This window comes from Candidatus Nomurabacteria bacterium, assembly GCA_023898645.1.
Classification (GTDB): Bacteria; Patescibacteriota; Saccharimonadia; order Saccharimonadales; family Saccharimonadaceae; genus UBA2112.
The window spans coordinates 403,701-460,538 of sequence record CP060232.1; the positions used below are offsets into that span (position 1 = coordinate 403,701).

Annotated in this window: 62 protein-coding genes, 4 tRNA genes and 1 pseudogene (2 of these 67 running past the window's edge); 45 read left to right on the forward strand and 22 right to left on the reverse strand. The window is 47.0% G+C overall.

Translation table 11 applies throughout. The features are described 5' to 3' along the window. Positions 1–19: the end of a hypothetical protein gene (locus tag H6797_01930; protein ID USN96933.1), read on the forward strand. Its footprint begins 929 nt before the window's first position; only the last 19 of its 948 coding nucleotides appear in the window; its start codon lies beyond the left edge, outside the window; it ends in the stop codon at positions 17–19. On the opposite strand, the gene H6797_01935 is transcribed toward H6797_01930, so the two are convergent. Next, complete coding sequence (locus H6797_01935) at positions 12–524, reverse strand: pyridoxamine 5'-phosphate oxidase family protein (GenBank protein ID USN96934.1); 513 nt, start codon at positions 522–524, stop codon at positions 12–14. The two genes, H6797_01930 and H6797_01935, sit on opposite strands and share 8 nt — an antisense overlap. Positions 525–610: 86 nt before the next feature. Here H6797_01935 and H6797_01940 point away from each other — a divergent pair. Further along, positions 611–684, forward strand: a tRNA-Cys gene (locus tag H6797_01940). Between the two features lie 155 nt (positions 685–839). On the opposite strand, the gene H6797_01945 is transcribed toward H6797_01940, so the two are convergent. Then, a complete protein-coding gene (locus tag H6797_01945; GenBank protein ID USN96935.1) occupies positions 840–1,430 on the reverse strand; it encodes an alpha/beta hydrolase in 591 nt (196 codons plus the stop codon). A gap of 23 nt (positions 1,431–1,453) precedes the next feature. Here H6797_01945 and H6797_01950 point away from each other — a divergent pair. The 8 genes from H6797_01950 (at position 1,454) to H6797_01985 (ending at position 8,095) form a co-directional block, all read left to right on the forward strand. Beyond that, a tRNA-Leu gene (locus H6797_01950) sits at positions 1,454–1,540 on the forward strand. Between the two features lie 115 nt (positions 1,541–1,655). Further along, positions 1,656–2,225, forward strand: a complete 570-nt coding sequence (locus H6797_01955; GenBank protein USN96936.1) for a LemA family protein — start codon at positions 1,656–1,658, stop codon at positions 2,223–2,225. Between the two features lie 18 nt (positions 2,226–2,243). After that, the gene (locus tag H6797_01960; protein ID USN96937.1) at positions 2,244–3,122 is read left to right on the forward strand and encodes a M48 family metalloprotease; all 879 of its coding nucleotides are present in this window, start codon (positions 2,244–2,246) and stop codon (positions 3,120–3,122) included. Beyond that, positions 3,122–4,240: a hypothetical protein gene (locus tag H6797_01965; GenBank protein USN96938.1), complete on the forward strand. Its 1,119-nt coding sequence runs from the start codon at positions 3,122–3,124 to the stop codon at positions 4,238–4,240. Before H6797_01960 ends, H6797_01965 begins: the two co-directional genes overlap by 1 nt. After that, positions 4,221–6,239, forward strand: coding sequence for an NAD-dependent DNA ligase LigA (gene ligA / locus H6797_01970; protein ID USN97099.1), 2,019 nt, complete (start codon positions 4,221–4,223; stop codon positions 6,237–6,239). Before H6797_01965 ends, ligA begins: the two co-directional genes overlap by 20 nt. 19 nt (positions 6,240–6,258) lie before the next feature. Then, positions 6,259–6,981 carry an ABC transporter ATP-binding protein gene (locus H6797_01975; GenBank protein USN96939.1) on the forward strand — a complete coding sequence of 241 codons (723 nt, stop codon included), beginning with the start codon at positions 6,259–6,261 and terminating at the stop codon, positions 6,979–6,981. Beyond that, a complete protein-coding gene (locus H6797_01980) occupies positions 6,981–7,721 on the forward strand; it encodes an ABC transporter permease (GenBank protein USN96940.1) in 741 nt (246 codons plus the stop codon). Before H6797_01975 ends, H6797_01980 begins: the two co-directional genes overlap by 1 nt. Before the next feature lie 17 nt (positions 7,722–7,738). After that, a complete protein-coding gene (locus H6797_01985; GenBank protein ID USN96941.1) occupies positions 7,739–8,095 on the forward strand; it encodes a TIGR02611 family protein in 357 nt (118 codons plus the stop codon). A 62-nt stretch (positions 8,096–8,157) separates the two neighbouring features. On the opposite strand, the gene H6797_01990 is transcribed toward H6797_01985, so the two are convergent. The 5 genes from H6797_01990 to H6797_02010 form a co-directional block, all read right to left on the reverse strand. Beyond that, on the reverse strand, positions 8,158–9,669 hold the full coding sequence (locus tag H6797_01990; GenBank protein USN96942.1) for an NAD(P)/FAD-dependent oxidoreductase: 1,512 nt from the start codon (positions 9,667–9,669) through the stop codon (positions 8,158–8,160). Between the two features lie 133 nt (positions 9,670–9,802). Further along, positions 9,803–10,057, reverse strand: coding sequence for an RNA-binding protein (locus H6797_01995; protein USN96943.1), 255 nt, complete (start codon positions 10,055–10,057; stop codon positions 9,803–9,805). 245 nt (positions 10,058–10,302) lie between these two features. Continuing rightward, on the reverse strand, positions 10,303–13,650 hold the full coding sequence (locus H6797_02000) for a hypothetical protein (GenBank protein USN96944.1): 3,348 nt from the start codon (positions 13,648–13,650) through the stop codon (positions 10,303–10,305). A 267-nt stretch (positions 13,651–13,917) separates the two neighbouring features. Beyond that, positions 13,918–13,994: transfer RNA gene (locus H6797_02005), tRNA-Ala, on the reverse strand. A gap of 139 nt (positions 13,995–14,133) precedes the next feature. Then, positions 14,134–14,676, reverse strand: coding sequence for a DUF308 domain-containing protein (locus tag H6797_02010; protein USN96945.1), 543 nt, complete (start codon positions 14,674–14,676; stop codon positions 14,134–14,136). 455 nt (positions 14,677–15,131) lie between these two features. Here H6797_02010 and H6797_02015 point away from each other — a divergent pair, with 455 nt between their 5' ends. From H6797_02015 to H6797_02030, 4 genes are read left to right on the forward strand one after another with little or no spacing between them, the layout of a single operon-like run. Further along, positions 15,132–15,539, forward strand: a complete 408-nt coding sequence (locus tag H6797_02015) for a hypothetical protein (protein USN96946.1) — start codon at positions 15,132–15,134, stop codon at positions 15,537–15,539. Between the two features lie 18 nt (positions 15,540–15,557). After that, the gene (locus H6797_02020) at positions 15,558–16,865 is read left to right on the forward strand and encodes a UDP-N-acetylmuramoyl-tripeptide--D-alanyl-D-alanine ligase (GenBank protein USN96947.1); all 1,308 of its coding nucleotides are present in this window, start codon (positions 15,558–15,560) and stop codon (positions 16,863–16,865) included. Continuing rightward, complete coding sequence (locus H6797_02025; protein USN96948.1) at positions 16,865–17,794, forward strand: hypothetical protein; 930 nt, start codon at positions 16,865–16,867, stop codon at positions 17,792–17,794. Before H6797_02020 ends, H6797_02025 begins: the two co-directional genes overlap by 1 nt. 40 nt (positions 17,795–17,834) lie before the next feature. Then, positions 17,835–20,273: a leucine--tRNA ligase gene (locus H6797_02030; protein ID USN96949.1), complete on the forward strand. Its 2,439-nt coding sequence runs from the start codon at positions 17,835–17,837 to the stop codon at positions 20,271–20,273. A 51-nt stretch (positions 20,274–20,324) separates the two neighbouring features. Here H6797_02030 and H6797_02035 read toward each other — a convergent pair whose 3' ends face one another. The 3 genes from H6797_02035 to H6797_02045 all read right to left on the reverse strand — a co-directional run bounded on the left by H6797_02035 (position 20,325) and on the right by H6797_02045 (position 21,751). Next, positions 20,325–20,603 carry a hypothetical protein gene (locus H6797_02035; GenBank protein USN96950.1) on the reverse strand — a complete coding sequence of 93 codons (279 nt, stop codon included), beginning with the start codon at positions 20,601–20,603 and terminating at the stop codon, positions 20,325–20,327. A 161-nt stretch (positions 20,604–20,764) separates the two neighbouring features. Continuing rightward, complete coding sequence (locus H6797_02040; protein ID USN96951.1) at positions 20,765–21,034, reverse strand: hypothetical protein; 270 nt, start codon at positions 21,032–21,034, stop codon at positions 20,765–20,767. A 435-nt stretch (positions 21,035–21,469) separates the two neighbouring features. Continuing rightward, entirely contained in the window at positions 21,470–21,751 is a 282-nt protein-coding gene (locus H6797_02045; protein ID USN96952.1) for a hypothetical protein, read from the reverse strand. Between the two features lie 166 nt (positions 21,752–21,917). Between H6797_02045 and H6797_02050 the strand changes: the two genes are divergently transcribed. The 6 genes from H6797_02050 (at position 21,918) to H6797_02075 (ending at position 24,954) form a co-directional block, all read left to right on the forward strand. After that, positions 21,918–22,073, forward strand: coding sequence for a hypothetical protein (locus H6797_02050; GenBank protein USN96953.1), 156 nt, complete (start codon positions 21,918–21,920; stop codon positions 22,071–22,073). 47 nt (positions 22,074–22,120) lie between these two features. Further along, complete coding sequence (gene nusB / locus H6797_02055; protein ID USN96954.1) at positions 22,121–22,582, forward strand: transcription antitermination factor NusB; 462 nt, start codon at positions 22,121–22,123, stop codon at positions 22,580–22,582. Next, positions 22,560–23,054, forward strand: a complete 495-nt coding sequence (locus H6797_02060; GenBank protein ID USN96955.1) for an NUDIX domain-containing protein — start codon at positions 22,560–22,562, stop codon at positions 23,052–23,054. The genes nusB and H6797_02060 overlap by 23 nt, the downstream gene beginning before the upstream one ends. Continuing rightward, positions 23,055–23,771, forward strand: a complete 717-nt coding sequence (gene rnc / locus H6797_02065) for a ribonuclease III (GenBank protein ID USN96956.1) — start codon at positions 23,055–23,057, stop codon at positions 23,769–23,771. Positions 23,772–23,857: 86 nt separating this feature from the next. After that, the gene (rpsP, locus tag H6797_02070; protein USN96957.1) at positions 23,858–24,274 is read left to right on the forward strand and encodes a 30S ribosomal protein S16; all 417 of its coding nucleotides are present in this window, start codon (positions 23,858–23,860) and stop codon (positions 24,272–24,274) included. Positions 24,275–24,351: 77 nt separating this feature from the next. Beyond that, positions 24,352–24,954: a hypothetical protein gene (locus H6797_02075; protein ID USN96958.1), complete on the forward strand. Its 603-nt coding sequence runs from the start codon at positions 24,352–24,354 to the stop codon at positions 24,952–24,954. A 163-nt stretch (positions 24,955–25,117) separates the two neighbouring features. Here H6797_02075 and H6797_02080 read toward each other — a convergent pair whose 3' ends face one another. Then, complete coding sequence (locus H6797_02080; protein USN96959.1) at positions 25,118–25,951, reverse strand: hypothetical protein; 834 nt, start codon at positions 25,949–25,951, stop codon at positions 25,118–25,120. A 178-nt stretch (positions 25,952–26,129) separates the two neighbouring features. Between H6797_02080 and H6797_02085 the strand changes: the two are divergent. Further along, positions 26,130–26,366, forward strand: a pseudogene (locus H6797_02085) (KH domain-containing protein). A gap of 413 nt (positions 26,367–26,779) precedes the next feature. Here the strand turns inward: H6797_02085 and H6797_02090 are convergent. Further along, positions 26,780–27,121 carry a hypothetical protein gene (locus tag H6797_02090; GenBank protein USN96960.1) on the reverse strand — a complete coding sequence of 114 codons (342 nt, stop codon included), beginning with the start codon at positions 27,119–27,121 and terminating at the stop codon, positions 26,780–26,782. A gap of 113 nt (positions 27,122–27,234) precedes the next feature. Between H6797_02090 and trmD the strand changes: the two genes are divergently transcribed. Then, positions 27,235–27,894, forward strand: coding sequence for a tRNA (guanosine(37)-N1)-methyltransferase TrmD (gene trmD, locus H6797_02095; GenBank protein USN96961.1), 660 nt, complete (start codon positions 27,235–27,237; stop codon positions 27,892–27,894). A 12-nt stretch (positions 27,895–27,906) separates the two neighbouring features. Here the strand turns inward: trmD and H6797_02100 are convergent, their stop codons facing one another. Beyond that, entirely contained in the window at positions 27,907–28,248 is a 342-nt protein-coding gene (locus H6797_02100) for a hypothetical protein (GenBank protein USN96962.1), read from the reverse strand. Positions 28,249–28,530: 282 nt separating this feature from the next. Beyond that, entirely contained in the window at positions 28,531–29,097 is a 567-nt protein-coding gene (locus tag H6797_02105; protein USN96963.1) for a DUF308 domain-containing protein, read from the reverse strand. A gap of 129 nt (positions 29,098–29,226) precedes the next feature. Between H6797_02105 and H6797_02110 the strand changes: the two genes are divergently transcribed. Continuing rightward, positions 29,227–29,700, forward strand: coding sequence for a hypothetical protein (locus tag H6797_02110; protein ID USN96964.1), 474 nt, complete (start codon positions 29,227–29,229; stop codon positions 29,698–29,700). A 67-nt stretch (positions 29,701–29,767) separates the two neighbouring features. Next, positions 29,768–30,304 (forward strand): hypothetical protein, encoded by a 537-nt coding sequence (locus H6797_02115; GenBank protein ID USN96965.1) that lies wholly within the window; start codon positions 29,768–29,770, stop codon positions 30,302–30,304. A gap of 17 nt (positions 30,305–30,321) precedes the next feature. Here H6797_02115 and H6797_02120 read toward each other — a convergent pair whose 3' ends face one another. After that, complete coding sequence (locus H6797_02120; GenBank protein ID USN96966.1) at positions 30,322–30,636, reverse strand: hypothetical protein; 315 nt, start codon at positions 30,634–30,636, stop codon at positions 30,322–30,324. A gap of 123 nt (positions 30,637–30,759) precedes the next feature. Between H6797_02120 and H6797_02125 the strand changes: the two genes are divergently transcribed. From H6797_02125 to H6797_02145, 5 genes are all read left to right on the forward strand, one after another. Next, positions 30,760–30,834 (forward strand) — tRNA-Gln (locus H6797_02125). Between the two features lie 390 nt (positions 30,835–31,224). Beyond that, positions 31,225–32,829: a glycosyltransferase family 2 protein gene (locus tag H6797_02130; protein USN96967.1), complete on the forward strand. Its 1,605-nt coding sequence runs from the start codon at positions 31,225–31,227 to the stop codon at positions 32,827–32,829. 143 nt (positions 32,830–32,972) lie between these two features. Then, on the forward strand, positions 32,973–33,413 hold the full coding sequence (locus H6797_02135) for a response regulator (GenBank protein USN96968.1): 441 nt from the start codon (positions 32,973–32,975) through the stop codon (positions 33,411–33,413). 7 nt (positions 33,414–33,420) lie between these two features. Beyond that, the gene (locus H6797_02140; GenBank protein USN96969.1) at positions 33,421–35,028 is read left to right on the forward strand and encodes a hypothetical protein; all 1,608 of its coding nucleotides are present in this window, start codon (positions 33,421–33,423) and stop codon (positions 35,026–35,028) included. 100 nt (positions 35,029–35,128) lie between these two features. After that, on the forward strand, positions 35,129–36,571 hold the full coding sequence (locus H6797_02145) for a potassium/proton antiporter (GenBank protein USN96970.1): 1,443 nt from the start codon (positions 35,129–35,131) through the stop codon (positions 36,569–36,571). Between the two features lie 4 nt (positions 36,572–36,575). Here the strand turns inward: H6797_02145 and H6797_02150 are convergent, their stop codons facing one another. Next, positions 36,576–37,949, reverse strand: a complete 1,374-nt coding sequence (locus tag H6797_02150; GenBank protein ID USN96971.1) for an amino acid permease — start codon at positions 37,947–37,949, stop codon at positions 36,576–36,578. Positions 37,950–38,129: 180 nt separating this feature from the next. Between H6797_02150 and H6797_02155 the strand changes: the two genes are divergently transcribed. The 4 genes from H6797_02155 (at position 38,130) to H6797_02170 (ending at position 41,256) form a co-directional block, all read left to right on the forward strand. Continuing rightward, positions 38,130–38,684: a hypothetical protein gene (locus H6797_02155; GenBank protein USN96972.1), complete on the forward strand. Its 555-nt coding sequence runs from the start codon at positions 38,130–38,132 to the stop codon at positions 38,682–38,684. A 566-nt stretch (positions 38,685–39,250) separates the two neighbouring features. Next, complete coding sequence (locus tag H6797_02160) at positions 39,251–39,910, forward strand: phosphoribosyl transferase (protein ID USN96973.1); 660 nt, start codon at positions 39,251–39,253, stop codon at positions 39,908–39,910. 39 nt (positions 39,911–39,949) lie between these two features. After that, the gene (locus H6797_02165) at positions 39,950–40,843 is read left to right on the forward strand and encodes a PH domain-containing protein (protein ID USN96974.1); all 894 of its coding nucleotides are present in this window, start codon (positions 39,950–39,952) and stop codon (positions 40,841–40,843) included. Then, positions 40,840–41,256 (forward strand): hypothetical protein, encoded by a 417-nt coding sequence (locus tag H6797_02170; GenBank protein USN96975.1) that lies wholly within the window; start codon positions 40,840–40,842, stop codon positions 41,254–41,256. The genes H6797_02165 and H6797_02170 overlap by 4 nt, the downstream gene beginning before the upstream one ends. Here the strand turns inward: H6797_02170 and H6797_02175 are convergent. From H6797_02175 to H6797_02185, 3 genes are read right to left on the reverse strand one after another with little or no spacing between them, the layout of a single operon-like run. Continuing rightward, positions 41,247–42,788, reverse strand: coding sequence for an RnfABCDGE type electron transport complex subunit D (locus H6797_02175; protein USN96976.1), 1,542 nt, complete (start codon positions 42,786–42,788; stop codon positions 41,247–41,249). The genes H6797_02170 and H6797_02175 overlap by 10 nt on opposite strands. Beyond that, the gene (locus tag H6797_02180; GenBank protein USN97100.1) at positions 42,758–43,501 is read right to left on the reverse strand and encodes an FAD:protein FMN transferase; all 744 of its coding nucleotides are present in this window, start codon (positions 43,499–43,501) and stop codon (positions 42,758–42,760) included. Before H6797_02180 ends, H6797_02175 begins: the two co-directional genes overlap by 31 nt. After that, positions 43,501–44,001, reverse strand: a complete 501-nt coding sequence (locus tag H6797_02185) for an FMN-binding protein (protein USN96977.1) — start codon at positions 43,999–44,001, stop codon at positions 43,501–43,503. The genes H6797_02180 and H6797_02185 overlap by 1 nt, the downstream gene beginning before the upstream one ends. 155 nt (positions 44,002–44,156) lie before the next feature. Between H6797_02185 and H6797_02190 the strand changes: the two genes are divergently transcribed. Next, positions 44,157–44,573: a hypothetical protein gene (locus H6797_02190; GenBank protein USN96978.1), complete on the forward strand. Its 417-nt coding sequence runs from the start codon at positions 44,157–44,159 to the stop codon at positions 44,571–44,573. After that, a complete protein-coding gene (locus tag H6797_02195) occupies positions 44,570–45,076 on the forward strand; it encodes a hypothetical protein (protein ID USN96979.1) in 507 nt (168 codons plus the stop codon). The genes H6797_02190 and H6797_02195 overlap by 4 nt, the downstream gene beginning before the upstream one ends. Positions 45,077–45,119: 43 nt before the next feature. Here the strand turns inward: H6797_02195 and H6797_02200 are convergent, their stop codons facing one another. Further along, positions 45,120–45,671 carry a hypothetical protein gene (locus H6797_02200; GenBank protein USN96980.1) on the reverse strand — a complete coding sequence of 184 codons (552 nt, stop codon included), beginning with the start codon at positions 45,669–45,671 and terminating at the stop codon, positions 45,120–45,122. Between the two features lie 159 nt (positions 45,672–45,830). Here H6797_02200 and H6797_02205 point away from each other — a divergent pair, with 159 nt between their 5' ends. From H6797_02205 to H6797_02225, 5 genes are all read left to right on the forward strand, one after another. Then, entirely contained in the window at positions 45,831–46,205 is a 375-nt protein-coding gene (locus H6797_02205) for a hypothetical protein (GenBank protein USN96981.1), read from the forward strand. 296 nt (positions 46,206–46,501) lie between these two features. After that, positions 46,502–47,029 (forward strand): hypothetical protein, encoded by a 528-nt coding sequence (locus H6797_02210; GenBank protein ID USN96982.1) that lies wholly within the window; start codon positions 46,502–46,504, stop codon positions 47,027–47,029. Positions 47,030–47,341: 312 nt separating this feature from the next. Beyond that, positions 47,342–49,558 (forward strand): polysaccharide deacetylase family protein, encoded by a 2,217-nt coding sequence (locus tag H6797_02215; protein ID USN96983.1) that lies wholly within the window; start codon positions 47,342–47,344, stop codon positions 49,556–49,558. 167 nt (positions 49,559–49,725) lie between these two features. Then, complete coding sequence (locus H6797_02220) at positions 49,726–50,820, forward strand: glycosyltransferase family 2 protein (GenBank protein USN96984.1); 1,095 nt, start codon at positions 49,726–49,728, stop codon at positions 50,818–50,820. Between the two features lie 30 nt (positions 50,821–50,850). Next, positions 50,851–51,075 (forward strand): hypothetical protein, encoded by a 225-nt coding sequence (locus tag H6797_02225; protein USN96985.1) that lies wholly within the window; start codon positions 50,851–50,853, stop codon positions 51,073–51,075. 66 nt (positions 51,076–51,141) lie between these two features. On the opposite strand, the gene H6797_02230 is transcribed toward H6797_02225, so the two are convergent. Further along, positions 51,142–52,185, reverse strand: a complete 1,044-nt coding sequence (locus H6797_02230) for a glycoside hydrolase family 16 protein (protein ID USN96986.1) — start codon at positions 52,183–52,185, stop codon at positions 51,142–51,144. Positions 52,186–52,359: 174 nt separating this feature from the next. Here H6797_02230 and H6797_02235 point away from each other — a divergent pair, with 174 nt between their 5' ends. Beyond that, a complete protein-coding gene (locus tag H6797_02235) occupies positions 52,360–53,508 on the forward strand; it encodes a glycoside hydrolase family 6 protein (GenBank protein ID USN96987.1) in 1,149 nt (382 codons plus the stop codon). Between the two features lie 114 nt (positions 53,509–53,622). Here H6797_02235 and H6797_02240 read toward each other — a convergent pair whose 3' ends face one another. Next, positions 53,623–54,486 (reverse strand): SDR family NAD(P)-dependent oxidoreductase, encoded by an 864-nt coding sequence (locus tag H6797_02240; protein ID USN96988.1) that lies wholly within the window; start codon positions 54,484–54,486, stop codon positions 53,623–53,625. Between the two features lie 179 nt (positions 54,487–54,665). Between H6797_02240 and H6797_02245 the strand changes: the two genes are divergently transcribed. The 4 genes from H6797_02245 to H6797_02260 all read left to right on the forward strand — a co-directional run. Next, the gene (locus tag H6797_02245; GenBank protein USN96989.1) at positions 54,666–55,160 is read left to right on the forward strand and encodes a phosphatase PAP2 family protein; all 495 of its coding nucleotides are present in this window, start codon (positions 54,666–54,668) and stop codon (positions 55,158–55,160) included. A gap of 68 nt (positions 55,161–55,228) precedes the next feature. Further along, positions 55,229–55,723 carry a hypothetical protein gene (locus H6797_02250; GenBank protein ID USN96990.1) on the forward strand — a complete coding sequence of 165 codons (495 nt, stop codon included), beginning with the start codon at positions 55,229–55,231 and terminating at the stop codon, positions 55,721–55,723. Between the two features lie 23 nt (positions 55,724–55,746). Beyond that, positions 55,747–56,811, forward strand: coding sequence for a DNA recombination protein RmuC (locus tag H6797_02255; GenBank protein USN96991.1), 1,065 nt, complete (start codon positions 55,747–55,749; stop codon positions 56,809–56,811). Positions 56,812–56,823: 12 nt separating this feature from the next. Further along, on the forward strand, positions 56,824–56,838 hold the 5' end (the start) of the coding sequence (locus tag H6797_02260; GenBank protein ID USN96992.1) for a hypothetical protein. 285 nt of this gene lie beyond the right edge of the window; the window shows 15 of its 300 coding nt (coding positions 1–15); it begins with the start codon at positions 56,824–56,826; its stop codon lies beyond the right edge, outside the window.

Below are 56,838 nucleotides of genomic sequence, written 5' to 3' on the forward strand. Positions count from 1 at the left end.
CCAAGCTTTGTCTAGTTAGCGTTAGTTTCGTTGCTGAAAAGAAGCGTCTCAAATAGGTCGTCAGCTTCTTCAGAATCTGGACGGGCGTATACCGCCATTTTCATAACAGATGGTATTAGTTTGTAGGCTACAAAGTCTCCTGCGAACAGCTTTTCTGCAGGTGGCAGTTCTTCGTGGCTTAATTCGGCGCTCTTACTGTACATACTGTTGAGGATTTTGCGCTGGGCGTCTGGGTCGTTTATTTTTACAACATGACCACTGACTTGTAGTTGGCTTTGGGCGGCTTCATCGTAGATGACGTACTCAGCTCGATTATTTTCTTCGAGGTTTTTGTTTTTTTGAGTTTCGGACTTCGTTGCGAATAATAAGCAGAAGCCGTCGTCGACAGCATAATATATAACAGCGCCATGTGGATTTGCCGAGCTGTCGCTTGTGGCGAGTACTCCACTGTTATGAGATGCCAAGAAGTCGCGTATAAGGTATTCGCTGTTTGATGACGAGGTTGATTCGATAGTGAGCGGCATAACTGTCAATTCTCCTTATGATTTGTCTAATGCTCCTATAGTAGCATTACTTTGCTATAATGTCTCAAGACCTAGTAGGTTTACGTGGCGCGTTGGCGGAGCGGTTACGCAGAGGTCTGCAAAACCTCGTAGATGGGTTCGACTCCCATACGTGCCTCCACGTCGAAATTCATTCCGGCCTCAGGGCAGGCAAAGACGGAACTCTTTGTCTGCCGTTGAGGCCTTCATAGTTCCTCCTCTAAATTTCACAAACAGTAATCTTGGTTTGTAAAATTTGGAAACAGCAGAATTTAAAATAATCTCGATGATGCGAGATTATTTTTGATTGATGGTTGCAAGAAGTTCGGGAAATGTCGGATCAAGGAAATGTCCCATGTCGTCAAAGCTATGCACGATTGCTGAGGGCAGATCTCGTTGGAACTTGGCAAGTTCCGTATATGATACGACAGGATCGTCTTTGCTATGGAATAGATGAATCGTCTCGGCACTTTCGAAAAGCCGGTCAGCTGAAGATAGAGAGAAGCTCCCGAGGTCTTCTGAAGAATCGTCATCATAGCCGCCTGCAACGAGAATGAGCTGGTGAACTTTTTTGTTTAACGGATACTCTTGTAGGTATTTTGCGAGGAACATAGCGCCGAGGCTGTGGCCGACAATACTGACGTCATCGTCGAAAAACGGAATGAGTTTTTCGAAAAGAATTTTCCACTCTTCAAATACTGCGTTATCGCTGTTCGGAAACGACGGCAACAACACATCTACTTCTGGAAGTTGCTCTGCAAGCCATTGCTTCCAACTGCGTTTTGGTAGTAGACGATTGTAATCCACGGATCTCCCTTGGAGATCTTTGAAATAAGCTTCGTATGAGGAAAAACTATCTCCGCCATGAATTATGAGTATTTGCTTCATATTTTTAGTATACTAGAGACTAAGCGCGGGTGGTGGAATCGGTAGACACGAGAGACTTAAAATCTCTTGGCCGCAAGGCCGTGCGGGTTCAAGTCCCGCCCCGCGCACCAAATTGATATAACGACCCTTGAGGTCGTTTTATTGTGTTCAACATTGTCGATTTATAAGGTTACGTTTGTTATACTATATATACACATCAAATAGATACGAAGGGAATTTGAAATTATGACTGCACTCTGGGTTATTGTCGGTATTATCGTTGTTGTTCTACTGTTTTTATGGGCTACGTATAACGGCCTCGTTACATTAAAGGTTCGCGTTGACGAAGCTTGGAGCGACATCACCGTTCAGCTTAAGCGTCGCGCTGACTTGATTCCTAATCTTGTTAATACTGTTAAGGGCTATGCTAAGCATGAAAAGACCGTCTTTGAGGACGTCACAGAAGCACGCTCGGCTGTTGTGAGTGCTGGCTCACCCAAGGAAGCGGCGAAGGCTGACAACATGCTGACAGACGCTCTGAAGAGCGTATTCGCCGTTGCTGAAGCGTATCCGGATTTGAAAGCTAGTCAAAACTTTTCTGAACTACAGCAGGAACTTGTCGATACAGAAGATAAAATTCAGGCTGCTCGCCGTTTTTACAACTCGGGCGTGCGTGATTTTAATACGAAGGTTCAGGTATTCCCTAACAATGTATTTGCTGGCATGCTTGGCTTTACTCCACGAGAATTTTTCGAGCTAGATGACAAAGAAAAAGAAAAGGCCGAGAAGCCTGTCGATGTTAATTTCGACAAGTAGACATTCTAGGAGCTGCTGATGTACGGAGCAATTGCCGCCAATAAGCGAAACACTGTCATTATCATGGCAGCGTTTGTTGGTTTGATCAGCGCTTTGGGCTATGCGGTCAGTTTATATTACGGCCAAACATCAATCACGTATTGGGTAATTGCAGGCGCTGCCGTCTATGCATTGATACAGTACTTTGCTGCCAGTAAATTAGCCATCATGTCGACCGGAGCACGTGAAATAGAGAAGCGCGATAACCCGCGTCTGTACCGAATTGTTGAAAATCTGGCCATTACCATCGGTATACCAACGCCGAAAGTATATATTATCGATGACCCGGCGCCCAACGCTTTTGCAACAGGCCGCGATCCGAAGCACTCAGTCGTCGCAGCGACGACGGGTATTTTGGATATTATGAACGATCGTGAACTCGAAGCTGTTATGGCGCACGAAATGGGACATGTACAAAACTATGACATTCGCGTTAGCATGATTGCCTTTGGGCTGGTCAGCGCGATTGGCTTTTTATCAGACATTGCGCTGAGGATGTTTTTTTTCGGTGGTAATGACCGTGATCGACAAGTAAGTCCTATTGTTTTAGCAGTTGGTATAGTTGTAATCATATTGGCGCCAATTATGGCCGCATTGATTCAAATGGCAGTAAGTCGTCAGCGTGAATATCTAGCAGACGCCACCGGAGCATTGACCACGCGCGACCCAGAGGGACTTGCTAGTGCACTAGAAAAGCTTGAGAAAAATAGCCGGCCTATGCAGCGTCAAAGTACGGCGACAGCCCATCTATTTTTTAATAATCCATTAAAACCCGGTGCGATTGCGGGACTATTCAGTACTCATCCGCCACTTGCAGACAGGGTGGCTCGGTTGCGAAATACGAAAGGCAAGTTCTAATGGCAACGCAGAAAAAAACAGTTTCAAAGAAAAAAACAAAAGTAGTAAAGCAATCTAAAAAGAAATCCACTAAAGTTACAAAAAGTACTGCTCCTTTCGTGGAGCAGGCCCAGAAAATAATCACACCGCACGTCGTACGCGCAAAGAATTATCTCGCACGACGTCCGCATCGTTCGTTTCGTGTTACGAGACGACGTGACTACAAGCGGTCATTGCAGCTACCGAGTTACTGGTCGTTTACGGCAGTTGTTTGGCGGACTCTTTGGAAAAACTGGAGATTATTTGGTGGTCTGGCAGTTGTATACATCGTAGCGACAATAGTCGTAAGTGGTGTTGGGCAGCAGGAATCATATAATAATCTCGTTTCGGCTCTTAAATCTAGCGGCGGTGACTTGTTTAAGGGTGATTTCGGACCGATTAGTCAAGCGGGATTGCTTTTGGCGGCATCTGTATCTACGGGACTTGCGCCGAACGTAACACAAGCTCAGTCCGTCATTGGCGCGTTAGCTGTACTATTTGGTTGGTTGGCATCAGTCTGGGCGTTGCGCAACGTACTCGCTGGCCATAAGCCGCAACTACGAGATGCTTTGTATAATAGCGGTTCGCCAGTGTTGGCCACGACGCTCGTTAGCTTTGTCGCTATAGTTCAATTACTTCCGGCTGCAATTGCTCTGATCGTCTATACTGCAGCACAAAATTCAGGCCTGTTAGACAGTGGTGTCAGCGCTATGTTGGTTTGGATGGGTATCTCGCTCCTTGGTATCTTGTCGTTATATTGGATTTCAAGCACATTCATTGCACTTGTAATCGTGACGCTGCCAGGCATGTACCCTATGCGAGCCATCAGGGCTGCCGGAGATTTGGTCGTTGGTCGGCGCTTGAGGCTGCTCTATCGGCTGCTCTGGTTAATCTTTGTAGTAATAGTAGCTTGGCTTGTTATCATGATCCCGATAATATTGTTCGATGATTGGGTCAAGAAGCTCGTTCCAGCAATTAATTGGCTGCCGCTTGTGCCGCTATCAATCATCTCGCTCAGTTCGCTTACGCTGATATTTACCAGTAGCTACATTTATTTGCTGTATCGGAGGATTGTTGATGATGACGCCAGTCCCGCCTGAGCGACGTATAGTTGAACTACGCGATTTACTTAATCAATACAGTTACGAATATTACGTACTTGATCAGCCGTCGATTCCAGATGCGGTTTACGACAGCCTGTTCGGTGAACTTAAAAAGCTCGAGTCTGAACATCCTGAGCTTGTCACGCCCGACAGTCCCACGCAACGCGTTGGTAACGAACTAAAGGGCGGGTTTGCAAAAGTAGAGCATAGTACGCGCATGCTAAGCCTTAACGACGTATTCGACCCGACAGAAGTTGAGGCGTGGGTGGCACGCATGGAGAAATTATTACCGGATAGTAAACATGAATTTTTTGCCGATGTAAAAATGGATGGTTTGGCCTGTGCCTTGATTTATGAAAACGGGCTATTTGTACAAGCTGTGACGCGTGGCGACAGCTATGTCGGCGAAGACGTGACGAGCAATGTTCGCACGATAAAAAACGTACCGTTACGACTTAGAGCCGCTAAAGGCTACGAGAAATTTCTAGAAGGTCGCACCGAAATTCGTGGCGAGATTGTGATGCTCAAAAATGACTTCGATACGTTAAATGAAAAACGTCGAAAAGCAGGCGAGCCTGAGTTTGCTAATCCACGAAATCTTGCGGCAGGTACGATTCGTCAGCTGGATCCAAAGTTGGTCGCAGCGCGTCCGTTGCATTTCAGAGCTTATGACTTGTTGCGTGATGATCCAAATGACGTGCCGACAAATATGTATGCATATGAAACGCTGTCTGCGTTGGGCATTACGCGCAACAAAGAAGCCTCTGTGTTTATGAGTTTGCCAGATGTCATGAAGTTCGTTGATCATGTCGGTGAAATTCGTGGAGAACTGCCATTTAATACAGATGGTTTGGTCATCAAGATCAACAACCGGGCACTATATGCAGAGCTAGGAGTAGTAGGTAAACAGCCGCGTGGCGCCGTGGCGTACAAATATGCCGCAGAGCAGGCAACGACAGTCATCAAAGACATCGTTATAAGTATTGGGCGAACGGGTGCGGCGACGCCGGTTGCGGTTTTTGATCCGGTAGTCGTCGCAGGTACGACGGTTCGGCATGCAAGCTTGCATAATGCAGATGAGATTGCTCGACTAGACGTACGGCTTGGCGACACGGTCGTTATATTTAAGGCTGGGGATATTATTCCGCAAGTCGAGAGTGTCGTCATTGAGCTAAGGCCAAAAAATGCAAAGAAATTTGACTACGAACAGGCGCTCGCCGAGCAGTATCCAGAGTTGGAATTCGTGCGTCAAGGCAAGGACGTCGTGTATAGGGTGAAGGGTGAAAGTGGCGAGCTGATTTTGAAACGCTCGGTTCAATACTATGCGTCAAAGGGTGCGCTCGACATAGACACGCTTGGAGAAAAAAACGTTGTCGCACTCGTTGACGCTGGCCTAGTCAAGGACGTAGCAGATATATACACGCTAACGGTCGACGATTTACTAAAGCTTGATCGCTTTGCTGATATTTCCGCAAACAAGCTAGTTGATGCGATTCAGGAAAAGAAAAACCCGCCACTTGAGAAGTTTATCTTAGGGCTTGGGATCCGCCATGTAGGTGCGCAGACGGCTATAGATTTGACAAACAAATTTCAGTCTATGGACGCACTTAAAAACGCAACAATAGAAGAGTTAGAAGAAGTCGATGGGGTAGGTAAGGTTGTTGCTGAATCAATTGTTGCATGGTTCTCTGACGACGATAACTTGGCTTTGCTAGATAAGTTTGAGCGTCTGGGCGTGCAGCCTCATTACACAAAGAAGTCTGGTAGACTCGTCGGACAAAGCTTTGTCGTCACGGGCTCGCTTGAATCGATGGGTCGCGATGAAGCTGCAGATAAAATTCGATCTTTGGGAGGCACCTTCCAGACATCCGTCGCAAAAGACACGACATACCTTGTTGCTGGTGGTAAAGTCGGCGCCTCGAAGCTTAAGAAAGCCCAGGATTACGGCACTAAGGTAATTGACGAAAAGCAGCTGCTGGAATTATTCAACCTGTAAGCCGTGATACAATATGCTTATGGATAAGCATATAGCAATTACTGCAGACGGTTTAATCGTACAGAAAGACAGAAAAACCATACTCGACAAATTAACCTTTGAAGTACCCCGAGGTTCAATTACGGGCTTGATCGGTCCAAGCGGAAGCGGTAAAACAACATTGATGCGAACGATTGTTGGCGTACAAAAATCAACCAAAGGTGACCTGATGGTACTTGGTCAGGACGCCGGTAGCCGTAAATTACGCAGTTCCATCGGTTACGTCACACAGAGTCCAGCCGTGTACGGCGATTTAACGGTGTTGCAAAACCTTTATTATTTCGGTGCACTAGCGCACGCGAGTCATAAGCAAATAGATCAGATTATTAAGAACGTACGATTGAAAGATCAACGCAATCAGATTGTCGATAGTTTGTCTGGCGGACAGCGCGCGCGCGTAAGTCTGGCGGTCGCTCTCCTTGGTGACCCTGACCTATATATATTTGACGAACCGACTGTAGGTTTGGACCCGGTTTTGCGCAACGAGCTATGGAACATGTTTAAGCAGATGGCGGTTGCGGGTAAGACGTTACTTATTTCGAGTCATGTCATGGACGAAGCCGACCGATGTGAAAATTTAATGTTGCTTCGTGACGGCAAGCTCCTTTGGAATGATACCCGCGAGGCTTTGCTTCATAAAACCAAGAAAGACTCTGTCGGAGATGCGTTTATTGCCATGATTGAGCGAAGGGAGAACGACTGATGTACCACGTTAAAGCGACATTTGCGACAACGTTACGAATTTTACGCCAGCTTTCTCATGATCGTCGGACAATAGCGCTCATATTCCTCGTTCCTTGTATTTTGTTGGGGATATTGCGCTGGCTATACGATGGCAACCTAATGATATTTGATCAAATTGCACCTGCGCTATTGGGCATTTTCCCATTTGTCATCATGTTTATTATCACGTCGATTACGACATTACGTGAGCGAACAGGTGGTACCATGGAGCGCTTGATGGTTTCGTCTATTGGCAAGTTGGATCTCGTGCTTGGTTACGTGTTTGCGTTTGGTCTTCTTGCTGCCGTCCAGGCGCTACTTGCAAGTACGTTAGTATTGTATGGTCTTGGGCTGGACATTGCTGGTCCGCACTGGTTCTTAATCGTAATGGCTATGGTTGACGCACTACTTGGGACTGCGCTCGGTGTATTTGTCAGCGCATTTGCAAAGACAGAATTTCAGGCAATTCAGTTCATGCCAGCATTGATACTCCCTCAGTTCCTTATATGCGGGCTACTTATGCCTCTGGATAAGATGCCAAGCTTACTCGAGACTATTGCTTACTTTTTGCCACTGACGTACGCAGTTGATGCGCTCAACACGGTCGTTCATAATGTCGATATTACTAATGACGCCTGGCGTGACCTTTGGGTCGTCGCGGCCTTTGCTGTTGGTGCGATTTTGCTTGGCGCGTTGACTCTTCGTCGTCGGACGAAATAGTTTAGTATACTAGGACTATGCGCAGGCGTATAAAGAAAACCTTTGTTGGGATAATAGGCGGTCTTGTTGTAATCGTAGGTATTATTTTGATTCCTTATCCGGGTCCCGGCTGGTTAGTGGTGTTTACTGGTCTCGGAATATTATCGACAGAATATGATTTTGCTAGACGATGGTTGACGTATGGTCGTGCGAAATATGATGCCTGGAATGTCTGGACGGGAAAACAGAGTTTCATAGTCAAGGCGCTCATATGGTTGTCGACTGCCGCCGTCGTTGTTGCGACTATATGGCTAGTAAATGGCTACGGTATACTCAATCATTTGCTAGGGTTGGGCTGGAACTGGCTAAACTCACCACTGCTGATTTTTCGATAATAACTGTAGTAATGAAAAATGGCCTAGGTGAGTTTCCTCGCCTAGGCCATCCTGCTGTGAAGTTATTTGGTGGTTGCGACTTTTTTGCCGCGTCCGAAGAAGATGTACTCCCTCGAATCCAGTTTGCGCACAGCGCGTCGATACGCACCGGTGTGGCCAGGCCACAACACGCGGTTTTTGCCATGTTCGTCGAAGTACCAGCTTGTACAACCGCCAGTATTCTGAACGGTATGGTCAAGCTCGTGCTGCACCCAGTCGTTGTAAGCGGCTTGCGCATTTTTGGTGGGTGACAGTGCCGCTGCTTTTCGCTTGTCGACCGCTCTAATTGCCTGGACGACGTAATCGATCTGAGCTTCGATCATGATGACGACCGAGTTGTGCCCCAGACCAGTGTTCGGGCCGAGTAGGAAAAACAGATTAGGCATATCCGCAACGGTGATACCCCGATGCGCGTCCATGCCAGTCTTATTCCACATATCGACCAGATTATTACCGCCGCCGCCGACAATCGTCCCCATGTAGCGGTATGAATCCGCAACGTGGAATCCGGTAGCCCAGACGATGATGTCGACCTCGTGCAACGTTTCTTTGCCGGCATTGTCTTTGGTGATGATGCCGTTTTCGGTAACGCTGACGATTGAATCAGTGGTTACATCCGCCTTCGGACTGTTGAGGGCCTCATAGAAGCCAACGGCAAATCCGATTCGTTTGCATCCGGCTGAGTAGCTCGGCGTAAGCTTGCGACGTAATTCTGGGTCGGAAATTTTCCGATTGATGTCGCGTTTCCCTAGGAACTCGATAACCTTTAGCAACTGCAGATGCTTGGTCATGCCTTCACCGATGGACTCTTGCCACAGGTGAATGCCGAGACGGGTTGCCATGCGAGTGCCGGGAATCCATTTGAAACCAAGTTGCGCCAGTCGCGGAATCTTCCAGTCGGGTCGAGTGACGACCCAGGCGGGAGTACGCTGGAACAATGTAAGCTTATCGACTTTGTCGATGATGCCCGGTACCACTTGAATTGCACTTGCGCCAGTACCGACAACAGCGACACGCTTACCTTCGAGGCTAACGCTACTGTCCCATTCCGCAGTATGAAACTGGGCTCCCTGGAACGATTGACGTCCAGGAATGTCAGGAACTGACGGAACATGCAGAGCGCCTACGCCCGAAACGACGAACTGTGCGACATACTCACGGTCATCTTCGGTAGAGACGTGCCAGCGGAACTCGGCCTCATTCCACACGACTTGTACGACCTTCGATCCAAACACAGTATGTTCACGCAGGCGGTGCTTGTCGGCTACGGATACCAGATACTTCTGGATTTCCGCGCCAGGAGCCCACATGCGAGACCAGTTGGGATTCGGTTCGAAGGAAAACGAGTAGAGGTGGGCGGGAACGTCGCAGGCGATGCCCGGGTAGACGTTGTCTCGCCAGGTACCTCCGAATTCGTGTGCTTTCTCAAGAATTACGAAATCGTTGATGCCGGCTTTTTGCAGCTTGATGCCCATACCGATACCAGAAAACCCGGTGCCAATGATTAGCACACGTGTTTCGACTATTGTTGACATTAGGAACTCCTCACATTGGGCATGCTGTTAAGCGCGCCAGAAACAGGATGTGGGAATTATGACATCTTTTATGAGTAATTGTCAATTAAAATATCCCGCCAAATTGACGGGATATTTTTTTAGTGTGAACGATTTAGTTCTTTGGGCGCGCGATACTTACGTTAATCGGGCGGCCATCGAGTTCTTTACCGTTTAGTTGGTCGACTGCCTTTTGGTTGTCATCGTCGTTTTCAAATTCGACGAATCCAAATCCTCGGCTGCGGCCTGATTCGCGGTCCATGATGACACGGGCGCTGACAACTGCACCGATTTGCTCAAAATGAGCTTTCAGGCTGTCATCAGTCGTTGCGAATGCAAGGCTACCAACAAACAAATTCTGTGATGCCATGTAACTGTGATTCTCTTCTATGTACTAATAATTTCAGATCGACCGATTGCTACTACCAGAGTTCCATAGGAATCACTATTAGACGCATGCTTCTGAACAACTTTATTAAAGCATACTTAGAAAGGAAATACTAGTAAATAATTAATGATCTAAGCAATCTTCGGGGGTTGTCGTAGTCAGTGGTGCCGGGCTAGATTAGCGACAGTGTCTCCTTGATTGGCATAACCGAAGTAAAAGATCATCGGCTAGAAGTAGGTGGTGATGACAACACAGCCATCTGCGCCTTTGCCGCCCGCACCAGAGTTGTATCCGTTGTCAGACGCCCCACCGCCACCGCCACCTGCGTTGTGGTTGGTTGCGTCACCTCCGTTGCCGCCGTTAGTCGCGGTCTTATACGCCCCACCGCCACCGCCAATCCCTGGCAGGCCAGGTATGACCGGATAGTAAGAGGTGTTGGTAGTAGCATCCATTGTCGAGGTGCCGTTGCCTGGGGAGACGAAAGTGCCAGACAGGCTGCGTACAGCGAAGATCGACGCTGCACCGCCTCCAGCCGCCGATGATGTAGAGCTCGCCGCCGCCCCGCCACCGCCGCCGCCGCCACCGCCAACGTAGGTCGCGTTCGAGCCTATGCTCCCGTTGCTATTGTTACCCGCTCCACCGGCACCGCCTGCAAACTGGGTGTTGACGGCACCTCCGCCACCTGCGACAGTTGTTCCAGTACTACCACCCAGCCCGCCGTAACCCGGATTGGCGTTAAAGTTGAGCGTGGATATATACGAAATTTCGAGGTTGCTAACGCGAGTTGAGTGATAACTTCTTCCACCGACCATTCCGTCCGTGTCATCCGTAGTGACGGGCAGACCACCGTAGGCTCCGGCGGGGACACTGACGAACATCGCGGTGTCGGGCACATCCGACGCAGGAACAGTGACTTCTTGCCACCCCCCGCCACCGCCACCACCGCCGCCGGTACGGTTTGACGTGGTGGCTCGCCTCGCACCAGAACCGCCACCACCGCCTGGACCGCATAATGTGAACTTCACTGAAACAGCGCCAGACGGCTTCGTCCACGTCTGGAGTTTAAATACGTTTCCGTAGGGCCGCACGGTTGCAGGAGCTATATCAGCGGTGCTTCTGGCAAAAGTAAACGTGGTGGCTGTTGGAATCGAGGTGATAGTCACCGAGGTAACTAGGTTTAACTCGATTGCAGAATCAATGCCGTTAATCCAAACCTTGTCGCCAACCTGATAGCCGTGTGCCGTGAGCGTAGTAAGAGTCACTACGTTTGAGGACACTTGCTTATCGGTGACGTAGTTCGCGCCCAGCGGGGTGAATACATCGACCTGGGCTTGCTTAGCAATCCCAGCGGGGGTGCCCGTAATCGTAGGACTCACCAACGTCTTGTTCGATAGTGACTGTGTGCCGGTGGTGGTTACTACATCTACGCCGTTGGCCTGTACAGTGCCAGTACCCTTCGTCTTCAGGTTTAAACTAACGTTATCGTCACCAACCCCCGTCGAGGAAGTAGCAGTAATATATGGAGCCTGTCCTAGCGCAGCAGATGCTCCGATTAAATAATTGGGGCCGAGAGGATAGATTGTCATTCCCGGCGTACCAGCTGTGTTCGACAAACCAATCGGACTGCTGCCCTTTGATTTTAGACCCAGCGAAACATCGGTTGCACCAAATAGGCTATTCGCAAAAAGATTGGTCGCACTGGCCGTTCGATTAATCTGCAAATGGGCGAGAGACGCTCCGTTTGACTCTAAGTATATGGCCGTGCCCCCATCCTCTGCTGCAATCTGCCGAACCTTCGGAGTGGTGAGCGTCTTATTAGTAAGGGTCTGAGCGCCACTTGTTGTAACTACCTCAACACCGTTAGCCTGAACAACTCCGGTACCTTTGGGGAGTAGATTGAGATTGTGATTTGCATCTTGACCGTCTGCTTTGATTGTTGGTGTTTGGCCGGTGGTTACATAGAACATCAGACTGCCCGAACCTTTGGGGTTGATCTGCAAGTCGATATTAGAATCTGCTCCGTCAACTAGCAGATATGGATTAAGTCCCGTTCCCCTATTGGCGAGGCGTAAGTAGTTGACCGCACTAGGATAAGTGGCAAGAGACAGTAGCGTGTTGCCACTGGTATCAAGAATTGAGGTTCCGATTTTTGGACTAACGAGAGTTTTGTTGGTAAAGGTTTGAGAATCACTGATAGTTGCCGCATCGACACTATTAATTTTTACAGTACCAGTGCCTTTGGTAGTTATATTGAGGTTTTTATTGGTATCATCCCCAATCGCAGCAATGGTTGGTGTACCGCCAGTTGTAGCATATACCGATAGTTTGCCAGTTGCAGATACGACACCGTCGGAAGAGACGTTATTTACCGTTCCGGTAGGAGTTGCTGATTGCCAAGTTGCACCGTCATTGTAGACCGGCAATGAAGCGCCGTTGCCACAAAATCGGCTTAATTCGTATATAGCATATTGGCCATAGTTTGTTGGCTTTCGCATCCAGAGCTCTGCGTCTGACGTCCATCCTCCGGAGATCACTTTGAACGCATCTGCGGGGAAGTTGTACTGAGGCGCCATAGAGTCGGTGCAAGATAGTATCTTTACTCCAACTGCAGGGTTAGTGCCGGAATGTGAGCGCAAGAATGCTAGAATTGTCGCCGAAGCACCGTACGCGCCGTATCCAGCAACGACTTGCAGTACAACCTGAACATCGCGATATACTCCGCTACCCGTTGAAAATGTAGCAATCTTTGTCCATGTATTCGGTCCATCTTCTGGGCCTGTAGAGCCGTATACTGTAGTAACCACAAGTCGAGACGCGTCTGGGAGGGACGAGGCGGGAATATTAGTAATGGTGTTGTTTGACCCAGAAATTGTCTTATTTGTGAGGGTTTGTGTGCCCGAAACAGTCAGGACGTCTACTCCATTGGCCCTTACAGTACCTGTGCCTTGCGTCGTGAGGTTTAGGTTTGTATTTGGCGCCGTAGAAGTAGCACTAATAGCCATTTCGGTCTGTCCGGTCTCGCCGTACAGACGCAGAGGGCCCGAGCCCTTTGGAATAAGCGTTACACCAATATTGGCATCGGCGCCAACGGTTTGAATCAACGGATACGCTCCAGTATATCTATTTGTTATCTGCAAATAATTGACGGCGTTCGCAGCAGGAGACAGCGACAGGATTGTGTTATTATTTGTATCTTTGATTGTACTTACTTTGGGATCGGTCAACGTCTTATTCGTCAACGTCGCCGTCGCCGCGTTCTTCGTCGCATCACTGGTGTTGTCGACCTGATCAAGACCGACATCGGTCTTGGTGAGGGAGACAGCACCTGTTTTGGCGGCAACGCTCGTGACAGGGGCGGTGGCATTGAGCTTGGTTTGAACAGCTGTATCGAGCAATGTTTCGGTGATAGATCCGTCGGCAATAGAAATAGAGTCGATGGCATTAGGTGCAATAGCGTCGCTCGTGACACTGTCTGTTTTTAGCTTGCCGTCGGGGGCGTGAATCTGCTCCAAGAAGTTATTGAGGATACTACCCCAATTGCCCGTGTCGCCGCCCGGTGTTGGGAGCCGAGCCATTTACATAGTCCCTCTCGGGGCGTCACGAGAAACAGCATCCGCTGCACCGGTCGCCAGGTTTTTCAGAATTATGTCCATCCTTACTCTTAAAACCATATACCCCAACAAAACTATTGAACGTTGTAAATTCTCCCTACATTGTAATATGTTTATGGTATATATTGCAATTCATAAACTGGGTGTCAAATGCTGGTAAGCATCTATGGGTTTTTGGATTGAAAATAAACAAACCCGCGCATCGGGGCGCGGGTTTGGAATTGATGATTTTGGTGGAGCATATCGGATTCGAACCGATGACCTCTTCCATGCCATGGAAGCGCGCTAGCCAACTGCGCCAATGCCCCTTATTCAGGCGTTCTGTTCTACACCAAATGTGTAACGTCTGAGCCTTATGATACCAATAAAAACACCTGTCGCCAAGGCAACGACAGGTGTTTCAGATTAAACTTATTTTGTTAAATGATCGATCTTGAATTTAACAAACTAGTCACGTAGTCGAGTTGCGTGTGCTAGGTTTACCGAGCCCAAGAAGAGCGCGTAAAGACCGAGCAACCAAACGAAGTCCATGACTCCTACTACTGGGTAACGCCAGAGCCATATACCGGCGACAACGCCGACTACGCCTGATACTACCCACATGAGCCGATGTTCGCTCGAGACGCTGTGAAACGCCGATACGAACAAGTCGCCCACACCACGAGCAAGAGCTAGCGCACCTACTGTGACGAGGAACGTTGCTTGACTCATGTCTGGGTTACGAACCAGATACACGCCGACACCCAGCATTACAACACCGACCAGTAGTGAAAACCACCAGGAAGTGTTTATGCCGAGATCACGGAAACCGTGCACCAGCTCTACGACGCCGACTACAACTACGTAGACGGCAAACCATGATACGAGGCTCGCTAGTGTGAGCCCTGGGAAGAACAATGCAATAACCCCGAACGCTACGGTTGCGAGACCTTGCAAAACGAACAGTCCAAAAACGTGACTGTCCACATACTCATTAACGTTAGTACTCATTTTCCCTCCATTTGCCTTGTAATTACAGGTATACTCCTAATGTTTAAAAAATACAACAAAAAAATTTAGAAAATATGTTATACAGCGTGGCGAAAAGATGCCGTAAATAAAAACCGCTCAGATATGAGCGGGTTTTATTTTGCTGTTGCGCGCCCACCCGGGGCAGGGTTTTACGTGGTTGTGTTTGTTTTTGCCGCGCAAACGGGTTGCCCCAAATTGCGCACCAGCACTATATGCAGTATGACTCATTTTTCAAGGAAGCGCAAGCATCTTAAGCCATTACTCATGTTTAGTGTGTTGCTGCTTTAACGTACTAAACAAACATAAAAAATAAGAGAGATATGACATGTGCAATTTTATAGCACAGTACGTTTATGTAAGTGGTTCACGGCTGTCTCTTTGTCGTGCTGGATGTTATAATTAAGTCGAATATATATCTAAGCCAGGGGAAGACAATGGAATCTCATTTTGAGTGGCAACAAGCTACCGATGCCATTACTGAATTCGATGACGTGTTAGACGATGGTTTTGATTTGGTCGAAGACCGCAAAGTTCGGCATCTCATTGAAGATGCTCTCAAGAAAGGCGAACACTACAAGGCTGCGCGAATTGCCAAAGATATGCGCGAGGCGTTGATGGAGCATACTATCAGAAAGCGTATATTCTCAGTCGCGGAGGCAGCTGGCGGCAAAATAGGAATCGAGCGTCTCATGAATAGTGTCTGTGAAACCGAGGGCGAGTCCGCCATGAATGCTACGCTATGCTTGGTGTATATCATGCAAGCCGAGGGCAAGATGTCTATCTATGCAGCGGAAACAAGTGATGAAATTATTGTTGAACTTCTCCGACGACGCCGTCGATAAAATGGTATAATCACCCTAATGTTTAAATCGCTACAGCAACGATATAAAGCCGGCGTACAAAAGAAGCTTGAGCAAGCTGTCGTAGCGTATTTTGAGGCGCATCCTGAAGTGAAGTTGGTCGTTGTGACTGGTAGCGTCGGAAAGACGAGCACTAAGACGGCTATTGCTACGATGTTGGCGCAGGGGTATCGCGTGCGGCTTCACGAAGGTAATCACAATACCCCTATGAGCGTGCCGCTTGCTATCTTGGGCGTGCCATACCCTGACAACGTCCATAGCTTTACTGCGTGGAGCGACGCCGTCAAGGCGGCGCGAGCTAGAATCCTAGCTCCGACTGATGTTGACGTAATCGTACAAGAGCTTGGTGCCGATCATCCTGGAGACATTACTGCGTTTGGTCGCTACCTAAAACCATACATATCGGTCGTGACCGCCGTGACTCCTGAGCACATGGAGTTCTTTAAGACTATCGACGCAGTTGCCCGGGAAGAGCTTGCGGCGGCGAACTTCGGTCAACTGGCACTCATCAATCGCGACGATATTGATGGCAAATATGCCGAGTTCATCAGCAATGCAAATCTCAGTACCTATGGCACAAGTGCTGCTGCTGAATACCATTTTGACCAACAAGATTTTTCTGTAGAAAAAGGCCATAGCGGCACTTTAGTCGCGCCCGGATTGCCGTCCGGAATTGCTGCGATTGTAAATGTATTAGGTGATCATAATTTGCGCCCAGCGATTGCGGCGGCGGCTGTGGGCATGAAGTTTAATATGCAGCCGGATGTTATTAAATCAGGTCTTGAAAAAATTCGACCAATTCCCGGTCGCATGAACATGTTGCGTGGACTCAACGGCAGCATGATTATAGACGACTCGTATAATTCTAGTCCCGCTGCCGCTGTAAGTGCTATTCAGACCTTTTATAGTATCGATGCGCCACAGCGCATTGCCATAATGGGTAGTATGAATGAGCTAGGTGACTCGTCGCCGGCTGAACATAAAATGATAGGTGAAATGTTTCATCCGGATGTCGTCGAATGGGTGATTACCATCGGCGATGACGCTGAAAAGTACCTAGCGCCGGCTGCACACTCGCAGGGATGCCAGATAAAATCGTTTAAAAATGCCGTCCAAGCTGGAGCGTTTGCCCATAGTGTCATGGCAAAAGGAGCGCTCGTGCTAGTAAAAGGCTCGCAGGGTAATGTTTACGCCGAAGAAGCCGTGAAAATATTGTTGCTTGATCAAAACGATGCCGACAAGCTTGTCCGCCAGTCGCCTGCTTGGGTCGCTCATAAAGAAGAATTTTTTGAGCGGAATCTTGTTTGATGTACCCCGAGCCGCCGATTATTAACGAAGGGGAATACAAACCTTGGTATCGGCGGCGCTGGGCTCGATTATCGGCGGTTGTTTTTGTGGGCATTGCTGTAGTTGCCGTTGTCATGTCGATCGTCATGGCTATCACCTGGAATGCTAGTGCTGAAAAGGCGCTACTTGACGCTACTGATTATGCGTTAAAAACGCCTGGGACGTACCACGTGCAGTATGGCAATTTGACGAATTTGACGGCGAGAGTAGACGGCAAGAAATACGCGTTTGATGGTACATTCGACAAGACGCCAGTAAGTATCGTTATAGCCGACGGCATGCTGTATGCTAAGTCATCCGATCCGCAAAAGCTTTACGAAACATTTGTAAACCCCTCTAAATCGTCGAGTGCGATGTCGGCGCTATTGGAAAGTATATTGCCGAATCTCAAAAACCATTGGATCAGTATTAACTTGCGAACTACGTCGTCATCTTCAAACATTGGAGGCATTAATTGCCCTCTTGATATCCGCGATGCTCTGACTGTCGACAGTTCACGTCAGCAGCTAATCGAAGTGTACGCTGCGAATCCATTTCTGACTGTCACGCGGTTAAATGGGTCGGACTACAGAGTTGCAATTCGTAGTAAAAAATTCTCGGCGTTCGACAAGGAATTAGTTAAATCGAACGTGTATCAATCGCTTACAAGTTGTCCTCAAGAAAACAATCTCATTAAAGATAATTTGTTAATCGGTGGAAGCGTCGTGTTAAAGCTTTCTCAGGATCATAAGCTGCAATCTATGACAGCAACGAGTAAATCCGTTACCGCAAAGGTCACTGCAGATTACGGTGCTGTCGCTAAAATCATTACCCCGTCAGACTCCGTTGACGTTGGTCAGATCATAGGTAGTGTCATCCAGTCGCTTTTTAGTTCACACGCTATCAAATAAAAGCTACGCCCACATACACAAAACTGATATACTGTAACAGATGAAGCGATACAATCCGACAGAGATAGAACCCAAGTGGCAACAATTTTGGGATGAAAAAGGCACGTACGTGGCTGATCTTGCTAGTGACAAGACCAAATATTACGCCTTGAGTATGTTTAATTACCCGAGCGGTGCCGGAATTCATATCGGGCATGCTATGAACTACACCATCAGTGACGTTATGGCACGATTTAAGCGACAGCAGGGCTACGAAAGCTACCATCCGGTTGGTTGGGACGCTTTTGGATTGCCGGCCGAGAACTACGCTATCAAAACTGGCGTATCGCCGCAGCAAAGCATGAAATCCATCATCCCTGGCTACCATAAACAGTACAAAGCCATGGGCTGGAGTAACGATTGGACCAAAGAAATCGCCACTCATGAGCCCGAGTATTATAAGTGGACACAATGGATCTTTGCGCAGATGTACAAAGAGGGTTTGGCTTATCAAGACAGCCGTATGCAGTGGTGGTGCGACAAGGACAAGACGGTCCTTTCGAACGAGCAAGTAATTGATGGCAAGTGCTGGCGTCACGACGGACCGGACGACCCGCTGGTCGCTAAAAAAGAAATCAAACAATGGTTTTTCAAAATCACCGAATATGCTGACGAGTTGCTCGAAGCAACAGACGCGCTGGATTGGACCGAGAGCGTCAAGCTGGCGCAAAAGAACTGGATTGGTAAGTCGCAAGGTGCGGAAGTTGATTTCAAGGTTGACGGTTCAGATGAAAATGTTCGCGTATTTACGACTCGCCCAGACACTCTTTACGGTGCAACATTCCTTGTCATGGCACCCGAACATCCGCTCGTAGCAAACATTACGACCGATGAGCAAAAACAAGCGGTCGATGAGTACGTAAAGGATTCAACCAAAAAATCTGAACTCGAGCGCATGGAAAGCAAAGAAAAGACGGGTGTATTCACCGGCGCATACGCGATTAATCCAGCAAGTGGCGAAAAAGTCCCGGTCTGGGTTGCTGACTATGTGCTGTATGGCTACGGCACCGGAGCTATCATGGCTGTGCCTGCTCACGATGAGCGTGACAATGAGTTCGCGCAGAAGTTTAACTTGCCGATAGTTGAAGTCGTGCAAAAACCAGAAGGCGAAGAAGGCGTCTGGCATGACGAAGGCGTCATGATAAATAGTGGCGAGTTTAACGGATTAAATAGCAGCGAAGCTCGCGAAAAGATCGTTAATAGCCTAGAGGCGCAGGGTATAGGTGAATCGAAAACAACCTTTAAAATTCGTGATTGGTCGGTGAGTCGTCAGCGTTACTGGGGTGCACCGATTCCGATTATCAACTGTCCAACTGACGGTACGGTTATCGTTCCAGACGAGGATTTGCCTGTCGTTCTACCTGAATTAAAGGACTTTGCACCGAGTGGCGATGGCCGCAGTGCTCTCGCTCGTGCCGATGATTGGCTACAGGTGAAATGTCCGAAGTGTGGCGGCGATGCTGAGCGTGAAACCGATACGCTAGATACGTATATTTGTAGTAGCTGGTATTTCTTGCGCTACCTAGACCCGACAAACGCTGAATTGCCTTTTGGTAAGGACCGCGCAGATAAGTGGCAGCCAGTTGATTTTTATAACGGTGGTGACCACGCTACGGCACATATGATTTATGCTCGATTCGTGACGAGATTCCTGCACAAACAGGGCCTGCTCGAAAATCCAGAGCCGTTCAAACGGTTCCTGTTTAACGGTAAAGTTACGGCGCACGACGGCCAGATGTTCAGTAAGAGCAAGGGCAACGGCGTCGACCCGCTCGAAATCATCAACAGCGGCTATGGTGCCGATTCGTTGCGCACTTACTTGATGTTTGCCGCACCGCTTGATCTATGGATCCGCTGGGACGAAAAGGGCGTGCCTGCAACCTATAGGTTCCTCAATCGTGTTTGGAATTTGGTTCAGGAATTTAACGAAACTAACGAAGGCGAAAAGTCTGACGCCGTACTTAAGGCTGTTCACCCAGCAATTAAAAAGGTAACGTCTGACCTCGAAGATCAAAAATACAATACCGCCATAGCGGCTATGATGAAGCTGACAAATGATTTATATGAACTCAAAGTCAAAGAGAGGTTCAGCGATCGTGATAATTGGAGGTTTGCGTTGGAGTCTCTCGTTGCAATGGTTGCGCCGTTTGCGCCACACATCGCCGAAGAACTGTGGCATCAGCTTGGTCACGACACATCCGTACATCGCGATAGCTGGCCGCAGTGGGTTGATAAGTATTTGGTTGGCGATAGTATGACCATTGTCGTACAGGTAAATGGTAAGCTTCGCGCAACACTCGAAGTACCGCTTGATGCAAACGAAGACGACATCAAATCTCAAGCCCTTGCTGCTGAAAATGTTGTTAAGTTCATCGGCGACAAAGAGCCTTTCAAGGTGATCTACGTGCCCAAAAAACTAGTCAACGTCGTCGTAAAATAAAATCAGCCCGTCGCACATGTGTGCGACGGGCTGAACTTCGATGGCTGGACGTTAGTCGGCGTCTTCTGTGAAATGATTGACGTTGAAGCGCCAAAGTATTCCGGTCAAAAGACTCATAACTAAGAATCCGCACACGGCAATCGTGGCGTCGTTACGTACGAACCGTGTGATATCAAGTAGCCAGCAAACGAAGAAGCCAATTGCTGCAACAGCGCAGGCCGCTTCGGTGGTTTCGAGAACTTGCTTATCATTGCTCACTCTCATGAGACCGCGAACAATGACGTAGGCGATGAACGGCGTCCAGGCTAGCACTATATGCACATAATCCATAGTCAATCTTTCTGTCGAAGTTCGGCCACCTGGTCGATCGACCGACCGGTGAATGGCTAAATATATTTAACCATAAAAATCATAAAATTACAATACATTGTACATAAAAAATAAGCCCGCCACTTGGTAGTGACGGGCTAAACTTCGAGGGACAACAAAGTTTATTTCACGCGGTCTCGTTGCTCATTCTGATACGCATACTCTCCGAGTAGCGCAGCACCGCCCCATACGACAGCGCCGACAGCGGCGGCCCACGTGCTATGTACGATGCCAGCCAGGTGTAGCACGATGCAAATTGTAAGCACGGCTCCAGACAGTTCAAGGGAGCGCAGGAAGAACATCACGATTTTTGCTTCGTCGCCTGTAAAGAATGCTGCGACAAATAATGAAAGTACTGGCCACAGGGCGAAGAATATCACTAAATTTTGCATAGCCGTTACGACCTTTCGATTACGTTCGGTAGCCTAGTTCTCGCCACGGTAGGTGGTCAAGGAGTAGAGCAATTACACCGGATCCGATACAGTAGAAAGCTGCAAAAATGAGATTGCTGTGAATCGTCCCGGCAATGTGTAGCAGGGCAAAGGTGCCAAAGCAGACAGCGCTGATACTAAACAAGCGGATCTCAAACCGAATAAATGGTATGTCACTAGCGAAAAACCGTGAAGCAATGAAATATTGCGGCCCGGTAAGTATCGCCAGAATCGTCAATACATTTTGCACATGGAGTCCCAATTTGTCGAAGTTCGGCCACCTGGTCAGGTGACCATGAGATAGCTGACTTTATTATAACAAAAAAATATAAATTAGCAAAAAATGATCAACCCCTCGTCAAAAAGACGAGGGGCCGACCTACAGAGCTGAGTTGATTAAGTGCGTGTGCGAGGGTGATCGTGACGGACATTGAGCCAAAAGCCCAAGAACATCACGGCGAAACCGATGATTATACTGGGAACTCCGACTTGAAACCACGCCATTTGAAGTTCGGTCGGAACTTCATTGCGGCTGCTGACCACGCGGCCAACAATCACGAATACGAAGCCGATGAACATCACGAAGACGCCGGTTCCTTGAAAGCCCTTTACCTCTTTCCAGTTGAGTACCGGAACGAAGATGAAGAGAGCCAGAATCCCGCAGGGGATCAACCACATTGTAAAACCCTTTCTGTAGGTACATGTGACTGCAGGGAGTGTACCCTCCAATCAGTAATTTAATTATAGCATAAACATCATAAAAAAGCAATAACTCTTGAGCTCTAGGCACAAAAATGCTATAATCGCATAAAGTTATAGATAAAGCCGAAAGGAGAACTTTTCCATGGCAGAACCAAAAAAACAGAGTAGCCCTCGAAAAACGGGTCTACGTCGTAGCCACTTGGTACTTAAGTTGGCTCGTCGCGTCAATGGGACGTCACCTGTTAAAGTGAAGACAACTAAAAACGAAACAGGCAAAAAACTCGCAAAGAAAGCATAAACGCGATACACTAGAGTAAATCATTAACAAGAAAGAACCAAAGAGTAATGGCATCAAACCGTCACTTGGGTAGGATCGTCGCACTACAGTCTCTATACGAATATGAGTTTCGTGTACAGGCTGAGGATAAAAGTGCCGCGGTAGACGACATACTTAGCCGCAATCTTGACCGCTACGAGCAAGAGATCGAAGACACCGACTTTGTGTCTCAGTTGGTCCATGGCGTCCTTGAGAAACAGGATGATCTTGACGACCAGATTCGCCCTCTTGCGCCTGAGTGGCCACTGGAGCAAATCGCACGTATCGATCGCAATATTTTGCGACTCGGTCTGTACGAATTGCTCTACCGTGGCGAACACGTGCCACCAAAGGTAGCAATCAACGAAGCGGTTGAACTCGCCAAAGCATTTGGTTCTGACAACTCAAGCAAGTTCATAAACGGCGTGCTCGGCACGGCGTACCGAACGCTTGTGGAGGCCGTACCGGATGCCGACACCAAAGTTCAATAAATTCAAGCAATATTTCAACCGCAACAAACCATCTATCCAAGAAATTGTCCGCGAGCCTACCTCGGGAGGTATCGTGTTTCGTCATGGCAAAAACAACCAAGTTGAGATTCTACTGATTCAAGATGCAAAAGATCGCTGGACTATACCGAAGGGTCACATAGAGGAAGGCGAGACAGCGCAACAGACGGCTAGGCGTGAAATCGGTGAAGAAGCCGGTTTAAGCAAGGTTGATATCCTCGGCTGGTTGGGTAAAATCCATTTTCGCTATCGCCGTGTCGACAAGTTAGTCCTCATGACCACGCAGATTTACCTGGTAAAGGCCAAGGGTGATACGAACGACATTCAAAAAGAGGACTGGATGAATGACATCGGTTGGTTCTCGTTCCATGACGCACTCGACAAAATTGAATACGAAGACATCGGTAAGCTGATGTTGCTCGCAATGAAGCGGATTAGACAGGAAAAGTTATAGATGAGTGGCATGCAGATTGCACCCTACCAAGATTTTGCTCGCGACAAGATTGGTTTTGAGTTCGAGCATATTGACTACTTGATTACTGCGTTGACGCACCGCAGCTACGTCAACGAACATCGTAAGAGCGTGTCTGAACACAATGAACGTCTGGAGTTTTTAGGCGATGCCGTGTTGGAACTTGTCGTAACTGATTATTTGTATAATCAGTTTGATGAAGCCGAGGGTATACTCACAAGCTGGCGTTCTAGTTTGGTGCGTACCGAAAGCATTGGTGACGCGGGTCAGAAGCTAGGCTATGAGCCGCTACTTCGAATGAGCCGTGGTGAAAAGAACGGCAGCCCACGTGCTCGTCAACAGATCTTGGCGAATGCGTTCGAAGCCGTCATTGGCGCGATTTACCTCGAGAAAGGCTACGGGGCGGCGGAAGAATTTATAAAGAAGCATATTTTAAGCAAGCTCGATGACATCTTGGCGAGTGGCAGCTGGCGCGATCCGAAGTCACATCTGCAAGAAGTTTCTCAGCGGATAGATGGCCTCACGCCTGTATACAAAGTACTCGAAGAAGTCGGTCCTGATCACGACAAGGTCTTTACGCTTGGTGTATTCGTTGGCGACAAGATGATGGGCAAGGGAAACGGCTCAAGTAAACAAAGCGCCCAGCAAGAAGCGGCTAAAGCTGCAATCGAAGCCTACGAAAAGCGGAAGAGCAACTAACAGATTGACATCTGGGGTAAAAGTCTGTACAATTGGCAAAGAATTAGGGAAAACTCTAAGTAATAGAAAAGGAATTTGTATTTAATATGCTCGCAATTCGTTTGCAACGTCTCGGTCGTAAGGGCCTACCAATCTACCGCGTCGCCGTTCAGGAAGCTCAGCGTCACCCTTCAAGTGGTCGCGTAGTTGCCTATGTCGGCACTTATAACCCACACACTAAAGAAGTCACCATACAAAAGGATGCTGCTCAAAAGTATCTAGACAACGGCGCACAGCCAAGCCCTCGCGTGGTTAAATTGCTAAAGGCAGAGGGTGTTAAACTACCTAAATGGGTTAAAGAGCCTGTTGCAGACAAGCAGAAGACTATCAAGAATATCGAGAAGCTTCGCAAGAATCAGCCGGCTGAAGAAGTCGCTGAAGAACCTGCAGTAGAAGAAGCAGCAGAAGAAGCGCTAGCGGAAACTCCTGCCGAAGAACCTGCAGTTGAAGAAAAAGCAGAATAATAATCTAAAGATAAAAATATAGAATCCCCGCACTCGCGGGGGTTTTAATTATAAAGGAAAAGACCCCTAGCAAATGCTTGGGGTCTTTTTGCGAGAGGACGTCTCGCGGCGTTTTTTCAGGAGGACTTGATCGTGGCCGCGGCAACGCGCTGGGCAACACTCTGGCGTGTAGCTTCGGCGTGACCAGCGGAGACGAGCGCCTGGGCGAATCCGCTCAGCTGCTTGTTGGCGTTACGATTGCTCGGACGCTTGCGCTGCTGATTTGCCTCGGTTCGTTCTTGCTCTTTCTTGGCCATCAGGGGCTCGAAGAAGTCGCAGTTACGACCGCGGACGGCCAGCTGGTCGTCGACTTTGGCGAATGCCGAGTCGGGTACCAGATTGCATCCGTAGACGAATGCCTCTTGTGCGAGCTGAAGCTTGTCGCCGGACATTTCGTCGCTGGGCTCGAAGTTATCGACTCCACTCCAGAAATCGATTCGATACTGGAAGTCGGTGGTCTCCTCGATGTTCCTGAGCTTCAGGTACTCGGAGGCGTGGGCCTGCACCTGCTTGCAGATCGCTTGGACGCGACTTGTGCTGGTAATCCATCGCGGCTGCGGCTTGCGACCGCCGGTGCGATTGACCACCTTGGGGTCGGCCACGACACGCCGCTTCTTGCCGGCGTTCTTGACCTTCGGTGATACCTTCTGCTTGGCGGGCATTTCTATCCTCTCAATTGTAGGTACTTTGATGGGCTTTCCTACCATCAGTGTTGGATGCATTATAGCATAAGTAGTGTAAAATGTCAATATATGAGAAGACCCCCTGCCAGTGGATTCTGGTCAGGGGGTCTAGGGGTGGGAGTTAGTTTGGCGGTTTGTTGGCGGCTTCGATCAGCAGAGGCGTCAGCTCTTTAACCAACGCTTCCGCGATCTCGGATTCAGGCTCATCTGCGGTGGATTCCGTAGATTCACTTGATTCCTTGGCGTCAACCTGTGCATCCACTTCGGCTTCACGGCTTGACCAGAACTCACGCTTGATTTGCTTGAGTTCGGGGCCACGGACTTCATTAGCCCAGAGCTTGAAGGCAACGAAACTGGGTCTCGTTTCCTTGTCGTCATAGCGGTTTGCTTTTGTCTCGATTTGAGCCAGTGCAACATCGACACGATCAAGCTCTGCCTCGAGGCCTTGGCAATACCAGTCCGCCTCTTCGATCATGGCGTATGGCTTGACGGCCGTGTCGTCTTTGTCTGCAGCGAGTGACTTACCCGGCTGCATTTCGGACGCTACGACAATCAAGAACGCTGATTGAATGCCTTTGACCTGGAAATCCGTCAAGACGGATGTGTCGGAAAGTTGTCCCATCCAATACCATTTTAGGATCTTGGCGTGGACACTTTCGAGCGGTCCGTAGCACAGCTCTGCGACGAGTCGCATTGCCGCGTACTTTTGCTTGTCATTCCAGGCCATGATGCCGTACGACCGCCCCTTTGGGGTTTTGGCCTGTGTACGTTGACGGTCCTGGATGAATAGTTCGACGACCAGATCACAGGTCAGACGACGTACGACCTCTCTGGCCGGCGTCACCTTTCTGTATACGGTCTTTCTCGTTCGCTTGTCAGTGAACGAGTAGGGCTCGTAGATGATCTTGTCGTAGCGAGCGGGTACGCTCTTTTTCGACTCTTGGCTGTTCACCATGTTAACTCCCTGTAGGTACTTCGCATCGACACGGTGTCGACAGCAATAGGGTTATTTTAGCATAAATACAATAGAAAGTCAATCTGTTATATAGTAACTATGTCTTTTTAAAGCATAAGCGGATACTGTGCTATAATAAAGGAACGATACTACTGATACGACCGCAAAGGGGGCAAATATGTCAGCAACAATAGATCAGCAATTTGTCGAATATATCGTAAAGTCACTTGTAGGACATCCGGACGACGTTTCTGTCGAGCGGATTATAGATGAAAAGGGCGTCCTGCTTTCACTCACGGTTCACCCAGAAGATTTGGGTCGCGTGATTGGAAAGCGTGGAATTACTGCACAGAGCTTGCGTACGTTACTACGTGCTCTTGGTACTAAGAACGACGCGCGTTACAACCTGAAAATCGTCAACACTGACGGTGGTCGCGATGAGGTTATTTCCTCAAGTGACGACTCAGCGCCAGTAGTTTCTGACGATGTGGCTGACGACGCCGCAGATGATAGCGACGAGCCTGTGGAAGAATCTACAGAGGAAGTTGTGGAAAACCAGGACGATGAGTCTGATTATGCGAAAAAGTCTCGAAAAGAGCTTGCCGAACTCGACGACCTTGATATATAATCATAACTAGTTCAAACACAATCTGAACTGCGAGCCTAGCGAGATAGCACCACCTATATCGCTTGAGAGATTTATGTGTAAAAAATGACCCCAATAGGGGTCGTTTTTTATTGCTATAAAAAAGCCCGCCGGAAAAGCGGCGGTCGAGCGTACTGCTCTCCATTGGGCTTTTCCGACGGTATATCTATCTCGTGGTACCGTTATTTATATATTGCGAGGCGTTTCGGACGGTCTTTGGCAAGCAGGTCTGCTTGAAGCATAGTCCGTTCGAAGGTTAGTTTTTTGAGAGGCTCCCAGAGCACGCTGGCTGCGAAGACGGCCCCGCCTACAAAAAACAATGCAACGGTAACGTAATCGTGAAAGGTCGATATTGTTTCAGGGTGTACGGTGTGTTGATGCATGGTAGTAACGGCAGCTTTGCCTATAACGATCCACACACAAATCCAGGCTGCGTATCCAAATAACAAGAGAAACATGATGTCCTCGATGCGTTGGAGACGCTCTTCCTTTTGTCGTTTGAACTCCTTGCGTGAAAGACCCACGTGCGCCTTCTCCTCTTCTAAATGTGCTCGTACTATATCTAAACGGTAGAACGAATATGAGGGTAGTATAAAAATGATTTACAAAAATGTCAAGATGACATACAATTTAACAGATGAGAAAGTTCCAAGTAATCACCTTGTTTCCCGATATGTTTACGGGTGTATTTGGCAGTTCTATGATGTGGAAGGCGCAGAAAGATGGCAAAGTTGAGTTGTCGACGGTAGATCTACGCCAGTTTGGTTTAGGGCCACGCAAAACGGTTGATGACACTCCGTATGGCGGTGGTGACGGCATGTTGCTGATGGCTGAGCCTTTATTTGCAGCTGTTGAGGCAGCCAAAAAGAATGACTCTGATGCTAAAGTGCTGCTAATGACGGCTCGGGGGCGGCGTTGGAAGCAGGAGGCTGCTCAAGCGCATGCCGATAGCAATGATAGCTATATATTAATTTGTGGTCGCTACGAGGGTTATGACGAACGAATAACCACACTAGTAGACGAGCAGATTAGTGTAGGTGACTATGTACTGACAGGTGGCGAATTACCGGCTATGACGGTAGTAGACAGTGTCGTACGGCTGATACCTGGCGTGCTCGGCGGTGAAATGAGTGCCGAGATTGAAAGTTTTAGCGATGGCGAGACGCTTGAGTTTCCGCAATACACACGTCCAGAAGAATTTCGAGGCATGAAAGTGCCAGAGGTATTACTCAGTGGAAATCACGCTGCAATTGCCAAGTGGCGAGCAGAGAACTCTCTGAAGGCAGACAAAGAATAAAGTAAAGACCCGTCACGAGGACGGGTCTGTGGATTTGGAAAGAAGGTTTTCCCAGCTGCCTTCGTTGGCGATTTGCTCAACATAGGACGGCTGCCAGCCGAGATACTCTGCGAACTGCGCAAGGCAATCCAGCATGTCATCACACCGCGTACGCAGGTAAATGCGCGTTTGATTGGCATAGTGCTCACACACTTTCGCCTCTTGGATTTGCTCGTTCAGTTTGGTCAGCTGCTCCTCGTATTCGAACAAGAAGGTCGCTGGCTTGGGTAGAATTGCTTGGACGAACTCAGCAGGGTAGCCGTGCCACTGGACGAACGGGTCGCAGCAGCTGAGTTGGATGTCGTCGTCGTTCACTTCGCTCCTATGGGTTGTGAAAAGTACGTGATATATATTATACCAAATTTATATAAAAATGTCAATATACCTTGTATATAGAAACACCCCGGTATGGTCGGGGTGTTTCCTGTTGTGGTGGATATCGTAGAGCGATCAGTCACAACATATTTTTTGTACTTTCGTACTTTTTGTTTTGGAGTGTATGTTTGTTTTTGTAACTTTCGCTGTATTTAAGATACATGCTAGACGAGCAAAACGCAAGCGTTATGACAAAAACACAACACTTTTATGACAGGCGCTTTATGACTTGGCAAGTTTATGTGTCATATTTTTGACGTCTATAGAGAGAGCTATCCATAGCGGACCGCTAATCAGCGCAAAGAGGCCGATGATCCATACGAATGCGACACCGCTGCTTGCTGGCTGAAAAAGCATCATGACGCCGGCTAAAACAGCTAGTCCACCAGTAATACTTAGTAGGGATTTACTCATAGCTGAGGCTGTTTCGTCGGCAAGTGCCGCTACGACTTCAAAGATACCGAGGACGATAAGGCTGAACGCAACGATGAGCACGAGGAGTGTAAATGATACAAGGGGGTGACGGAGAAGGTAGATACCAACACCCACTTCAAGAACGCCTAGTAATAGCGTTAAAAACCAGGCCTTTTGGTGCCCTATTGACGCAATACCCTGAAAAACCGATACCATACCTGCTACGAGTATGTAGATGCCAAACAGGTACACGAATGTAGCCAGTGTTAGTCCGGGCCAAAATACGCACGCTATGCCGAATAGTATTGTAAAAATACCACGCATAGTCAGCGTCCACCAATTACTTTGCCAGTACAGCAGTTCCTCTGAAACCATGTGATCCTCCTTTGTTTCTCAATGTTTCCTTACATACATTTTTGTACTAAATGAGATAAAAGTTTGTGTGAAAACATACAAGTCCGACAAATAGCAGGGTGTGGCTCGTGGTGCTATACTAGAGGTACTATGGTACAGCTTGCACATGCAACTAAAGCTTTGGCGCCACGATCCGATGTAGTTAGAAACGCTGCTTGGGTATACGCGGCCGTCCTGACGGTCATGGCGGTGGCGCAATTGTTCGCCTTTGAGGACTTTGTGCCAATGATGGCAAACTACAGTCTGCCGGGTGGCCACGGTACTGCTATTTTGTTTGCGTGCTTAATTGTATTTACAGAGGTATTTGCAGTTCCTTTCTTGCTTAGGATGCCACTTAGTCAGCTCATGCGTTGGGTAGGACTGGCGTGTAGCGTGCTGGCGCCTCTTATGTGGGTGAAGCTGGCTGTCGTAGGAATCGTCGGCGGGTCTACGGTAGTAAATAGCGGTCTATTAGGGACGAAGGTCACCATTCATGCTGGCGTGCTGTCGCTAATCGTATCTATTGTGCTATTGGCGCTGTCTATGTGGACTGCTTGGGGTCTGTGGCCCACAAAAAACCGGTGAAATAGTACGTTGTTGCCACCCTCGTACTGAAGTATCATGAAAGTGATAACGCCGGAGGAATGGATATATGTCAAAGTCTAGTAATGATGGATTCGAAGAAGATCTTGCTGGTTGGTATGAAAATATGCCACATATGCCAAAAAACGTACGCGAGCAGCTGGCAAGAAATGTATGGTGGTTGGTGCTGATCGGTACGATTGCTAGCACATTAGGGCTACTCTACATCATACCTGTGTTTTTTGCAGAGATGACTTATGCGCCCTACGAAGCTATTTACGGTATACGCTATGATGCCATTAGTAGAGATATTGGTCGGTTGAGTGCGTCGTTGACGCTGATAGGGCACATAATAACAACTGTGTTGATGGCGGTGGCAGCTAGTCCGCTGAAAGCGCGGCTTTATGCGGGGTGGCGCATACTGTTTTGGTCATTTGCTATAAATTTCATTTTGAGCATTTTGAGTATGGTGTTGATTGTGAATCTTCTCAGTATTGCCATCATGGTAGCGCTTGCTGTTGCGGTAGGCTACGTATTGTTTGAAATTCGTGACTGTTTTGACGATTTCAAACTAAATACAAATGAAATTAGCACTCGGAAAAATTAGATATATCATCGGACGGACTATTTTTCGCTGTCTACGTCGAGCTCGATACCGGTAGACGTATGCAAAAACAAGTTGGCGATTAGCGATAAAACCGCACCGTAAAGCCAGCCGAACAGGAAAGCAATCAGCGGGATGACGACGAGGCTAAACAGGGCTACACCGATGGTGCCGAAAATTCTTTCAAATATGTTCCACCCCTGTTGGGTTAAGACTGCCGATATGCCGCCGAATAGTGCAACGAAACTAGCAGCGAATCCCAATATGGCTTGCGCAACACCTGTAAACCTGGCGACGGAGCCTACTCCGAGTCGTCGGATGATAATTTTTTTCATATTTCCCCCTCTTTTAAGTTATCTGTAATACTAGATATAGTATTGATGGTGAGCTAAGTCAGTGGGCTATTTCACAGCTAGCATCAGGACTCTAGAAGTGTTATAATCTGTTTCTGAACCTATTGGGGATTCGCCAAGTGGTAAGGCACTGGTTTCTGGTACCAGCATTCGGGGGTTCGAATCCCTCATCCCCAGCCATGAAAAAAGTCCAAGGTCTGTAGGCCTCGGACTTTTTTCTTTGGTGGCGAATCGGGATCCGAACCCTCGCTTTTGCAAAGCAAAACGACGGAGGGTTCGGCGCAGTGAGAGAAGCGAAAGAAAGCGCGTAGCATTTTCTTGAGCGAACGAACGGAGGAGCGGAGCGATATCCCTCATCCCCAGCCATGAGAATCGTCAGATTTTTTAGCTTGACGCCTCACTAATTAAGATTTGGCCAGATAGCTTCGGGATAATTTCTACATAAGCATATTTACTTTTTTTCAAGCTTATGCTATAATAATCATTGTAAGAATAATGCATGTGCTTATACGGACAATCCGTACATGTACATGCCGTAAGGATGGAAGTAGTTAAGGAGTTTATAGATATATGAGTGGGTATGCAATGTTGAAGCCAAAAGAACGACGCTCTCAAGATACTCTTGAAGAGATTGATCGTGTTTTGCGTGAACACAAGTTTGGAACTGAGATTCCTGTACAAATCCATTACGGTGGTATCGTTGAGCCTTTGACTCGCTCTAAGCGCGTGAAAGCTCTGGATAAGAAACATAAAGAATCTAATGCGGTAAAAGCGCGACTGAAAAAAATTAAGAATGATTCGCTGGCGGAAGCCGAGTGCGCACGTATATTGGCGATTGTGCCTACATTTGAAAAGGAAGATGAAATTGACAAGACGGTCATCAGCCTGCTTTTGCAGACTCGTCAAATAGATCAGATCGTCGTTGTCATTAACGGCCCAGGTGAATCAGATGCTGCATATAATGCCATTCTTCCACTTGTCCGTGAGTTTCGTGATCAGCTTATAGTTGAGCGTCCTGAGCAGCTAAATGGTCGCAACGAAGACGGTTCATCGAGGGGCTCAAAAGTTAATACGTTGAACTGGATGTACTGGCGTTATATTCAAATGGGTGACTTTGATTTTGTTCTTGGTATCGATGCCGATATTGAGGCTGATAAGGACATGGTTCACCATCTTGAGACGGATCTCATACGACGTGTCAAAGCCGCTGGTGTTATGGCTCGCTACTCATTTAAAATTCCATCAAAGAAAAATATGCGCGGTAAGTCGTTGTCGCTTATTCAAGGTCAGCGTCATGAATTTGCGGTGACTGGTATTAAACACCAGTTGCGTGGATATAAGTCAGATATTCTCGGTGGTCAAGCGACGCTCTTTCGTGCAAAAGCACTGAGAGAGTCAGCGCAAGTCACTGATGGCGGTGCGCCCTGGGACCAGGAATCGCTGGTTGAAGACGCGCAGCTTACTCGAACACTCCAAAAACTGGGCTACTCTACCGCTACTAGCGGTAAGGCACGTGCATGGACCGGGCTTATGTATACGGCATATGCATGGCAACGACAGCGCCGTAAGTGGCAGGATGGCCACTTCGACGACATGATCCGTGATTTTCAGCCTTGGGGCGACCGACGTCGATGGCTTGACCAACTTGCTCTCGGTTGGAACCTAATCCTTCGTGTACTGTTTGCAGTCGTTCTCATTACTAGTATTGCAATCAATAAGTTTGAGTTTAGTCCGATATGGTTCATACCAGTTGCGCTTGCGATAATTCAGTCGGTATTGGTTGCCACAAAGGTTCCAAACCGAACATTTCGTGAAATCGTTCGATCGTTCCTGTTTATTCCAGGAGAGATATACTACATGCGAACATTGGCTGTGTGGCTCGACTCTACAATGGTTACAGTCGTAAATATACGCCGTGATGGTTGGGGTAACCAACAAAGGGCTGAAACGGCGCAGCGTACGACAGCCATTTCAAGCTGGTTATTAATTCTTTCGGCCGTTACACTTCCGTCGCTCGCACTACTTATGGCAAATCGAATCCTTCCAGATGAGACAATGGGAAATATAGTCACGTATCTGTGGTATACCGTAACGATTCTAACTATAGGTTCAACTTTCTCGATGGCCAGGTTTATCTTACGAATGCTTCGAAATTATCGTACGATTGCACCGTAAACAGTAGGTAGAATTACTCAACCTAAGCTATGAAAAGCGCTAGATTATTTGGTCTGGCGTTTTTCATAGTCTATAGATTGAAATTTAAAAAAATGAAGATATCAGGATAAGTTTGGTGAAATTGATATGGTAATATAGAGCATATGAGCACTGATAAAAATAAGATTCTTATCGTTGATGACGAAGAAGTACTAGCTAGTATTTATAAAACGCGATTTGAAACCGAAGGGTTTGAGGTGCAATATTGCAATAATGGTGAGGACGCGCTTAATCTTGCAAAAGAGTTTCAGCCGGATCTTATCATGGTAGATATTATGATGCCGAAAATGGACGGATACGATACGATCAAGTCGTTCCGGGCAATCCCAGAAGCAAAGAATTCATACATTATTATCTATTCTGCTTTGACGATCCCTAAAAGTGACGCAAACGCTGAAAAATATGGAGCAAATGATTTTTTTGTTAAGTCTGCCATTTCGTTTGAGGAATTAGTTGAACGAGTGAAAAGTGCAATAAGGAACAGGGAGTCTAGTGAATTGTCGGATACTGTTGACCCTGATGGATCGGCACAATCTTCGGACTAGATAAGAGATGGGTGATTCTCAAGCACTTCAGCCTACATATTTCATAAAGATTGCTCAAAACATGAGATGGCTAATCTTAGCTATGCTGTTAATATCGTACCCGTGGGCCGGGCCCGAAGCGATGTATGTAGGTGGCTTGGCTGTTGCAGTAGCAGTTTATAATGCTCTCTATTACACACCGTATATTCGAGGGATAAAAAGCCTACGGATACTTGCAGTGATTATCTGTATTGACAGCCTGATTATTGCCGCATTCCTCATTTTGACAGGTGGCGCGGACAGTCCCTATAGACCGATAGTGGTATTTATGCTCATAACCGCAGCGTATTTTTACCGCTTAAAAGGAGTAGCTCTGATTATCCTATTAGAGGCAGCTATAATTCTTATCGTCGACAGATTTTCATTTTTTCCGTCAATACATTTGGACGCGATTCGATACGACAGCCTCTTGATTTTTATATTGCTAGGAATTGGCTTCTATGTTGAGCGCTTGACGCACCAAGATAAAGTTGAACGTGATTTATTGCGTCAACTTAGACAGCGAAGCGATGAACGTCGATTGCGTCTCCTTGCGTTGATAAATAGCCTTAGTTTTGCAATATTCGTCACCGATGAAAAAGGCGGCATTATACTCTATAACGAAGCTGCACGAATTATGGCCAATATTAAGGACGAGGGCCAACATTTGGTATTTACAAAGGCGCTACCTCTTTATAAGAGAGCGGACCCGCATAGGGCAAAAGTTAATATTTTTCAGGAACAATCGAGCGTACAGCGCAGACGAGACCTTAGTACTGACGGCGGAGAAAATGGGCAAATTGATCTCGACATAGACGTTACGCCAGTTAGCCAAGGTGATGCTGATACGGAATATCTTATTGTTTGTAGCGATATATCTCAGGAGCGAACACTTGAGGAGGAGCGCACGGAATTTATATCAGTAGCCTCTCATGAGCTTCGAACACCGATTACGATCGTGGAGGCGGCACTAGGGTCATTATTAAGAAGTGAAAAGACGATGTCGAAGTCGGGGTACGAACTACTGGAGCAGGCGCATCGTAATACGATACAGCTTGGTGGAATTGTTAAGGATTTGTCGGTATTGGCTGAGTCACAAAATGACAACATACCTATTGATCTGGGAGAGATAAACCCGTCGGAGATGATAGCTAGTTGCGTGTCCGATTTCAGGGCGCAAGTTAAAAATAAAGGTTTAGAATTAAATTATTCCGTTGAACCGCAAGTGCCTTTTGTAATATCAACAGAACGATATATTCGTGAAATACTACAGAACTATTTGACGAATGCAATTAAGTACAGCGAAAAGGGTACGGTTACTCTTCGTGCAGAAGAAGCGAAAGGCGGCGGTGTGCTATTTAGCGTCAAAGACAATGGTATCGGTATATCGCCAAGCGACCAGAAAATGCTGTTTACAAAATTCTTCCGAGCAGAGAGTTACCTGACCCGCACGACAGGCGGCACCGGCCTCGGGCTATATCTGTGCATGGAGTTAGCCGAGCGTATAGGCGCAAAGCTGTGGTGTAAGAGTGAGTTGGGTAAGGGCTCGACATTTTATTTAGAAGTTCCGTTGCGAAGTACTTCAAAACGTAAATAGGACTATGTATTTAAGTTGACGGAGCAAGAGTCGGGCTACGGTTTTAAGATATCGTAGAAATGTCGTCTGTTTCGGTGCCGTACTTTGATATCATTGTAGTGTGGATGAATCTTTGCTTTTCATTATTATAGGTGGGGTTTTGGCAATTAGTGTGCTTGTTGCGCTTGTGGCTTCAAATGCCGGCGTGCCGGCATTGGTTGCATTTTTGGGATTCGGTATGCTGCTTGGCGTGGATGGTCCGGGTCATATTGGGTTTACAGATGTAGGCCTGGCGCAGGCTGTCGGTACGATCGGTCTAGTAGCGATTCTGTTTGAAGGTGGTTTATCGACATCGTTAAGGCGGTTGCGCGAAGCGGCTGTGCCAGCGGCGTTGCTTAGTACGGTCGGCGTTGCTGTCACGGCATTACTAACGGGAGTCGCTGCGCAAATTATATTTAAGCTACCAATACTCGAGGCTTTGCTACTCGGCGCCGTGGTGGCGTCGACCGACGCGGCTGCCGTGTTTTCGACGTTTCGTGTTTCACATATTCGAAGACGCTTGGCACGTATACTCGAGGCTGAGTCGGGTGGTAACGATCCGACGGCGATTGCTCTTACTGTCGGTATTATTAGCTGGATTCAACAGCCTACATATCATTTTGGTAACGTTGTACTACTTCTCGTTCAGCAATTAGGCATTGGTTTATTGGTAGGTTTAGCTCTGGGTAAGCTTGCTATGTATGTGTTTGCTCGCTTGCCGCATAGTATCGGCGCCTTTGCGCCTGTAGCGTCTGCGTCTGCAGCATTGTTATCGTTTGGTGTTGCGGGTTTGTTTGGCGGCAGTGGTTTTTTGGCAGTATACATTGTGGGTCTGGCAATCGGTAGTACGCCATCGCGTTACCGTGGGCCACTAACGTTGTTCCATGAAGGATTGGCATTTTTGGCACAGGTAACGATGTTTATTATCATGGGTATTTTTGTGGTTCCACATACTCTATGGAAAATTGCGTTACCTAGTATTATATTGACGCTAGTATTGATAGTAATCATTCGTCCGGTTGCGGTATGGATATCGATTCCGCTTGGTAGACTGACTACTCGTGAGCGAGCGTTTTTAGGTTGGGCAGGTTTGCGCGGTGCGCTACCAATTATCTTGGGAATGTATGTATTGTCAGCCGGCTTGCCGCACGCGCAGTTTATTTTTAATACTGTCTTTTTCGTTGTGTTGTTTTCGGCGCTTATACAGGGAACCACGCTCAACTGGGTGGCTAAGCGCCTTGGTGTACTTGATAAATTACCAAGCGACAAAGAGTCGCGTCATAGGGACTCGATTGAGAAGATCTACTTTCACGTGGCGCCGCAACACTCCATCGCCGGCGCTGCGGTGCGAGAAGTGGGATTGCCACCGAGAGCTCACATAATTGAAGTTAAACGTCGTTCAAAAATTATTGAAATCGATAATCAAACGGTCATTCGTCCACGAGATCGACTGTGTGTTGAAGCACCTTATTCTATTCATCCTGAAATCGAGGATGTGTTCATGCGTTGGCGTCGACGCGTGTAGCGAGCTAGGATTGTGGGGCGACGTTTTCACCTTCGATAACTGCCTGTGAAATACCTTTTGGTCTTCCAGCGCGCACCCATAGCGCGTAGAGCACGGCTGCTATCAGCAAAGATGCGACAAGACTGATAATAGGGTCACCGCGACTGAGGTTGACGACAAGCGTAAATCCGACGACTAATGCTCCGAAGCCGTTCAGTAGTGCATTGCCAGGTTTGCGATCTGAAATTGCGAATCGTGCCATAGCCATAAGGCCGATAAAGAAGCTGACAAATACTGAGACGGCGTAAAACAATACAAGCTCTTGGTCTTTGGCGCCTGCAGCTAAGACGACAAGTGCCGAAATGATAAGGAATACGGCAACAGCAAAATAGGGTGTGTGGTGGTGATTTGTTCGCCCAAGATGCGGGTGTAGTACTCCGTAAATAATACCGGACTTGTGCGTTTTTCGTGCCAAAGCTTTAAGTAGACCTGGTCCGGCCTGAAACGATGAGCTGGCGGCCGCCAACAGAAGTAGCGCCGTCACGAATTGGAACGCAGCGAATACATGCGAGCCGACTGACACGCGGGCAATGTCGGCAATCTGAGTTGAATCTGCCTGCGGAATGCCGATCCCAAGTTTGACTGCGACAAACGTGAATCCAATAGTCAAGAGGCCTACAGTAGCTAAAGTAAGCCATAGAGTTACGCGACCGAAAAATTTTCTACCCTTGTTGTCTAACTGTCCGAGCTGGGCAATCGCCGAACTTGGCGCTTCGACTCCGGTGGCGAGTGCCATGGCAACGGGAAATGCTAGTAATATGGCAATGAATGCCGGGTGCGCGGATTGAACTGTACTTACAACAGCGACTGGTTGCGCTTGAATACCGCCGGTTAAAACCATTAAGCTGACGATTACGAAAGCGACAGTCATAGTTGCGAATACGGCCCGACCTATATGCCCGAACCACGTTAGTCCGGCAACGGCTAGCAAAAGAAACAGCGCAATAATGATGCGGTATGATGCAAGCGTAGGGAAGTATGCAATCAAAGCGGAGGCCCCGGCCGAGACACTTATAGCAATCGTCAAGACAAAATCGACGACAAGTGCTCCAATTGGTACGAACGCCCATGCTTCACCGAATGCTTCGCCAGCTGCAGCTGCTGCGCCACCACCTTCCGGATAGCGGGCTACGAGTTGGTGGTAGTTAATAATGATGAGTGTAATGATGCCTACGACAAGCCCCATTGTAGGCAAGAGCAAGCTGAGGTCGCCGTTGAGTGAGCGCAGAGCTGCCTCTATGGCGTATGCAACTGAAGACACGGGATCGGCCATGACAGCTAGTGCGAATGCAAAAAGGAGAGCTCCTCGTCCTGTTAGTATTTTTTTATATTTGCCCATGCCCAAAAATGTAGTTTTCATACGGTACGTCTGACCTTTCTTTAGAAAATTCCTATGTGCTGACCAGACTTCCCAGCTTCCAATAATACGGAATTATATATAAGAATCATTACTTTGTCTATGGACAGTTATAAGCGAATCAGTTATTATGCTTAAGTTTATTAATAACGAGGAGCGTATATGGCAAAAGCAAAATCCGATAGAAAAACGATTGATATAGTGTTTGTATTACTAGGCTTGGCGGCGACGGTTGTGTTGCTGGCGGTCGGTACGCTTGCATGGGTTGCATCTGACTTTGCTAAAACTACAGTTAAGGATGAGCTTTCGTCGCAGAAGATTTATTTCCCTGAAAAAGACAGTCCAGCTTTGAAGTCATTGCCAGAGTCTGACAGGGTGGCAATGGAGCAATACGCTGGCGAGCAACTAACGACGGGCGACCAGGCAAAGGTATACGCAGACAATTACATTGGTGTACATCTGGGTAAAATTGCCGGCGGCAAGACATATTCAGAAGTTAGTGCCGAGGCAATGGCGAACCCAACTGACACAAAGCTTGCGGCTCAGAAGCAAACACTATTTCAGGGTGAAACATTGCGTGGCTTGTTGCTTGGCGATGGCTATGCGTACTGGACTATTGGTCAGATCGCATATTACGCAGCAGCTGCTGCCCTTGCCGGAGCTGGCGTAATGGTCATATTGGTATTGTTCGGTATGCGACACATCTCGAGAAAATAATATTTATATATACAAAAAGGACTCCAAATGGAGTCTTTTTTTGTTGCTTTGGTTGATTGTTAAATTTAGCCTAGAGCAAATGAGGCATATCTCACGTCATGTTACATAAGCAAGACGTATAATCATACGAGCAGTTCCTGGATGCGTGGCAATGTTAGGGGTGTGATGAAATGGTTCGGCGTGTCAAATCGGTGCGAGTTTGTCCAAGCCAGGTTTGGTTTGTGCGGCAAGATGCGTGTGATCGATTCGATCTATTGCGATGCACATTTAGGAGTCCTCTGTTTGGATTCTAGATGCGAAAGGCAAGCGTCGCGCATATGCGGCGAAGACGATGGCGAACTTTGGTGTAGCGTACCATTATGTGGTGAGCATAGGCATATTCACACTTGACTACGCTAGGAAGGTGCCGGCCCCGCTTCAGGTTGATATTTATCCCTGGAGCGGGGCCTCTTCATTTGCATGTGATGAGTTGAATCGTATGTAGGTAGGCATTTTATAGCGATTTAGTAATTTATATTAGTGAACGAATATGTAAGCCGATGTTTAATGGGATTAGGAGGAACTGTATGGAATTTTATGATCGTGAAGATGCGGGTAGGCAACTTGCGATGTTGTTGAAACGTTTTAAAGGAGGGCACTCAGTCGTGATGGCGTTACCTCGTGGTGGGGTTGTCGTTGGGGCAGAGGTTGCGCGCATACTTCAAGTGTCACTTGGGGTTATACTTGTCAATAAAATAAGTCATCCAGCGGATCCGGAATTTGCAATTGGCGCCGTTGCTGAAGACGAACAGCCAGTATATAACGAACTGTCCATTATAGGAGTGGACTTGACGTGGCTGAAACTCGAGGAAGAGGCGGCTGCGGAGTTGATCGAAAGACGACGACAGATGTATTTTGACGGCGACTACACGCGACCGTCCATAAGGGGGCGCGATGTAATTATCGTTGATGATGGTATCGCGACAGGCTTAACGATGCTTGTTGCGGTGCGATGGGCACAAACGCACGGCGCACAAAGTGTGGTGATTGCTGCCCCTGTCGCATCTAAGTCCGTTATCGATATGCTGTCTCGCGAAGCAGACGATGTTTGTGTGCTCGGTGATCCTGATGCGTTTCGCGGATCCGTGGGGGCGCACTATTATGAATTTGGCCAAGTCGATGACCTGAGTGTCAGACAAATATTAAGAGACGTTAAGGTAAACCCTAACGGAGCAGCGTATCTATAGAAGATATAGTCTATAATAGAGGCAAGGAGATGCACAAATATGAAGCAACCCATAACCTCCACAAAATCAAATGAAGAACGTGTAATGCGGGCTTTGAAGAATGCCGGCGTATCGGAATACGGCTTACATAGATTTACGAGCACCTACTTACCGCGCGTTATACACCCTGATGAAAATATCGAGGCAGCTGTCTTTGGTCGTATGAAGGAAAGCGAAGGATTTTTTGGATTTGTTGAAGGCCTGCTGGTTGCGACTGATAAAAGGGTGATTTTTATTGACCATCGTCCTGGATATACGACGATGGACGAAGTAACGTATGATGTTGTGTCGGGCGTGAATATATCGACGACGATATTTTATTCCAGTGTGACGCTTTTTACGAAAGTGGCTAACTACAGACTTTCATTTGCAAACAAAAAGAGCGTGCAACGATTTGCCGACTATATTGAGTCGCGTAGAATTGATACGACAGAGCGCGAAGAGCCAATAGAGTCGAAGCCATACGTAGTATTGCTGTCAAATGAAGCGTTGCAATTTTTGACCAGCCACGAGATCGGCGTACTTTCATCTACAGAAAGGACGGGTTTGATTAGCGGTGCCGTGGTGTACTATACGGTGAGGGGCAATGGTATATATTTCATGACTAAGGTCGGAACGCGTAAAGCTGACAATATATTAGGAAATCAACATGTTGCTTTTACTGTGTATGACGAACTGAAACTTCAGACCGTTCAACTCCATGGAGTAGTGGAACTGGAAACGGATGAATTAATAAAAAAAGAAGTAGCCGAGTCGGTAATTCGTTTACGCAGTTATGAAAATGGTAAACATTTGCCTCCGATTATGAAAATGGGTGGCAAAGATGAGTTTGTGACATTCCGCATAACTCCTACGAAGTATTCATATACAGACTTCAAAAACTTGTCGGTGTGATGATAAACGGACAGCGACTTATTGAACTGGTAAAACAGGAGCGATTTCCTGACGGTTCGTTTGTTATCTTCGGTAGCGGTCCATTGGCGCTGGCGGGCATTCGTCCCGTGATGGATATCGATATCGTCGTCACTGATGATTTATATAAAGATCTTAAGCGGAGGGGCTGGCGAGAGAAGATAGGGTTGAATGGTGATAAGATGATTTGCCATGATGTGTTTGAAGCGAGCACAAGTTGGCAATTCGGTGAATATCGACCGTCTTTCGACGAATTGCTAGCGTGTGCTGAACGTATTGATGGCGTTACATTTTTACCTCTTGGAGAGGTTAAGAAATGGAAATTGGCCATGAACCGAGACAAGGACCACGAAGATATACTACTTATTGATAAGTATTTAGCGACTCAGCTATAGCCAAAGAAGTAATCAACCTTAACTTGGCTGGACGGTACGCCTAGGTCTATTAGGTTTTCTTTTATAGTGAGTACCATCGGTTGTGGCCCAGATATATAAAACGTTCGCTCCAGGTAGTCGGGGATTGCCGTTTTTATTAGTTCGGCATTGATTTGACCCGGCCTGACATGTGGTGACGGCAAGGATTTTAATTCATTTACAACGTATGTTGTATCGACACGTACTTTGCGTCGCGCTTCTTCGAATACGTCACTGTACGTAACGTCGTCTACGGTACGTTCGCTGTAAATCATCTTTACAGAACGATCGTCGCCGGTGTCGGACAAGTATTTGACCATGCTACGAAACGGTGTGACGCCGATGCCGCCGGCAATGAAAGCAAGTTTAAGTTTTTTGTCACTAGGCATTGTGAAGTCACCGCCTAATTGACCTGCGGATATAAATAAGTCGTCATCGGCTTCTCGGAGTGTTTGCTTAAACGTACTGCTTGGATCGTAGTAGCGGATGCCAAAACGAATGGTGTCTTCGGTTGGCGACGATGCTAGTGTGAAGTAGCGTCTAAGACCGCGCGAATCGGCCGAAGAGTGAGGTAGGGTCAACTCGACATATTGGCCGGGCTTGTAGTTAAAGGCACGTTCAGGTGTAAATTCAATATCTTCCGTTCGTTTACCGAACAGATGACGATCTTTTAGGTATAAACGAGTCTTGACCATGGGAGATACTAAGAAGGCAAAAATATTACCGACGACAAGCGCCAGCTCGGGTGTAGAGTAAATGGAGCCAACGTGCAGTGCGGGTGCAAATAATATACCGACTATAAGAGCGTAAATGATTCGTTTGCCTTTTGTCGCAGGCGACGTCCAGGGCTCTGTTAGCATGACAAAAGCTAGGAAGAACAGGGAGGAGTGGAGTATGACGTTCTGAAGTGCTACTCCTGTATCTCTTCCACTAAGCCAGACGAAGAATAGTGTCGACAGGATCGCCGTCGCTATGAAGGTGAGAACCATGCCTAGTCTGCGTATTTTACGCGAAATAAGGAGGCCGCCAACGACAACTATCGGCAAGAGTACTGAAGCACCAACCCACCAGCTTGCTGATTCTTGCGGGCCAAATGCAGTTAGTACGACAGCAATAGCCGCAGGGTTGAATATGTGTTTATAACGTATCGCCAGCAGATACTTCGACGCGATTGCTAGACCGGCCGCTGCCGTAAAAAACGTAATGTCTTTGAACGATGCGGCAGGCGTGATGATAAGCGACAGTATGAGAGCGGTTAGTATAGACGATTCCCAGTTAGTCGGGGCGTCGAAAACCTTTGCGAACACATAATTAATGACGAGGCATGTTATGACGAAATACGACGATGTAAACAATATAGAGTAAGGACTGTACGTAAGCCAGCCAAGTGTGCCGAACAGCATGGCCGCGCCTACGAGTGCAAGCAGATAATAGAGCAGCAAGCGATACATAGTAATTCGGTCTATAAGTAAGTCTATGAATTTCATGATTCGTTTACCTCGAATTTTTTCCATCCGTTCGTCATAGTGACATTTTTGTTTGCGCTTACCATGTAGCCCTCGTAGCCTTTTAACTTTTCTATAAATTCTATGCCACGCGAGCCCATTGCGAACGCCGCCGTTGCCATGCGGTCGGCGTCAATTATGCGCGGCGCGATGACTGACAGTGACACGATATCTGTCGGTGGGTTGCCGGAAATTGGGTCATATATGTGTTGTCCGCGGATGGCGGAGCCCGATGTGGCAACTGCATGATTACCGAGCGAAATAATTGAAATATTTTCATGACGATTGAAAGGGTTCCGTATGCCGACGCGCCATGATTGTTGTTTGTCGTTATTGCCACTTACTTGAATGTCGCCACCCGCTTCTATATAAAAATCATCGCTGAAACTCTGCAAAATACTCGCTGCTCGTTGTATGGCCCAGCCCTTAACAATGCCCGAAGGGTCAAATGTATGATCATGCCACACGTCAAAATAGCCATCGGTTTCATGTTTTGTATTTTCGGCGAGTTCCAAGATCTCGTGCATTTCGATACTGTAGTCAGATTCAGTGAGTTCATGGCGGTTTATTTGTGATACCTCGCTGGAGTCTATGTAGGGACTATAGCGCTTATCGACTTGATTGAAAAAATCAAAGACTTTTTTGAATGCTACGTCAGAATCTGTTTCATGTGGCGTCATGAGCGTGACGGGCATGCCCATGATTATACGCGTCTCTTTGATCATGCACGCGCCTGAGCTAATGCGTCGCCAAGAGATTCGATAAATGCCTGGCTGGTATCGGTAGCGCCCGATACGCCGTCTACCTGTGCAGATTGGACCTGGATAGCCTGACTTTTCAATATAGGCATTGCATATTGGTTGATATAAATTGAATTGCTACGATCCTGGGGGTAATCAAGGAAGTCTACGTTAGTGAGCTTGCCACCAGAAATAGTCGCTTTGACTTGTATGAAACCATAGAATGCATCACTACTTTTTCCGGTGAAGCTACCATCTTTGTATTTGCTCGTAGTCTTTGATACCGAACTTGAAGCAACGGGTGTTGACGAGGAGGACGGAGTAGTTGTACTGCTAGCTTTGTTTACGATTGCTTGTGAAGTGGTATTTGCGGACAACTGGCTAATCGCTTGAGTGCCTTCACTGCGTTGATGAGTACTATATATAACAAAAGTGAACGCCACGAAGGCACCGATTGCTACTTTGGCTATTGTTCTGTTCATGTCATTAGTAAACTATGTAAAACTTATTTTTTGCTTATATCAAGCCGGTTTGTCAATTTTATTTTGCTACTACTATACATTGTATAGATTTGTTTAATTTTTGGCTAGCATTGACCAACGTATTATAATGTGTGAATCCGGAGGTGATTAAAATTATGGAAAAACTGACACATAGAAGTGTGATACGAGCGTTGCAAGAATCTTGGGACATAAAAACAAGTTCGATACCAGACGAATGGTCCGAAGCTAATCGTGCTCGTGGGCAATGCGTACCGTCGTCGCTTGTCGTGCAGGATTACTTCGGTGGTGAACTGGAGCGTGTTATGGCTACTGGAGACGCACTGAGCGAAAGTCACTATTTCAACAGATTGGTCGATGGCGGGGTTATCGATTCGACTGCTATGCAGTACTCGATGTATGCTCCTACGAAGTTTACACGTATGCCTGTCGACTTGGCTGCAAAGAACTGCATGACTATACGTGAATATGTGCTGAAAAGTGAGCAAACTCTTGCTCGCTACGCGTTGTTGAAAACACGAGTAATGGATTTACTTGAAATGGCTGAGGAATGAAACGAAAGAGTATTTCACTTATCGGTATGCCTGCATGTGGTAAGTCGACCATCGGGAAAGAGCTGGCCAAGGTGTTGGGCATGCCGCTGCTGGACGTTGACAAGTGGATGGAAGAGAGGGAAGGTATGCCACTGCGGGAGGTTATTGAAACTAAAGGCAAGGATTATACTCTTAGACTGGAGACAGACTGCATACGTAGCCACGATTTGCATGACGTTATTCTATCTACGCCTGGCAGTATAATTTATAACGACGTGTTGGACGTACTACAGGAACAAACGCACATCGTATGGCTTAATGTTCCGTTCGCTGCTATCGAAGAGCGTTTAGCGCCAGACGTAGACAATAAGCGGGGGGTTATAGGTCTGAAGGAAAAGGGCTTGAAGAGACTTTTCGACGAACGTACACCATTTTATGCTGAATGGGCAACAAGCGTAATAGACTGTGGTTCAAAGAGCGCTACCGATATAGTTGATGAGATTGTTGGTATCTTTAGGAAATAATGAAACCCCGCATCCATAAGATGCGGGGTGCGAGGGGGGCGAGTCACGCCATCCAGGCGGGCGCTAGTTCAATGTCGGCTAGTTTGAGGTGTGTTGAGGGTGGTTGTACGCAACATGCTTTTAGTGATAGCGTATGCCTACCCTCGCTGTCGAACATATAGCCATGGTCGGGGTAGCAAAATATGTTTATGCGTCGTTTTAGTTCTGACGACACAACTCCTGTGTCTACCTTGTAATATTCGGTAGCAAAGTTTTCGGGCAACCCTACATCCAATTCGACTATATCGATAGTTTTCCAGCGTTGTTCGTGGCTCAAACCGACGATTTCGTCAAACATCAAAGCTCCGAACTCCATTTCATCGCGTTTGTTACGATGAAATGTCCTGCACTCAGACGGTTTTATGGTTAGTAGCCCGTCCATAAATTCTTGTAGAGCACAATCATCATACAGCCCATCGATTGGACAGACGTGTATATAACGTATCTCTATATATCCCTTTACAGACGGTGGAAAATAATTGTATGTCTGAGATTCGCTGACATACACCGATCCATTGCTAGCTAGTGACTCACGAATTGTTGCGAGCAGGCTCATTTGCTCTCCCTTCTTAGGTACGATGAGCTACTTTTATTGTTGCGTACGTCACCGCGATAGTCCGTATGAAATCTAACTTTTGACAAAAAGGGCATAAAGATGTATAGTACCTTTATCGTATCCGTACTATGAGCTAGAAGCAAAGAGAAGGATAAGTACATGGACGCCGCTCTATTAGACAAGGAAGTAACTGCGCCATATCGTGAAGGTCTCTTCAGGCAAGAATGGGGCGCGTATTCAGACAGGTGCTTGTGGCACATTACGTACATTACTCACTATGGTGTGTCGGGGTGGACGCGTTTTATAAAAATTGGTCTGGTAACAGAGCCGTTGTATCGCAAGCGTAGCTCGAAGTCGCTTGTTCCGATGCGTGAAGTAACTATACATCCGGAAAGGTGTACGTATACAAAAGCGGTCGACGGGCTGATGACAATCTACGAAGGTAGTCGGACGCTTAAGTTATATCCGCCGTCACACCTGGCCGAAAGGCTAGAGGCATGGCTTAATCAGCCATCGGCATTCGGCGTTGACTGATGCCGTAAGATACAGACAAAACCCTCGAGGCGGGCGGACAGAAATGTCCCTCGCCCGAGGGTGTTTTTATTTTGTAAAGTAAAGTGCGTTTCCTAAAGGTGTATGCGAGACGGTATATTCATTTCATAAGCTTGCTCTAAAGTAAAAGCCATATTATGGGACATGTTGCTGGCTGACGAGCCGCAGCAATTTACTTGAAACTTGACTACAATTCGCGTGGATAGATATGCCCATAACGCAGTGGCGTTGCTCAGCATACCCCGACGAAACCTGTAGTCTTAACAGAAAGGAACAACATGAAAGCATTTACCAAATCACTTATAGTAGCGGGCGCCGTAGGGACGGTCGGCTTAGGCACGCTTACGGCGGGCGCAGTCGCTAACGCAGAATCAGGTACGGGCAACGGCTCGGGAGGTCCCGCGTCTAGCCTCGTGGGCAAGATTGCTTCGACATTTCATTTGGACAAGTCAAAGGTGCGGCAGGTTTTTGACCAACAAAGATCTGAAAATGAGGCGAAGCACGAGCAAAGAGCGGGCGACCGGCTACAAAAGCTCGTAGACGATGGTGTGATTACGTCTGCGCAAAAGAGCGCAATTGAGTCTAAGCTGGCCGAGCTGAAGACTGAACGCCAATCTGATCGTGGCACTTTTAGAGATTTGACACCAGCACAGCGCAAGGCAAAAATGGATCAAAAGCGCAGCGAGCTAGAGACGTGGGCAAAGCAACAGGGTCTTGATCTGAGTAAGCTCATGGGTATCTTTGGCGGTCCCGAGGGTCATGGGCGGCATGGTGGCCACGGTACGCCACAGGAATTAGGCACCTAAGCCTGGAACATTCCTCACATCAGGAAGCGCCCACCGGGGCGCTTTCTTTACGAGGCTCAGGGTTCTATAAGCACAGGCTGTCATACTAATAGTAGTGCTTCGGGTATATACACGAAGCCGCACAGAAGCAGATAAAAATGCAATCCCTCCATATTATTAAAAACGCCCCGCTTGGGGCGTTTTTAAAAAATTATTGTTGCTATGTATTTTATGAGACTGGCTTTTTGGATATCGCAAACCGTTGCCGTTAATAGTATACAATTAAATAACATTGATTAATTGTCACAAATAGATTAAAATATATATAGCTTTATGATGAAATATTTAAAAAAATCTATTTACATTATTCTTAGCGTAGTGCTACTTTCGCCTATGCTTTTACCTTATTCACGTGCATTGGCCGATGGTTCCAACTTGATTGCCAACGCTTCTGTCGAGGCGGCGGCAAGTAACAAGCCACTTAACTGGACTACAAATAGTTGGGGCACAAATACAGCTACATTTGATTATGCGACAACTGGTCATACGGGGAGTCGAAGTCTTTCTGTGTCCGTATCTAATTATACTAACGGTGACGCTAAGTGGATGGCTGATCAGGTCGCTGTAACTGCGGGTCAAACATACACGTATACTGATTATAGTAAGTCAAATGTTATGACTGAGCTCGATCTTGCATATATGAAAGCTTCTGGTGGCATGAGCTTTGTGTATCTTAAATCTATACCAGCAAGTAACACGTGGCAACAAACATCTACTACTTTTACAGTACCCGCAGGGATGGTGAGTGTTTCTGTGTACCATATTGTGTATTCTAACGGTTCAATGCAGACCGATGACTATAGTTTGACTCTGCAGGGCCAACCTACACCTACACCTACACCTACACCTACACCTACACCTACACCTACACCTACACCCAACCTTATAGGGAATTCTTCGTTCGAAACGGCAAATGGAATTGATCCGGCAGGGTGGCATCGTGGCGGTTGGGGTACAAACACTCCTACATTTACGTACGCGTCAAGCAGTGCACGTACAGGTAGCCGTAGTGTAAGCGTTAGTCTGTCGAGTGTGAGCAGTGGTGATGTGAAGTGGTATGCCGATCCAGTACCTGTGAGTGTCGGCACGACGTACACGTATGAGGACTATTACACTTCAACCGTAGGTACTCGTGTTCTTGTGGCTATGACCAATACAAATGGTGTCAACAGTTACAGCGAGTTGACTGCCGCGCCAGCTGAAGCAACGTGGGCTCTTTATACGGATAGCTTTACCGTACCAGCTGGGATACAATCAGTTACTATTTATCACATACTTGATCAGGTGGGTACGTTGACAATTGACGACGTGTCGCTTGTTTCAGACACTAAAAGCACGCCTTCGACAGATGGACTTATAGCGAATAGTTCATTCGAAGATGCAACTGGAACGAAGCCGACGGGCTGGGCGACGGACAAATGGGGTTCAAACACCGCTACGTTTACATACGTGCAAAACGATGGTCATACAGGCACTAGCAGTAGTAAGGTGACGATAAGTAACTACGTGAGCGGTGACGCAAAGTGGGACTTCACGCCAATCACCAACCTCGTACCTGGAAGTCAGTATAGCTTCTCGGCATGGTATAAGACGAATACTCAAGCTCATGTCGTAGCTACGTATGTAGACACTAATGGGGTTGATCAATACCTTACCCTTCCAAATCCAATTTCAGGCGGCGGTGCGGCGAACACTTGGCAGCAGTACAAGACCATTCTAGACGTACCAACAAATGCCGTTTCGGTGTCAATCTATTTCCTTATCGCAAGTAATGGCTGGCTACAAACCGACGATTTCAGTCTGGATCCGTATACTCCGACTGGATTTGATGCGCCAATAATTAGTTTGACGTTCGATGATGGCTGGGACTCAATCTACACTAACGGATTGCCTTTATTACAAAAATACGGCCTTGTTTCAACCCAATATTTAATTAGCGGTAAACTGAATACTCCGAATTACATGACAACAGCTATGGCTCAGGCATTTCTAGATTCTGGCAGTGAAATCGGGGCTCATACCGTTACTCATCCTGACCTAACGCAAATTAGTGGCGCACAGTTAACTGCAGAACTTAGTGGCTCACAAGCGACGCTTCGTCAACTTTTTGGAAATAATGTAGCGCAGACGTTTGCGTCACCTTACGGTACATACGATGCGACAACACTATCTGCTATAGGACAGTATTATCAGTCTCATCGCTCAACGGATGTTGGATATAATACGAAAGACAATCTTAATATCTACAATATTATTTCACAGGATGTCACTACATCAACGACTCCTGCGGAGGTCGCTCAATGGGTCGCCAAAGCCAAAGCAGAGAAATCTTGGCTTGTCATCGTGTATCACGCAGTAACTAACATACCCAGTGATGATTATGCGACGAGTCCGGCTGATTTAGACGCAGAATTGAGTAATATTAAAGCCTCGGGTGTTAACGTTGAAACCGTCAGTCAAGCACTTGCTCATCTTACGGGCCAGCATTAATCGAAATTATCTTCATTGCAACAGTATATTTTAATAAAATATACTGTACAAATTAACACAAATAGTGTATAATAAATACGAAACGACGTAAGTGGAATAGGTGCCTTCTGTAATGGCGGTACCTATTTACTTTTGTCAACATTAATTAAATGAGCGAGAGGTGACAAATGGTTGCAAAACCACGTGTAGTTGCATTGGTTCCGGCACACAATGAAGAAGATATTATCAAAGAGACGATAGCCTCTTTGATGACTCAGACATATCCTTTTACGTATGTTCTTATTATTGCCGATAATTGTACTGATGGGACTATTCGTATTGTAAAGCGAGCTCAGCGAAAATATGGTTCAAAAAAGTTACGCCTATTAGAGACCGTCGGAAATACTCACAAAAAGGCTGGTGCACTCAATCAGGGCTTTGAAATAACTCGCAAGAGTAGGCCGGACTTTATATTCGGCATGGATGCAGATACGATTATTGACTCTCAAATGGTAGAAGAGGCTGTTAAACAGTTTATGCTTGAACCAAATACGGCCGGTATCTGCTCGGCTTACCGTACACTTCCTCTTAAAAGTGAAGCAAGCTATTGGGAACGTTACCTGTGGAGGCTTCAAAATATCGAGTTTGGCCTCGCTAATGCATGGAGGGTCGAAAATAATGATAGCGCTCGAGTACTTCCTGGCGTATCTGTCATGTTTAGAGCAAAGGCCTTGCGAGATGTCTACGAGCTCCATAAAGGAATTGTTTGGGCTACGGATAGTCTCGTTGAAGATTATCGCCTTACTCTTGAACTGAAGGATCTAGGTTGGGACGCTAAATCATCACTTCGTATGATTTCTTGGTCAGACGTGCCATTACGCCTTTTTGGTAAGGCGGGCCTATTTGATCAACGTCAACGATGGTATAGCGGTACAGTAGATGAGTTGCGTCGTCGTGGTGCAATGAAACATTCTCGCTACGAGTTGTTCACTATCGCACTGCTCGTCATAAACTTCTTGATGCGTCTGCTTCTTATTTCTGCCTACGTTACGATTATCGCAATGGGCAATAGTATTCAGTGGATATCATTCTTCCTTTTTCTCCCCGTTGCAGCGGCGTCGATTCAATATTATCGATGGGTTAAGTATACCGATCAACGTGACCGATGGCAGGGTGTTATGACGTTAGCGCTGATTCCGAACGAGCTGTACGCCATATTTAGAGAGTTTATTTACTTATATGCGATTTGGATTAGTTACAGACGGCCTAATCGAGCATGGTAAAGATAAAGGAAAAAGAAAGGAGAGCATAATATGTACGTCCCAACAAATATGACACTTGTCGGCAGTTTGGCCCCAATTACGACCGTGGATTTTTCACTTCATACGTTTCTCGGCGTCAGCTGGCTCGTTTTGTTGCCCTATACTGTTTTTGGTGTTGTGCTGATGGTTCACAGTCAAAGCAAGCTTATCCGTGGTGAGCGAGAGCTGAAGCGTCAGAACGACTCTATAGATGCACTAAGTATAACCCGTAAATAGTGTATGATTCATTAAATAACACCCAGTTACACAAAGACTGGGTGGTGTTATTGCTATTTAAATACCTTACGAACCAACATAGGGGTAGTAGTAGATGGAGCCGATATCTAACGATGCAGGTAAAGCGCTGTTATCGATACCGTTACCTGGATAATGAGCGGTGTCCATTCCACCCCAGGTTCCGCCCATTGCTAGATTGACGATAAGATAAAAGGGCTGATCGAACGGCCACGTTGTATAGTCTGCCTTTTTGGTGCGAGTGTATGTGTAGTACGGCGTATTATTAACAGCAAATGTAACGCTTGTCGGAGTCCATAGAAGCGAATAGAGATTAAAACTTGCACTGTCATCAGGTACTTTTATAGTGCCAAATGATCCGGTGCCGTCGGGGTGACGATTAGCGTCTGATGCCGTATGAACGACTCCGTAGATAATATCTGGCTTAAATCCCACAGCTTCAACGATGTCAATTTCTCCGCCGTTTTTATAACGTGCGGTATTATTTATCGGACTTCTTTTGGCATATTTGTCATTCGCTGGCAACAGCCAAATCGCAGGCCAGGTACCTACGCCACTCGGTAATTTGGCAGTTATATCTATTCTTCCATATAAAAATGATTGTTTTCCTTGGGTTTCAAGTCGCGCAGATCCGTATTGATATCCAGATGGCTGAGAATCATGACTTGCAATAAGGCGTAACGTTCCATTTTCTATTCTTAAGTTTGCAAAGCTATCGGTGTAATATTGTTGCTCATTATTGCTATTTTCGGCTGGTCCAACAAGAACGTTCCAGTATTTAGGATCGGGGAAACCAGATGTCTTGTTTGCGAAGTTTTGGAACCAACTCGGTTTGGTTGCAAAGAGGGGGTTGTATTGCGCGGGTGTGCTTAAGTTAGAGTCTACTGAAGCTACTACGTTTGGCATCTTTTCTTTAATAAGAGTACGGATTATATAAGGGTATGCAAACAAGAGGCTACATATTGTAACCATAATTACAAAAACGCCAGTGTTCGCCAGTGTCTTTTTTACTTTCAGTTTTCGCCGTCGCATACGTGCATTGCTTACTTTGCGGAACGGACGTTGCGATACGGCTGGAAGCAGACGATCCATCTGTTTATTATACGATATATAATAAATATTGTCAATATTGTTATATATATTACACCTTATATTTTTAATCACTAAAGTGTGAGCTGCACTGGTATACTTAGAATTAGTGCAAGGGAGGTATATATGATTTTGGCACGCCGAAGTGCTACTTCTCGTTACCGGTACAGGAAGGTGATGAGATTACGACGATTTGCGAAGCGATGGAAGCTTCGTTCGGTGTATATGGTAGCAGTATTTTGTGTCATGTCTTTTTCAATCTCCACGATATTTTCAGCTATTAGCGAAGGAGCCGAAGTGGTATCACCTGAAAGACGCATCGCGACAGCCTCAACGAATGGGAAGGCGGGTGTCTCAAGCCCCGTCAGCATTCAGAAGATGGAAGAAGTAAAAAGTACAAAAGCAGTCCTTGGGGCTTCTACGAATAAGCAGATTTTTAGCCAGATACCGCCAAAACCTTCGTGGGTTACTATGCCGCTATATACAGATCCTAATAACGGAGCGGCTCAATATATCGCTAAGAATCCTTCAATAAATGGCGCTAGTTATATAGAACGTATGGCGAAAGTTCCGGTTGCGCAATGGTTTGGCGATTGGAATTCAAACGTAAAAGTTGATGTTGATAATTATGTTGCTGCCGCTGCGGCAAAAAGGAGCGTTCCTGTAGTGGTGGTGTATAACATTCCGCATCGTGATTGCGGAGGTTATTCAACTGGAGGTGCTAACAACTTTTCTTCATATACAAAATGGATCGAACAGGTCGCCGCCGGCATAGGTAATAGAACGGCAGTCGTAATATTAGAACCAGATGCGCTCGGTGCCCTTAACTGTCTTCCTTCGTCTCAAAGACAAGAACGAACTCAATCTATAGCTCAGGCAGTAACTATACTGAAGGCGCACGCCCAGACTGCTGTTTATATTGATGCGGGTACACCTGTTTGGCAACCTGTAAATGTAATGGCTTCACGTCTGAAGATTGCCAATGTGGCTGCGGCTAATGGATTCAGCTTAAATGTCTCATATTTTTCATCAACGGCTAAGAATCGAACTTACGGTAATCAACTTTCGAGTCTTATTGGTAACAAGCATTATGTCATTGATACGTCACGAAATGGCGCTAATCATGCAGTAACAGGTATGCAGTGTAATCCTTCTTTCGCCGCACTAGGTGAGATGCCGACGACGAATACAGGGAGTGCGTTGAACGATGCGTTACTATGGATAAAAATTCCTTGGGAGTCGGACGGATCTTGTAATGGAAGTCCAGGTCCAGGTGAGGGATATTGGAGTTATGCTGTCGAGCTTGCGAAAAACGCTGGTTGGTAGGCTTAAGACACATATTCACAAGAGCAACTAGTCTTGTGGCGTGTGAAAAGGCGCAATAAAGAAAAAAAGCCCGCCGAGTAGACTATACGTCTACCTGTGACGGGCTTGTGGTGCTTATGGAGTTGGGGGCAGATTGGTCGTGCGCTGGCTATTTTCTGCAAGCGCCTTGTCCTTGGCTTTCTTCATGCGTGGGCCTACGTAGAATTCCAAGGTGCGCTGGGCGACCCAAGGATGAAGACGTAGGAGCCTGACTCGGCGCGGGTAATCGACATTGCGACGCTGTTTGCGGATCGCTCTGGCGATTGCCTTGACGGCTGGTCCGGACTTTGCCACTGGCATGATTCGAAAGCTTCGTCCGAAGAGGCGAACCCCGACCAGATATTCACCGGCTTTGGTACCGAATCCTATGCTAGTCATCTCGGTTTCGAGCTCCGAAAAAACGCCGACTCCAACCTTGATGCCGCGCGGTTTTACCTCAACACGGAGTGTTTCGGCAAAGGCACGAACGGCAGCTTTGCTGGCGTTGTATGAGCCAATCATGGGCGCGCTGACGTACCCTGCTAGCGACGACATAAAGAATATGTAGCCGCCCTCGGTCATGTAGGGTAGTGCAGCTATTGCAGTATTTGCACTTCCCGTAGCGTTAACTGCCATGGTAACGGCAAATTCTTCCATGAATTTAGGGTCTTCGATAACCATCTGACGAGCAACGCCCGCATTACAGATGACGTCGTCGATTCCGTTCATGATAGTGTTTGCCTTTTGCAGGGCAGCAGTTACCTGATCCATGGAGCGTACGTCGCAAATTGCCCATGCGGACGAGTCGCCACACTCCTCGGCGAGTTTTTTCAGCTCCGCTTCTTCGCTGGGTAAACCAGTTACGAAGACGTGTGAGCCGTCACGGGCCAGTGATCGAGCGGTTGCGCTACCGAGGCCACGACCGGCTCCGGTAATGAAAACCTTGCGTCGTATAAACACGATTCTCCTAAGCTAGTAGTGAAATGAACTCCCACAAGAATATGTGAGTACTGCCCATATTTTTCATTTAAAGGGCAAAAATGTCAAGTCATAAGTTTACGAATAAGGTTTACTCAGTTGTAATTCGATGACGTGCGGTTGCTATTGAAGCTGCTGGTAACCGGCGTATACTAAAGGAGATGCAATTTATCACTCGACTCATCGCCGACGGTACATTAATCCCTATCGTTCTCATTGGGCTATATGCACTTACTTATAAAGTACCGGCAAAAAGTCGATATGCTGCGTATTCTAGGGTGCTCATGGCGGGACTAACGACGCTACTCGTAGCAAAATACATGGCTACGTTGTGGCAGCCGACGGGCGAGCGACCGTTTCAGATATTAGGTGTCGCACCGGGTGCTGCTTACTTACCGAATCCTGGTTTTCCATCTGACCACGCCATTCTTTCTGCCTCAATTTTATATGCAGTATGGTTTGAGACTAGATCAAAATTATGGACTCGAGTACTCGTGGTACTCGTACTGTTAGTGTGCGTGGGTCGTGTTTTGGCACTTGTGCATACTCCGATGGATATCTTGGGTGGCTTAATCGCTGCAACCGTAGGTGCGATATGGTACTTTACTCCTCGAATTGGAAATGACTTACCTAAGCGACACAAGCGCGCGAAGTAAGTTAATTCACAGGTCTTTCTATTTATTTATACTTCGACTGGATGCTACAATAGAAGAAAGGAAAAACCATGGCCTGGAGAGATTCGACAGATACGCACCAGCTTTTGGGAGGGCTCATCGATATGCCGCAGCAGCATGTCATACGAATAATACTCTTGGGTGTTGGACTGGGAGTCGTCGGCTTTTTACTTTCATTTATCATTAGAGATGTTATTTTGGTGCCGGTTTTTTGTGGAAATGTCCCGATTAGTAAGTGTTCTGGGGTAGCAGACAACGCCGCAAATATCGCGAATGTGATCGTGGCAATCGCAGGATTGCTTGGTTTGGTTCGCTTGAGTGTGTATCGACCGCTGCTTATCGTACTCGCGGTAGTTCTGTCGTTTTGGGGCCTGGGAGGACTTATGACGAATTTGTCGTGGTTCGAGGCATTGTCATGGTGGGTTTTGCTATATGCGATTGGGTACACCGCTTTTGCGTGGTTGGTGCGTCCGCGCGCCTTTGCGCCTACGCTGTTAATCGTTGTCTTAGCTGTCATATTGATTCGCTGGTTGCCAACACTATAGTTCATTGTCGAACATAAGCTATAATGAGTGCTATGGAACTTATTATTTTGGGTATTGTGATAATCGGCCTCGTGGCAATCATTGTCGTGCTGCTTCAACGTACGCGCGACACACAAGGAGGAGGATCTGTTGATCTTATTAAGTCCGACGTGACGGAGTTGAATAGGTCTATCATGAAGTTGCAAGAAAGCATGGGAGACAAGTTGGAGCGCAACAACGATACTATGCAGAAGTCCGTACAAAAACAATTGACGGAGAGCGCAAAGTTAATTGCAGACGTCACGCAACGATTGGCAAAGCTGGACGAGACGAATCGGCGAGTCGTCGATGTAGCGGATGAATTAAAAACGCTGCAAAACGTACTGCAAAATCCAAAACAACGAGGCGTGTTCGGAGAATTTTATTTGGAAAGCGTTTTAGACAATGTTATGTCGCCGAAACAATACCAAACTCAGTACAAGTTTAAGGACGGCAAGATCGTCGATGCGGTAATCTTTCTCGAAAAGGGACAGATTTTACCTATCGATAGTAAATTCTCACTAGAAAATTATAATCGTATGGTAGAAAGTAAAGACAAAGCAGAGCGTGACAGGTTACTGCAAAAAGTTAAGGTTGACCTGAAGGGTCGCATAGACGAAACCGCTGATTACATACGACCAAGTGAAAATACGATGGATTTTGCATTTATGTTTATTCCGAGCGAGGCGCTTTACTACGATCTGCTCATTAGTAATATCGGCGCCAGTAGTAAAGATTTAATCGAATATGCATTTCGCGACAAGCGAGTCATTATTGTCAGTCCGACTAGCTTTATGGCGTATCTGCAGACGGTTCTACAGGGATTGCGCAGCTTGCAGATCGAAGAACAGGCAAAGGACATACAGGTACGAGTGGGCAAGCTTGGCCAGCATATTGGCCGGTTTGAAACATACATGCAAAAGCTTGGTAATTCACTTGGTACGACAGTCAATCACTTTAATAGCGCCCATAAAGAGCTCGGTAAGGTAGATAAAGACATCGTCAAGATAGCCGGCAGTAACAGTGGCGTAGAACCGCTTTTGCTCGACAAACCGGCCGTAGATGAATAAAATTCGTAGGCAATGAGTGAACGTAAC

Excerpts from the sequence above, each read along its gene's own strand:
- H6797_01935 (USN96934.1), bottom strand. The coding sequence starts at position 524 with ATGCCGCTCACTATCGAATCAACCTCGTCATCAAACAGCGAATACCTT.
- H6797_01945 (USN96935.1), bottom strand. The coding sequence starts at position 1,430 with ATGAAGCAAATACTCATAATTCATGGCGGAGATAGTTTTTCCTCATAC.
- H6797_01955 (USN96936.1), top strand. The coding sequence starts at position 1,656 with ATGACTGCACTCTGGGTTATTGTCGGTATTATCGTTGTTGTTCTACTG.
- H6797_01960 (USN96937.1), top strand. The coding sequence starts at position 2,244 with ATGTACGGAGCAATTGCCGCCAATAAGCGAAACACTGTCATTATCATG.
- H6797_01965 (USN96938.1), top strand. The coding sequence starts at position 3,122 with ATGGCAACGCAGAAAAAAACAGTTTCAAAGAAAAAAACAAAAGTAGTA.
- ligA (USN97099.1), top strand. The coding sequence starts at position 4,221 with ATGACGCCAGTCCCGCCTGAGCGACGTATAGTTGAACTACGCGATTTA.
- H6797_01975 (USN96939.1), top strand. The coding sequence starts at position 6,259 with ATGGATAAGCATATAGCAATTACTGCAGACGGTTTAATCGTACAGAAA.
- H6797_01980 (USN96940.1), top strand. The coding sequence starts at position 6,981 with ATGTACCACGTTAAAGCGACATTTGCGACAACGTTACGAATTTTACGC.
- H6797_01985 (USN96941.1), top strand. The coding sequence starts at position 7,739 with ATGCGCAGGCGTATAAAGAAAACCTTTGTTGGGATAATAGGCGGTCTT.
- H6797_01990 (USN96942.1), bottom strand. The coding sequence starts at position 9,669 with ATGTCAACAATAGTCGAAACACGTGTGCTAATCATTGGCACCGGGTTT.
- H6797_01995 (USN96943.1), bottom strand. The coding sequence starts at position 10,057 with ATGGCATCACAGAATTTGTTTGTTGGTAGCCTTGCATTCGCAACGACT.
- H6797_02000 (USN96944.1), bottom strand. The coding sequence starts at position 13,650 with ATGGCTCGGCTCCCAACACCGGGCGGCGACACGGGCAATTGGGGTAGT.
- H6797_02010 (USN96945.1), bottom strand. The coding sequence starts at position 14,676 with ATGAGTACTAACGTTAATGAGTATGTGGACAGTCACGTTTTTGGACTG.
- H6797_02015 (USN96946.1), top strand. The coding sequence starts at position 15,132 with ATGGAATCTCATTTTGAGTGGCAACAAGCTACCGATGCCATTACTGAA.
- H6797_02020 (USN96947.1), top strand. The coding sequence starts at position 15,558 with ATGTTTAAATCGCTACAGCAACGATATAAAGCCGGCGTACAAAAGAAG.
- H6797_02025 (USN96948.1), top strand. The coding sequence starts at position 16,865 with ATGTACCCCGAGCCGCCGATTATTAACGAAGGGGAATACAAACCTTGG.
- H6797_02030 (USN96949.1), top strand. The coding sequence starts at position 17,835 with ATGAAGCGATACAATCCGACAGAGATAGAACCCAAGTGGCAACAATTT.
- H6797_02035 (USN96950.1), bottom strand. The coding sequence starts at position 20,603 with ATGGATTATGTGCATATAGTGCTAGCCTGGACGCCGTTCATCGCCTAC.
- H6797_02040 (USN96951.1), bottom strand. The coding sequence starts at position 21,034 with ATGCAAAATTTAGTGATATTCTTCGCCCTGTGGCCAGTACTTTCATTA.
- H6797_02045 (USN96952.1), bottom strand. The coding sequence starts at position 21,751 with ATGTGGTTGATCCCCTGCGGGATTCTGGCTCTCTTCATCTTCGTTCCG.
- H6797_02050 (USN96953.1), top strand. The coding sequence starts at position 21,918 with ATGGCAGAACCAAAAAAACAGAGTAGCCCTCGAAAAACGGGTCTACGT.
- nusB (USN96954.1), top strand. The coding sequence starts at position 22,121 with ATGGCATCAAACCGTCACTTGGGTAGGATCGTCGCACTACAGTCTCTA.
- H6797_02060 (USN96955.1), top strand. The coding sequence starts at position 22,560 with ATGCCGACACCAAAGTTCAATAAATTCAAGCAATATTTCAACCGCAAC.
- rnc (USN96956.1), top strand. The coding sequence starts at position 23,055 with ATGAGTGGCATGCAGATTGCACCCTACCAAGATTTTGCTCGCGACAAG.
- rpsP (USN96957.1), top strand. The coding sequence starts at position 23,858 with ATGCTCGCAATTCGTTTGCAACGTCTCGGTCGTAAGGGCCTACCAATC.
- H6797_02080 (USN96959.1), bottom strand. The coding sequence starts at position 25,951 with ATGGTGAACAGCCAAGAGTCGAAAAAGAGCGTACCCGCTCGCTACGAC.
- trmD (USN96961.1), top strand. The coding sequence starts at position 27,235 with ATGAGAAAGTTCCAAGTAATCACCTTGTTTCCCGATATGTTTACGGGT.
- H6797_02105 (USN96963.1), bottom strand. The coding sequence starts at position 29,097 with ATGGTTTCAGAGGAACTGCTGTACTGGCAAAGTAATTGGTGGACGCTG.
- H6797_02110 (USN96964.1), top strand. The coding sequence starts at position 29,227 with ATGGTACAGCTTGCACATGCAACTAAAGCTTTGGCGCCACGATCCGAT.
- H6797_02115 (USN96965.1), top strand. The coding sequence starts at position 29,768 with ATGTCAAAGTCTAGTAATGATGGATTCGAAGAAGATCTTGCTGGTTGG.
- H6797_02120 (USN96966.1), bottom strand. The coding sequence starts at position 30,636 with ATGAAAAAAATTATCATCCGACGACTCGGAGTAGGCTCCGTCGCCAGG.
- H6797_02130 (USN96967.1), top strand. The coding sequence starts at position 31,225 with ATGAGTGGGTATGCAATGTTGAAGCCAAAAGAACGACGCTCTCAAGAT.
- H6797_02135 (USN96968.1), top strand. The coding sequence starts at position 32,973 with ATGAGCACTGATAAAAATAAGATTCTTATCGTTGATGACGAAGAAGTA.
- H6797_02140 (USN96969.1), top strand. The coding sequence starts at position 33,421 with ATGGGTGATTCTCAAGCACTTCAGCCTACATATTTCATAAAGATTGCT.
- H6797_02150 (USN96971.1), bottom strand. The coding sequence starts at position 37,949 with ATGGGCAAATATAAAAAAATACTAACAGGACGAGGAGCTCTCCTTTTT.
- H6797_02155 (USN96972.1), top strand. The coding sequence starts at position 38,130 with ATGGCAAAAGCAAAATCCGATAGAAAAACGATTGATATAGTGTTTGTA.
- H6797_02160 (USN96973.1), top strand. The coding sequence starts at position 39,251 with ATGGAATTTTATGATCGTGAAGATGCGGGTAGGCAACTTGCGATGTTG.
- H6797_02165 (USN96974.1), top strand. The coding sequence starts at position 39,950 with ATGAAGCAACCCATAACCTCCACAAAATCAAATGAAGAACGTGTAATG.
- H6797_02175 (USN96976.1), bottom strand. The coding sequence starts at position 42,788 with ATGGAAAAAATTCGAGGTAAACGAATCATGAAATTCATAGACTTACTT.
- H6797_02185 (USN96977.1), bottom strand. The coding sequence starts at position 44,001 with ATGAACAGAACAATAGCCAAAGTAGCAATCGGTGCCTTCGTGGCGTTC.
- H6797_02190 (USN96978.1), top strand. The coding sequence starts at position 44,157 with ATGGAAAAACTGACACATAGAAGTGTGATACGAGCGTTGCAAGAATCT.
- H6797_02195 (USN96979.1), top strand. The coding sequence starts at position 44,570 with ATGAAACGAAAGAGTATTTCACTTATCGGTATGCCTGCATGTGGTAAG.
- H6797_02200 (USN96980.1), bottom strand. The coding sequence starts at position 45,671 with ATGAGCCTGCTCGCAACAATTCGTGAGTCACTAGCTAGCAATGGATCG.
- H6797_02205 (USN96981.1), top strand. The coding sequence starts at position 45,831 with ATGGACGCCGCTCTATTAGACAAGGAAGTAACTGCGCCATATCGTGAA.
- H6797_02210 (USN96982.1), top strand. The coding sequence starts at position 46,502 with ATGAAAGCATTTACCAAATCACTTATAGTAGCGGGCGCCGTAGGGACG.
- H6797_02215 (USN96983.1), top strand. The coding sequence starts at position 47,342 with ATGATGAAATATTTAAAAAAATCTATTTACATTATTCTTAGCGTAGTG.
- H6797_02220 (USN96984.1), top strand. The coding sequence starts at position 49,726 with ATGGTTGCAAAACCACGTGTAGTTGCATTGGTTCCGGCACACAATGAA.
- H6797_02225 (USN96985.1), top strand. The coding sequence starts at position 50,851 with ATGTACGTCCCAACAAATATGACACTTGTCGGCAGTTTGGCCCCAATT.
- H6797_02230 (USN96986.1), bottom strand. The coding sequence starts at position 52,185 with ATGGATCGTCTGCTTCCAGCCGTATCGCAACGTCCGTTCCGCAAAGTA.
- H6797_02235 (USN96987.1), top strand. The coding sequence starts at position 52,360 with ATGAGATTACGACGATTTGCGAAGCGATGGAAGCTTCGTTCGGTGTAT.
- H6797_02245 (USN96989.1), top strand. The coding sequence starts at position 54,666 with ATGCAATTTATCACTCGACTCATCGCCGACGGTACATTAATCCCTATC.
- H6797_02250 (USN96990.1), top strand. The coding sequence starts at position 55,229 with ATGGCCTGGAGAGATTCGACAGATACGCACCAGCTTTTGGGAGGGCTC.
- H6797_02255 (USN96991.1), top strand. The coding sequence starts at position 55,747 with ATGAGTGCTATGGAACTTATTATTTTGGGTATTGTGATAATCGGCCTC.